The organism is Sphingomonas sp. CFBP 13733 (genome assembly GCF_014841795.1).
GTDB lineage: Bacteria > Pseudomonadota > Alphaproteobacteria > Sphingomonadales > Sphingomonadaceae > Sphingomonas > Sphingomonas aerolata.
On sequence record NZ_JACYUP010000004.1, the window covers coordinates 1 to 57,671 of the forward strand.

Here is a 57,671-nt window from a genome sequence, read left to right on the forward strand (position 1 = left end):
CGCTCATCCACGCTCTCCTCACGGAGCCTGAATCAGATCGCGCCTCTCACATCAATGGGTCCTGACCCTAACGAAGATCAGGCACTCTGCGGTCATGCGCGAGCGAACATCAGAACGCCAGAATAGTAAAGCCGTCGAAATCATGTCGACCTGGGACGGTCTTGGTCAAAAAACACGATAGACTTGTCTGTCGATGCCCCCGACAGTTCTCCCGATATTCGTGTTTTGCCCCGCTTAATCGGGATAAGCGCTGGGGGAATGTATATGCAGCCTGTCCGGGCCGCCGAACACTCGAAACGTCGCTTTGTCGCATTGGATGGGTTGAGGGGGGTCGCGGCGCTGATGGTCGTGGCATACCATATCGGTATCTTCCTGAAGTTCCCGAGCGGAATGACGGTCCATGGCAATATCGCGGTGGACTTTTTTCTGTGTCTTAGCGGTTTCGTCCTCGCCTTCGCGCATGAGCGGCGGTTGCGCGAGAACGGCGGTGAGCTGGCGCGCTTTCTGATGTCACGGGTGGTTCGGCTCTGGCCAAGCGTGCTCGCCGGATCGGTGGCGGCCTTGCTCGTAGCGCTCGGCATGGCGGGCGGTCCGGGGGCGTCATCCGCCTATCGGGCGTTTGCCCTGTCCCTCGTCGTCCTGCCGCGTCTCGAGGGGCAGAATCTGGTCTGGTTCAACGGCGTCTATTGGTCGCTTTTTGCCGAGATCCTCGTCAATCTGCTTTGGGCGATTTCCGTCAAGGCCCTCGGCAATCGCGGGCTGATCACGATCGCCTTCGTCCTTTCGGTCGCGATTACCTGGATCGCCATCGACCATAATAGCGTCCATTTCTTTTATCAGTCGGTCGATATGATCGTGCCAACGACGGTCAGGGCCTTGGCGTCCTTCTGCATGGGGGTGGTCGCATACCGGATCTACGAGGCGCGTCGCGTGAAGGCGGATGTTGCGCCCGTGATCCTGATCGCCGCACTCCTCTTTCCGATGATCGTGCCCGGCGTCTCCTGGTTTGGCATCCCGCTGTCGCTCTTCTACATCCTGTGCGCCAACCCGATGATCGTATTGCTCGGCGCACTTGGGCAACGAGAGCAGTCGCGCGTGCTGACATGGCTGGGGAATATCTCCTTCCCGCTATATGCCACGCATCTGCCGGTCGTCATGCTGCTCTCTCGATTGATGGCGGGCCAGCCGCTCGCCGAGCGACTGATCGCAGCGGTCGGTATCGTGGGGGCTGCGCTGATCGTGGCGGAGATCGTCCGCCGTTTCGTCGAAAAGCCGGCGCTCGCCTTTCTGGGCGCGCGCCTGCTCCTCCCGCGTCGCGCCGTTTCGGTCGGCTAGCGCGATGCGACGAGCGGCGCCGGCCGATGCTCGGCCTCGGCACGCAGAAAGGCCCTCCACGCATCGACGAAGGTCGGCATCGAGAACGCGTCGAGACGCGCCTCGAGATCAACCCGCCGTGCCGCGATCTGGTCCGGGCGGAGTTCGGCGAGCTGTATCATTCCCGCGGCTATGGCCTCGACGGAGTGCGGATCCACCGCGATCGCACTTGGTCCCGCGACCTCTTCGAGGACGCTGTCGGCGCTGATCAGCGGCACCAGTCCGTTGCGCATCGCTTCCGCGACGGGGACGCCGAATCCTTCGAGAAGGCTCACCAGCACGAACCCCCGCGCATGCGCATAGAGCCAGCGCAACTGCTCGTCCGAGACATAGGGCAGGAGGATGACGCCGGGGGTTTGCTCGGCCTCGGCGATGACGGCCTCGGATCCCGGCTCGCGACTCCCGCAGATGACATAGCGATAGCCCGCATCGGCAAGGCCCGCGCGTGCGAATGCGCGGATGCTGGCCAGCTGGTTCTTGCGGCGCCCGATGCTGCCCACGGTCAGCAGAAACAGGCCTTCGACGCCGTCCACGGCGTGTTGCGCGCCACCCGCCACGCCGGTGCGGATCGGCGGATAGATTACGGTGGCGGGGGACCCGGTGCCATAGAGGCGCTGAAATGCCGCCTTAGATGCCTGGCTGACAAAGGCCATGCGGGGCTGGCGTTCGGCGATGCGCGCATAGACCCGCTTGTAGAGCGCGGTGACGGACGGGGCGAAGAGTTCGGGATGCGTCAGGGGGCCGAGATCATGGCACAGCACGGCATCATGCGACGTGACGTGCCAGCCCAGGACGGTCATCGGATCGAGATGAAGGACCGCACGTCGGCTCCGCTGTCGCGGCACCAGCCTGGGATACCGGGCTCTGAGGCGATCCTCTTCGGCCCATAATCGGCCGATGACTTTGCGGGACAAGGCATTGACGCCGACCCTTTCGGGAAGTCTCCATATCTTCACGCTGCGAAATACCTCCGGCAGCGTGTCGATAATGTCCCTGCCGATAAAATACTTCCCGGTTCGATTGTGAAGCGAAAGGGTGAAGTCGACGTCCCATCGTTGAAAAGACTTGCTAATAGTATTTCATCCCGAAATAATCGGTCATATGCGCCATAGAGCTACCAGAAATCAGCAAATGGGTCATGTCGAAATCGGAATGGGGGGGGCGATTTCTAACAATCAGAAAATGCGGCGGAGCGGGTGCTGTGAGGCACAGAGTTCGCTATGCCGGCTATCGCTGCTTATAACAGCGCATCTCACGGCATAGTCAGGCGATGATCGGGTCACGCCCGTCAAGACTGGTCGACACTCTTGGAAACGATGGAGCGGGTAACGGGAATCGAACCCGTGTATTCAGCTTGGAAGGCTGCTGTACTACCATTGTACTATACCCGCGAAGCCGGCGTTGCCGCGGCCTGCGCCCCCGCTCTGACCGTCGCAAAGGCGAGACGGGTGGCAGAAGGTGTAGGGTCGCGATAGCGCGGGTCGTGGGGTGGTGCAAGCCGGGGCAGGATGGTTCATGGTTTGCTGACGAAAATCGGCTACCCGTGACGCCATGTCCGACGCGCCCGTGCTTCCCGAGACGACCAGCCTGACCCTGCAGCGGCGCCGCGCCGCGGATCCGCGCCCCGCGTCCGCGGTCAGTCACGGCGCTGGGCTGGCGGGGCTGGCGGGGGTGCTCGGCTGGGTGGCGTGCGCGCGCGGCTGGGGGATGGACGGGCCCTATGCCGCGCTGGTCAACCTGCTCGCCTGCGCGGTCCCGATGATCCTGTGGTCGGTGCTGGTCGACAAGGTCCATCGCCGGCCGAGCACCGGGCTGGACTGGTCGCGGCCCCGGCCATGGCGCGAGACGATCGACGTCAGCCTGACCAAGCTCGCCGCCTTCTGGGTGACCTGGGCGGGGATCGCGGTGATCTATGGGACCGGGCGATTCTATTGGGAGGGGAATTTCGCGTTTGCGATGTGGTGCTTCACCAATGCCGCGCCGATCCTAATGCTCGTGTCGATCCCCTATGTCCTCTGGCTCGACCGCTATCTGGTCGCGCCGAAGGACGGAGCGTGGTCGCTCGGGGCATGGCTGACCGGGCAGCCGGGGGTCGACCGCGCGGCGCTCCACAACCACCTGCGCAGCTGGGGAGTGAAGGCGTTCTTCCTCGCCTTCATGCTCGCGATCGTGCCGGGCGGGTTCGGCGAGTTCATCCGCGGCGACACAAGCGCGATCCTGCGCGACCCGGTCGCGCTTGCCAGGTGGCTGATCACCTTCATGTTCCTGATCGACGTCGCCTTTGCGACGGTCGGCTATGTCCTGACGCTGCGACCGCTCGATTCGCATATCCGCAGCGCCAATCCGTTTGCGGCCGCGTGGATGGCGGCGTTGATGTGCTATCCGCCGATCATCCTGATGAGCGACGGCGGGCCGATGGACTATCACCCGGGCACGCAGGAATGGGACGTCTGGTTCCAGTATCACCCCGTCCTGCTGGTGCTGATCGGCGCGGTGCTGGTCGTGCTGACCGCCATCTATGCGTGGGCGACGATGGCGTTCGGCCTGCGATTCTCGAATCTCACCAACCGCGGGATCCTGACGCACGGGCCCTATGCCTGGTCGCGGCATCCCGCCTATCTGTCGAAGAACCTGTTCTGGTGGCTGTCGACGATCCCCGTGCTGACCACGGGGACGCCGATCGACGCGATGCGCGCGACCCTGCTGCTCGCGGCGGTCAGCGGGGTCTATTACTGGCGTGCGCGGACCGAGGAGCGGCATCTGGGCCTCGACCCCGATTACCGCGCCTATAGCGACTGGATGGCGCGCAACGGACCGGTACCGCGCCTCCTGGCGTGGGTGGCCGGGTCGCGCCGAGCGTCAGGCGCCTAGAAGCTTTCCACGCCGTAAACCTTGGCGATATCGCCGCCCCAGACACCGTTATACTTGTCGAGCAGCAGCTCGGCGGGGACCTTGCCCGAGCGGACGATGTCGCGCAGCGGATCGAGGAAGCCGGTCTCGTTGTCGCCCGCCTTGTTCAGGCGCGCGCGCGACGACAGGCCGGCACCCGCGATATCGAGCACCTGTGCGGCGATGTCGCGCAACTGGCCGCCACCTGCGATCGGCGCATTCAGCCCGAGCTTGGGCACCGAATCGCGCAGCGACTGGCGTTCGTCGATCGTCCAGCCCTTCACCAGATCCCATGCCGCATCGAGCGCACCCTGATCGTAGAGCAGCCCGACCCAGAGCGCGGGGAGCGCGCAGATCCGGTTCCACGGCCCGCCATCGGCGCCGCGCATCTCGAGGAAGGTCTTCAGCCGCACCTCGGGAAAGGCGGTCGAGAGATGATCGGTCCAGTCGTCGAGGGTCGGCTTTTCGCCGGGCAGGACGCTGAGCTCGCCTTTCAGGAAGTCGCGGAAGCTGAGCCCCGCCGCGTCGATATATTTGCCGTCGCGGTAGACGAAGTACATCGGCACATCGAGCGCATAGTCGGTGTAGCGGTCATAGCCGAAGCCGTCCTCGAACACGAAGGGCAGCATGCCGGTGCGGTGCGGGTCGGTGTCGGACCAGATATGGCTGCGATAGGACAGCATGCCGTTGGGCTTGCCCTCGGTGAACGGCGAATTGGCGAACAGCGCGGTCGCCAGCGGCTGGAGTGCCAAGCCGACGCGGAATTTCTTCACCATGTCCGCTTCCGACGCGTAATCCAGGTTCACCTGGATCGTGCAGGTCCGCAGCATCATGTCGAGCCCCATGCTGCCGACGCGCGGCATGTGACGCAGCATGATCGCATAGCGCCCCTTGGGCATGATCGGCAGCTCCGCGCGGGTCTTGTCGGGCCACATGCCGAGACCGAGGAAGCCGATGCCGAGCTTTTCGCCCGCGGCCTTGACCTGTTCGAGATGCCGGCCGGTCTCGGCGCAGGTTTCGTGAAGGGTCTCGAGCGGCGCGCCCGAGAGTTCGAACTGGCCTGCGGGCTCTAGGCTGATGCTACCGTCCGCACCGGTCATCGCGATGACGTTCTCGGTACCGTCGGGGCCGCGCTCGAACACGGGGGCCCAGCCATATTGCTCGAGCTCGCCGAGCAGCGCGCGGATGCCGCCCGCCTCGGTGTACGAAGGCGCGCGGTGATCGTCCTTCGCGTACACGAATTTCTCGTGCTCGGTGCCGATCCGCCAGCGGTCCTTGGGCTTTTCACCGCGCGCGAAGCTGGCGATCAACTGGTCGCGCGACTCGATCGTCGGGCTGGTCTTTGCAGGGGCGGTCTTGCTCGTCATCGCCGCGCCTTACGCGGCGATGAACGAGGGTGCTAGAGGGGATTCGGACCGGTCGGTAGCAATGTCACGCGACCGGTGACGGGACGGGCGGTTCGGCCGCCCAATCGCCCGCCGCCGCCATCCACAGCGCGACCGCTGCCGCCGCTGCGGTTTCCGCGCGGAGGATGCGCGGGCCGAGGCCGATGCCGACCGCCTGCGGGTGCGCGCGAATCGCGGCACGCTCGTCGGCGTCGAAACCGCCCTCAGGGCCGATCAGGATCGCTGTGGGACCGGCATGCGCGCGCATTGCCGCGAGCGCGGGCGCGCCGCCGGTCTCGTCCGCAAAGAACAGCGTGCGATCGGCGGGCCAGTCGCGGAGCAACGCTGCGAGCTTCACGGGTTCGGCGACCTGCGGCAGCGCGGTGCGCCCGCATTGCTCGGCCGCCTCGATCATGTGCGTGCGCAGACGGTCGGTATTGGGCTTGTCGACCACGGTGCGGCGCGTGACGACCGGGACGAGCCGGTCGACGCCGAGCTCGCACGCCTTCTCCGCGAGCCAGTCGACCCGGCCTTTCTTGAGCGGCGCGGCGCAGAGCCAAAGATCAGGCACCGCCTCGCGTTCGCGGAGCCGTTCGGTCACGTCGAGGACGAGGTCGCGCTTGCCGACGCTGGCCGCGGTGGCGAGCCATTCGCCGGTGCGGTCGTCGAACAGCTTGACCGGGTCGCCGATCTTCAGCCGCATGACGCCGGCGAGATAATGCGCGGCGGGGCCGTCGACCGCGAGTGGGCCGGGGCTGAGCGGGGTGTCGACGAACAGCCGCGGCGTGGATTGCGGCGGCCAAGCTGGGGTTGCAGGCATGGCGGGGGCCTAGCAAATCCCGCCGCATGCGGGGAGGGCGTTTCGCTCGTTCGCGATACTCCGCCGTCAGGGGGGATTGGTTAGCGGCGGTTCCAGAGTTTGCGGGCGACGATCCATACGATGATCGCGACCGCGATGCCGAGGATCAGTGCGCCCGCCACCGCGCCGGCGACGCGGAAGATGCCCCAGAAGAGCGCCTCGACGAAACGGCCGACCGCGACCGACAGGCCGATCATGCAAAGGGGCTCGAACGCGACACTGACGTGATCCTAGCCGCTGCGGGCTTGCGCGCCAAACGCCGTCTTCCTACGCCCCGCGTCATGCAGACCACACCGAGCCCGATGGACATCGTCCCCGACAGCGAACATCGCGGCCTGGTCGCGCGGCTGCCGCCGACGCTGCGCGGGCTGGCGCTGCTGGCTCGGTTCGACCGGCCGATCGGCTGGTGGCTGTTGTTCTGGCCCGGCGCCTGGGGGATCGCGCTGGCGGGCGGGGCCTGGGCGCGCTGGGATCTGATCGCATGGTTCCTGCTCGGCAGCATCGCGATGCGCGGCGCAGGCTGCGTGTTCAACGACATCGTCGACCGCGATCTCGACGCGCAGGTCGCGCGGACGCGGGCGCGGCCGATCCCAAGCGGGCTTGTCTCGTTGCGGCTGGCGTGGATCTGGCTCGGCGTGTTGGCGCTCGTCGGGCTGGTCGTGCTGCTGCAGCTGACGCCGCTCGCCGCGGTCGTCGCCCTGGCGAGCCTCGCGCCGGTCGCCGCCTATCCGTTCATGAAGCGCATCACCTGGTGGCCGCAGGCATGGCTCGGGCTGGTGTTCAGCTGGGCGTTGCTGGTCGGGTGGAGCGACATCGCCGGCGCGCTGACGTTGCCGATGTGGCTGCTCTATGCGGGGTCGATCGCCTGGGTGATCGGCTATGACACGATCTATGCGCTGCAGGACCGCGAGGACGATGCGATGATCGGCGTCCGGTCGTCCGCGCTGCGCATGGGGCGGCATGTAAAGGCGGGGGTCGGGATTTTCTATGCGATCGCGGTCGGGTTCTGGGCGGCGGCGTTCTGGACGATGCGGCCCGATCCGCTTGCGATCGCCGCGCTGGCGCCCGCCGCGCTGCATCTGGGGTGGCAGGTCGCGACGCTGCGCGCGGACGACAGCGCCGGTGCGCTCGCCCGATTCCGCGCCAACCGCTTCACCGGGTTGCTGATCTTCCTCGCCTGCATGGTTGTCGGCACGAGCCTGTGACCCTAGATCGGCGACATGCTCACACCCGATCAAGCCCGCGACCGTGCCCATGACATCGTAGCGCGCGCCAAGGCCGCCGGCGCGGATGCCGCCGATGCAGTCTTCGCCGCCGATGCCTCGCTCGACGTTTCGATCCGCCTCGGCAAGCTCGAGGATATTGGCCGGTCGGAGAGCGAGGACCTGGGCCTGCGCGTGTTCGTCGGCAAGCGGTCGGCGAGCGTCTCGACCTCCGACCTGTCGTCCGCGGCGATGGACGCGCTCGCGGCGCGCGCGGTGGCGATGGCGCGCGAGGCCCCCGAGGATGCCTGGGCCGGCCTCGCCCCTGAAAACCGCCTGTTGCACGGCGTACCGCCGATGCTCGGGCTCGCCGATCATGGTGAGGTCTCGCCCGAGCAGCTACGCGATGCGGCAACCGCGGCAGAGGATGCGGCGCGCGCGGTGCCCGGCGTGACGAACAGCGAAGGCGGCGGCGCGAGCGCGTCGAGCAGCGTCTGGGCGCTGGCCACCAGCCATGGGTTCGCGGGCGCCTATGCCTCGACCGCCTATGGCGTGTCGGCGAGCGTGCTGGCGGGCGAGGGCGGCGCGATGCAGCGCGACTATGCCTATCACAGCGTGCGGCACCGCCAGCATCTCGAATCGCCCGAGGCGATCGGGCAGCGCGCGGGCGAGCAGGCAGTCGCGCGGCTCAATCCGGGGCGGCTCGCGAGCGGGCCGATGACCGTGGTGTATGACCCGCGCGTCGGCAGTTCGCTGCTCGGACACCTGATCGCGGCGATCGCGGGGCAGGCGATCACGCGCAAGACCAGCTTCCTGCTCGATTCGCTGGGATCGCAGGTGTTTGCGCATGGCATCACGATCCGCGACGATCCGCATCGGCCTTACGGATTGCGGTCGCGGCCGTTCGATGGCGAAGGGCTGCCGGTGTCGCCGACCGCGATCATCGAGCACGGCATGCTCGAAAGCTGGCTGCTCGATTCGGCCTCGGCGCGGCAACTGGGGCTTGAGCCGACCGGCCATGCCGCGCGCGGCGTCAACGGCGCGCCGGGCGTGTCGACGAGCAACGTCTTCATGGAAGCGGGCACGATGCCCCCCGAGACGCTGATCGAGGATATCGTGTCGGGCGTCTATGTGACCGAACTGATGGGCGGCGGCGCGAATGGCGTCACCGGCGATTACAGCCGCGGCGCGGCGGGCTTCAGAATCGAGAATGGCGTCATCACCGGGCCGGTCGCCGAATTCACGATCGCGGGGAATGCGAAGGACATGTTCCTGGCGATGACCCCCGCCAACGACCTCGAATTCCGCTACGGCATCAACGTGCCCACGTTGCGTGTGGAGGGGATGACGGTGGCGAGTGGCTGAACCGCCCCCGGGTCCGGTCACGACGTTGCGCGCGGCGGTCGAATCGATCGCCGCCGAAGCCGGGCAGATGGCGCTCGCGCGGTTCGGGACCGATTTCCACCGCTGGGAAAAGACGCCGGGCAGCCCGGTGTGCGAGGTCGATATCGATATCGACCGGATGTTGAAGGTGCGGCTGTCCGCACTGTTGCCCGATGCCGGCTGGCTGTCGGAGGAAACCGCCGACAATCCCGCGCGGCTCGCGCGCGACCGGCTCTGGGTCGTCGACCCGATCGACGGCACGCGCGACTACATCCGGGCACGTCCGGGCTGGTGCGTGTCGATTGCGCTGGTCGAGCGCGGGCGGGTGGTGATCGGCGTGCTCGATGCGCCGGCGCGGGGCGAGATCTGGTCGGCGGCGCTGGGCGAAGGCGCGACGCTCAACGGTGCGGCATTGCAGGCCGGATCGCGCACCGACTTTCCCGGATCGCGCGTGCCGACCGATGCGCTGCCCAAGGCGGATCGCGATCTGGTGGTGGTCGAGAAGCCCAATTCGATCGCGCTCAGGATCGCGATGGTCGCGGCCGACCGTGCCGATCTGGTCGCGACGCTGCGCTGGGGGAATGAGTGGGACATCGCCGCCGCCGCGCTGGTCGCGAGCGAGGCGGGCGCCGCAGTGACCGACGCGGTCGGGATCCCGTTGGTGTTCAACAAGCCGCGCCCGCAGGCGTTCGGGGTCGTCGCGAGCACCCGCGGGATCCACCGCGCGGCGATCGCGCGGCTAGCGGATCGGGCGGCGGCTATTCTCGGGTAGGGCTGGGCGCTTCGCTGGACACGAAAAAGGCCGGAGGTTTCCCTCCGGCCTTTTTCGTTTTTGTTGAGCGCCGCGGCTAAGCCGCGTCGTCGGACCTCGCCTGAGCGAGGCCGGCCGAGCTTGTAAGCCTGGCCGGCTTCGCCATGCCGGGCTTACGCGCTCTGCTTGGCCCGACTCGCGCGCTTGCGCTCGTTCGCATCGAGGAAGCGCTTGCGCAGACGGATCGACTTCGGCGTGACTTCGACCATCTCGTCGTCGTCGATATAGGCGATCGCCTGCTCCAGCGTCGCGCGCTTCGGCGGGGACAGGCGGACTTGGTCGTCCTTGCCGCCGCTTGCGCGGAAGTTGGTCAGCGCCTTGGTCTTCATCGGGTTGACCTCGAGGTCGTCCGGCTTCGCGTTCTCGCCGACGATCATGCCCTCATAGAGCGCCTCGCCGTGACCCACGAACAAGATGCCGCGCTCTTCGAGCGGACCCAGTGCGTAGTTGTTCGCTTCGCCCGACCCGTTCGAGATCAGCACGCCGTTCTTGCGGCCTTCGATCTGGCCCTTGTGCGGACCGTACTTCTCGAACAGCCGGTTCATGATGCCCGTGCCGCGCGTGTCGGACAGGAATTCACCGTGATAGCCGATCATCCCGCGGCTCGGCGCCGAGAAGGTGATGCGGGTCTTGCCGCCGGTCGACGGACGCATGTCGGTCATCTCGGCCTTACGGATGTTCATCTTCTCGACGACGGTGCCCGAATGCTCCTCGTCGACGTCGATGATGACGGTCTCGTACGGCTCGGTCTTCTTGCCGTCCTCGTCCTCGCCGAACAGCACGCGCGGACGCGAGATGCCGAGTTCGAAGCCCTCGCGGCGCATCGTCTCGATCAGCACGCCCAGCTGAAGCTCGCCACGACCGGCGACTTCGAAGCTGTCCTTGTCGGCTGCCTCGGTCACCTTCACGGCGACGTTCGACTCGGCTTCGCGGAACAGACGCTCGCGGATCATGCGCGACGTCACCTTGGTGCCCTCGCGGCCCGCCATTGGCGAGTCGTTCACGGCAAAGCGCATCGACAGCGTGGGGGGATCGATCGGCTGCGCGTGCAGCGGCTCGGTCACCGTGATGTCGGCGATCGTGTCGGCGACGGTCGCAACCGAAAGCCCTGCGAGCGAGATGATGTCGCCGGCCTTGGCTTCGTCGACCGGCACGCGGTCGAGACCGCGGAACGACATGATCTTGGACGCACGACCCGTCTCGATGATCTTGCCGTCGTTATCGAGCGCGTGGATCGCCTGGTTGGTCTTCACGGTGCCCGAATTGACGCGACCGGTGAGGACGCGGCCGAGGAACGGATCGCGGTCGAGCAGCGTGACGAGGAAGGTGAAGGGCACGCCGGCGACTTCCACGGCGGGAGGCGGCACGTGCTTCACGATCGTCTCGAACATCGGGATCAGCGTGCCTTCGCGCGCGTCCATGTCGGTCGAGGCATAGCCGTTACGGCCCGAGGCGTAGAGCACGGGGAAATCGAGCTGGTCGTCATTCGCGTCGAGCGAGACGAACAGATCGAACACTTCGTCGAGCACTTCCTGGATGCGCGCGTCGTTACGGTCGACCTTGTTGACGACGACGATCGGCTTGAGGCCGAGGGCCAGCGCCTTGCCGGTGACGAACTTGGTCTGCGGCATCGCGCCTTCCGACGAATCGACCAACAGGACGACGCCGTCGACCATCGACAGGATGCGCTCGACTTCGCCGCCGAAATCGGCGTGGCCGGGCGTGTCGACGATGTTGATGCGGATGCTCTCGCTCTCGCCCGGGGGCGTCCAGTCGACCGAGGTCGGCTTGGCGAGAATCGTGATCCCACGCTCCTTTTCGAGGTCGTTGGAATCCATTGCGCGCTCTTCGACACGCTGGTTGTCGCGGAAGGTGCCGGACTGGCGGAAGAGCTGGTCGACCAGCGTCGTCTTGCCGTGATCGACGTGCGCAATGATCGCCACGTTGCGGAGGCTCATGGGAATGCTTTCGGTTTGGACGGAATTTGCAGGCGCGCTTAGCGTTTATTCCGCGATGCGGCAAGTTTGGCGTTTCGATTGCCGCCCGAATGGTTCCCCGCTGCCGGAAAAATCGCCGATCGCGAGCCTGTTTCGGGGTGGCCCGCACCAGCGTCCGGGCGAGCCGCCAAGACGATTGCGTGGCTTGCGTGTATTATCTAGACACCACAGTTGAATGCGGGTGTCGTTCCCCTAGGATGCGGCACCGATTGGAGGATTGCATGGCGACGACACCCGAGACGCTGACGACCGAGCCTGGCCTGGTCCTGACGCCGCCCGACCCCGTGCCGACCGTCTCCGCGACGAAAGCCGCCGGGCTCGTGCCGGTCGACGCGGGGGTGAAGTCGCAGCTCGACGATCGCGTCGCAGGCTTTGTCACCGATCTGGTCGCGCAGGACGTCAACAGCCCCGAATTCGGCAAGCGCGTCGATGCGATCACCGCGATGGGGGCGAAGGAAATCCGCGAGGCGGCGGGCCAGTCGAACCGGTTCCTCGATCGCCCGGTTCGCGCGATGGATCAGGAGACCGGCGTCGGCAAAGATCTGGCCGAGCTGCGCCGCGTCGTCGAGGATCTCGATCCCGGCAAGAAGGGTAACCTGACCGCGCCACAGAAACTGTTCGGGATCATCCCGTTCGGCGGCAAGATGCGCAATTATTTCGACGGCTACAAATCGTCGCAGACGCATATCGCGCAGATCCTGAAGAGCCTGTCGTCGGGCAAGGACGAGCTGCTGATGGACAATGCCGCGATCGATACCGAGCGCGCCAATCTGTGGGCGGCGATGGGGCGGCTTGAACAGATGATCCATCTGTCGAAGACGATGGATGCGAAGCTCGAGGACGTCGCGAACGATCTCGACCACAGCGATCCGGCCAAGGCCAAGGCGATCCGCGAGACCGCGCTATTCTACACCCGCCAGCGCACGCAGGACCTGCTGACGCAGATGGCGGTCACCGTGCAGGGCTATCTCGCGCTCGATCTCGTCAAGAAGAACAATGTCGAGCTGGTGAAGGGCGTCGATCGCGCCTCGACCACAACCGTGTCCGCGCTGCGCACCGCGGTGACGGTCGCGCAGGCGCTGACCAACCAGAAGCTGGTGCTCGAACAGATCACCGCGCTCAACACGACGACCGCGAACATCATCGACTCGACCGGCAAGCTGCTGAAGTCGCAGACCGCGCAGATCCATGAGCAGGCGGCATCGGCGACGATCCCGCTGGAGACGCTGCAGCGCGCGTTTCAGAATATCTACGACACGATGGACGCGATCGACGTGTTCAAGCTGAAGGCGCTCGACAGCATGAAGACCACGGTCGGCGCGCTGTCGAACGAGGTCGACAAGTCGCGCGGCTATATCGCGCGGGCGGAGGGCGCCACCCAAGGTCAAAATGGGGGGCAGCTGGGCGACCCGTCGCCGAGCGCGTTCAAGCTGGAGGCGATGTAAGGCGTGAGCGAAGTCGACGACGCCATCGCCAGCGCGCGCGCCTCCTGGTCGCGGATCTCGGACGACCGCGGCGCCGTCGGCGCGGCCCGGCTGCCGACGCGGGCCCGTGTGCGCAATACGCAGGCGATCGGCAAGCGGCTGACGCGGATCGTCGTGGCGGATGCGGTGATCCTGATTGCCGCCATGGTGATCGGCTGGGTGGTGCCACTAGGGATCGGCGGGGCGATGCTGGTGATGGCGTTGCTGGTCGCGGCGACCTTGCTGTTCGCGATGTGGCCCGCCGAGCGCGCGCCGACGCCCGAGCGGCTCGCGTCTGTCGATATCAAGGCACTGCCGCGGCAGACCGAGCGCTGGCTCGAAGCGCAGCGTCCCGCCTTGCCCGCGCCCGCAGTGACGCTGGTCGACCGGATCGGCCTGCGGCTCGAAACGCTCGCGCCGCAACTCGCGCGCTTCGCCGACGACGCGCCCGAGGCGATCGAGGTGCGCAAGCTGGTCGGCGAGCAGCTGCCCGCGTTCGTCAAGGATTACGAACGCGTGCCCCAGGCGCTGCGCACGACGCCGCGTAATGGCCGCACGCCCGATGCCGAACTCGTCGCGGGGCTGTCGCTGATCGAGCAGGAGATTGGCGAGATGACACAGAGGCTCGCGCAGGACGATCTCGACACGCTGGCGACGCGCGGTCGGTTCCTCGAGATGAAATATCGCGACGAGACCTAGCAGGCCGCCATGGCAGGGCGGAGATGCTCTCCATGCCGTTAAACCTCAGCTTAACAGCACATTCCGCTTCGGTTCAGCCCGACTCGGATAGAGCGGGACCACGGTCGCGGTTCATGCGTTTGCTTCTTGCGGACCGGACGTAGAGGAGGTTCCCGATGAACGGATTGATGAAGAAGGCAGGTCTCGGCATCGCGCTTGCGGCGACCGCGCTGACCGCGGCGGCGCCAGCCGATGCTCAGCGCTGGGGTCGCGGCTATCGTGGCGGCGGCTGGGGTGGGTATCACCATCGCGGCGGCGGCAATGTCGCGGGCGCGGCGGTGCTCGGCGGTATTCTGGGGCTTGGCGTGGGTGCAGCGATCGCGAGCAGCAACCGCGACCGCTATGTCGACCGCGGCTATTATAATGGCGGCTATTATGATGGTCCGCCGGTACGGACCTATTACCGCCAGGATTATCGCCCGCGGTGCTGGAGCGAGTGGCGGGTCGATCCCTATTATGGCGATCAGGTCCAGGTGCAGGTCTGCAGCTGATCTGATCTGACGGAAAACGCGGCGTCGGGAGCAATCCCGGCGCCGTTTTTTTGTGGCGCCACCGGCCCGCTTGCGGCTAAGCGCGCGCGATGACCGACACGCCCCCAGATCGCCTTTCGACCAACCATCGCAGCCCGTTTTTCCAGCAGGAGCTGCTGGAGCGCGGGATCGGCATCCGCTTCAAGGATGGCGTGCGCCACGACGTCGAGGAATATTGCATCTCCGAAGGCTGGATCCGCGTCGCGCTCGGCAAGAAGGTCGATCGCAACGGCAACCCGCTGACGCTGAAGCTGTCGGGGCCGGTCGAGGCATGGTTCGAGCGGCCTGCGGCGAGCGACGCCGACGAGGGCTGAGCCTCGCGTTCACGAAACCTACCCCGTCATCCTGGGCTTGACCCAGGATCCAGAGTCACAGGCGCTACCCTGCGTAACTCTGGATCCTGACTTTCGTCAGGATGACGGGGAAGGGGCGTGGCTTAAGCCGCCACGCCCTCCAGAGCCTCGCTCGCCTCGAGCCACTTGGCTTCGCTCGCCTCGAGCTTCGCATTCACCTCTGCGCGGCGCTTGCTGAGATCACCCATCGACATGCGCGAGAAGCGCGGCTCGGCGTTGGCCGGGTCGACCATCGCGCGGTCGATCGCGTTGCGTTCCTTGGTGAACTTCGCGGTCTGCTCCTCGACCTCGCGCAGCGTCTTGCGCAGCGCCGCGTCGTTGCTCTTGGCCTCCGCCGCGGCTTTCTTGCCCGCCTTCTTGTCGGCCTTCGACGCAGCATCGCCCTTGCCCGCATCGCCCTTCAGGACGAACGCGATGTAATCGTCGAGGCTGCCGTCGAATTCCTTCGCCGTGCCGCCATCGACCAGCACGAGCCGGTCGGCGGTCAGCTCGAGCATGTGACGGTCATGGCTGACCAGCACGACGGCGCCGGTATAGGCGTTGAGCGCCTGCACCAGCGCCTCGCGCGCGTCGACGTCGAGATGGTTGGTCGGCTCGTCGAGGATGAGCAGGTGCGGCGCGTCGCGCGTGATGAGCGCGAGCGCGAGCCGGGCGCGTTCGCCACCCGACAGCTTGCCGACCTTGGTCGTCGCCTTGTCGCCGGAGAAACCGAACCGGCCGAGCTGGCCGCGCACCGCGGCGGGCGTCGCGCCCTTCATCAGATGCGCCATATGCTCGATCGGCGTATCGTGCGGATCGAGTTCCTCGACCTGATACTGGGTGAAATAGCCGACCTTCATCTTGTTCGACGACGCCATGTCGCCGTCCATCGGCGTCAGCTGCGCCGCGAGCAGCCGCGCGAGCGTGGTCTTGCCGTTGCCGTTGCGCCCGAGCAGCGCGACCCGGTCGTCGGGATCGAGCCGCATGTTGAGCCGCTTCAGAATCGGCACGTCCGCATAGCCCACCGTCGCCATGTCGAGCGTGATCAGCGGTGGGCGCAGCTCGGTGGGGTTGGGGAAGCCGAACGAGAGCGTCGGATCATTATAGCTCTCGGCGATCGGCTGCATCTTCGCCAGCATCTTCTGGCGCGACTGGGCCTGCTTGGCGGTCGAGGCGCGCGCACTGTTCTTCGCGATATATTCCTGGAGCTTCTCGCGCTGCACCGCCTGGTTGGCGCGCGCCGCCTCGATCTGCGCCAGACGCTCGGCACGCTGGCGCTCGAACGCGTCATAGCCGCCGGGATACAGCGTGATCTTGCCGCCCTGCAGATGCAGGATGTGATCGACGACGTTGTTGAGGAAATCGCGCTCGTGGCTGACGACGACGATCGTCGCCTTGTAGCTCTTGAGGAAATCCTCGAGCCACATCACCGCTTCGAGATCCAGATGGTTCGAAGGCTCGTCGAGCAGCAGCAGGTCGGGCTGCGAGAACAGCAGCGCGGCGAGCGCGACGCGCATCTTCCAGCCACCCGAGAAGCTGTCGAGCGTGCGTGCCTGCATCTCCTCGTCAAAGCCGAGGCCGAGCAGGATCTGCGCGGCGCGCGCGGGCGCGGTATAGGCGTCGATCGCGATCAGCCGCTCGTACACGTCGCCGAGCCGGTCGGGATCCTCGCTGGTCTCGCTCTCGATCATCAGCGCGGCGCGTTCGAGATCGGCCTCGAGCACGGTCTCGAACGGGGTCTTCACGCCGTGCGGGGCTTCCTGCGCGAGATAGCCGATGCGCGCACCCTTGGGCATGTCCGCGGAGCCGTCATCGGGCTCCAGCTGCCCTGCGATCACGCGCACCATCGTCGACTTGCCCGCACCGTTGCGGCCGATCAGCCCGACACGGCTGCCCGGCGGCAGCGCCGCACTGGCGCCGTCGAGGATAACGCGTCCGCCGAGGCGCACCGTGATATTGTTCAGGTTCAGCATGGCCGCGGGCGTTAGCAGATGCAGCATGGTTTTGCGAGGGGGCGGGCGAGGCGGGGCAGCGCCGATCGCGGGGCGGCGGCTCTCGCCCTCCCGTCATCCTGACGAAAGTCAGGACCCAGGGTTACGGGCCGTGTCGCTTGCGGCTCTGGGTCCTGACTTTCGTCAGGATGACGGCGGGGAGTATGGAGCGGCGGGAGACGACCCGCCGCGTACTAGTGAACGAAGCGCGCCACCACGTCGCGATAGGAGCGCGACACCTTAACGCTCGCACCCGAGTTCAGCACGAGGAAGCATTCGCCATTGGTGTGGGGCTTTACCTGCTTGACGAGGTCGAGATTGACGATCGTCGAGCGGTGCACGCGCTGGAACCGGCGCGGGTCGAGGCGCTTCTCCAGATCCTTCATCGTCTCGCGCAGGATCAGCGTGTTGTCGCCGGTGTAGATGCACATATAGTCGCCGGCCGCGTCGATCCGCTCGATCGTGTCAACATCGACGCGGAAGATCTGGCCGCGATCCTTGATGTTGATGAGCTTTTCGAAGCGGTTGGCGGACACCGCATCACCATCGGGCATGTCGGCGGCCGCATCGGGGGCGACGTCGGCAAGCACTTCGCGCAACCGGTCGACCTCCTCGACGCCGCGCTTTTCCGAGAGACGTTGGCGGACGCGCTCGATCGTGTCGGCGAGCCGCGACTCCTCGACCGGCTTCATCAGATAATCGACCGCCTGCGCCTCGAACGCGCGCAGCGCGTGGTCCGAATAGGCGGTGACGAAGACGAACAGCGGTGGTTCGACCTCCATCAGCCCCTGGACGACGGAGAAGCCGTCAAAGCCGGGCATCTGGATATCGAGGAAGACGAGATCGGGCTTGTGCGTCTTTATCGCACGAATCGCCTCGCGGCCGTTCGAGCATTTTTCGATGATCTCGACGTCTTCATGCGCCTGGAGGCGGAGTTCGAGCCCCTGGATCGCCAGCGGCTCGTCGTCGACGAGAATGGTACGGATGGTCATGCGGCCTCTCTGTTCACGTCTTCAAGCTGGTAGGGAATCTCGATCTCGACCGAGAAGCCGCCAGCGGGCGTGGAGCGGGTTTCAAAACGATGGTCGGGGCCATATGCCTGCGCCAACCTGTCTCTAATATTAGCGAGCCCGACGCCTGTTGAAAGGCTTGGACTGATCCGGCCCTCGATCAAGCCCGGTCCGGTATCGGATACGGCGATCTGCACCCGTTCCCCGGCCAGCCGCACCGTGACGCAGATTTCGGCGCCTTCTTCCTGCGGCGTGACCGCATATTTGATCGCATTCTCGACCAGCGGTTGCAGCAGAAGCGAGGGCAGGCGGGCGCGTTCGGCGCGGGGGTCGATGTCGAATTTGGGCCGCATCCGGTCCTCGAACCGCATCTTCTCGATCTCGAGATACAGCTTCAGCGTCTCCATCTCCTGCGCGACGGTGACGTGCGCGGTCGGCTCGTTCGCTAGCGTGTAGCGCAGGAACGACGACAGCCGCGACAGCATCGCGTTCGCCCGCTCGGTCTGTTTGAGCAGCACGAGCGTCGAGATCGAGTTCAGCGTGTTGAACAGGAAATGCGGGTTGAGCTGATAGCGCAGCATCGCCAGCTGCGCCGAGGAGGCCTGATTTTCCAGATGCTGCATCTGGTCGATCTGCTCCTCGACGATCAGGTAGAAATTGATCCCGAAATACAGCGCCGACCAGCCCGCCAGCGTGACGAAGTTGAGGAACACGAAACCGAGCATGCGGGTGATCGTGATCCCCGGCGTCGCGGTCTGGATGAACGAGAAGGAAAAGGCGTCGAGCACCGCATAGAGAAACGTCGCTGCCGCCAGCGTTGCGATCGTCAGGAACAGCCCGATCACGCGCGGAATGCGGCGGTAATAGCCATAGAGCGTCGAGAGCAGCAGCGTGATGCAATAGCCGACGATCGCCTCGATGATGACAGGGATGATCGAGGTGAGCGTGAGGCCATTCGACACCGACGACACGCCGCGCAGCATCAGATAGCCGCTCCAGCCGACCGCCTGCAGCGTCCAGAACGCACGCGCCTTGTTCTCGAAAAAGGGCCGCGCGGAAAAGGGCAGGCGGGGGGGCGTGCCGGGGGGCTGGGTGGAGGACGGGGCGGGAGAGCTGGCCATAGTTAGCGCCGGTCTTACACGCGGGCGGCGGCGGGCGCAAAAGTGGTTGCGGCTTCAGGAGATTTTCGTGCCGGCGGCGAAGGGCCGGTGACCGGACACGAAAGGGCCGCCGTTTCCCATCTGGAAACGGCGGCCCGGTCGTCACGTCGAGGCGATAGGGCTCAGAAGCTGAACCGTGCGCCGACGCGGATCGAGTAGAGCGACTGACGCGAATAGATCGTGTCGCTCGGCGCCGATGCGGGCGCGCTGTACCGATATTGCGCGCAGGCCTGGCTCGAATTCGCCGTGACTGCTGCGCCCGGCGCCGTGCCGGTCGCGACCGCCGTCTGAAGGCACTGAACGCGAACCGCCGGGATCGTGTACGGGAACTGGTATTCGCGGATCTGGCCCCAGTTCTTGTTCAGGAAGTTGGTGACGTTCTCGATATCCGCGAACAGCTGGACGCGGCTGGCACCGACGAAGGTCGGGATTTCCTGCGACAGATGAAGGTCGAAACGCGTGAACCACTTCGAGTTGAAGCCGTTGCGCGGCGTGATCTTGCCACGATACTTCTTCAGGTCAGTCGAGTTGATCAGCGCCTCGAACGTGTCCCGCGTTGCCACGCTGTCATACGACACCAGCGCATCGGTGGTCGAGGTCGGCACGTAGAGGAGGTAGCGCGATGCGCTGCCGATCGTGCCGAACACCGGCGACCGGTTCGAGGACAGATCCTGCATCGTGTAGCTGTACGGGCGACCGATACGCGTCTCGCCGAACAGCGTGAAGTTGGTCTTGTAGTCGCCGAAGAACGCGTGGTTGAAGCTGACGTTATACTTGATGTTGTGCTTCACCTGGTCGTTCGAAATGCCATAGGCGGCACCGTTGGCATCGAGGAACGCGCCATTGCCGTAGTTGGACGACGCGGTCGACGAGGTTGCCGGCGCCTGATCCTTGATGTCCTGATAGGTGTAGCTGACGCCCAGGTTGAGGCCGAAATCGAAGTCCTTGCTGACGCGCGCGACGCCGATGTAGCTGCGGCCACGCGTGGTGTTCGTCAGATACAGGTCCGAATTGGTGTCGGCGAACGTGGTCCGCGAGGCATAGCGTACGCGGCCATCTGGCGTCCGCAATGCCGTCGGCGCGACGCGCAGATCGGTGAAAAACACCTGGTTGCGGACGTCGGACCACAGGAAGTCGGCGCCGAAGTGCCAGCCATCGCCGAACCTGCCACCCCAGTTGGGATCATAGTCGGCCGACAGCGTGCCACGCCACTGCGACGGCACCTTGAAGTTCGGATCGAGTGCGTTGGTCGGCGAAAGCGTGTTGACCGTCGCGTTGGTGAGCACGCCATTGGCCGCCGCCGGGACCGCCGTGCCGTTCACGTTGGTCAGGATCGCGCCGCCGTTGGTCTGCGCGTCCGCCGCGGACAGCCCGGCGATCGTGTAGCTGTTGTTGTTGTTCTGGCGGACGTCGATCGCGTTGGTCAGGAAGCCCGTGTTCGAGAAGCTGTTCGAGACATAGACGTCGGGCGCGCCGCCCGAGAAGATGCCGATACCGCCGCGCAGCGACACCGCCGACACCGGCTTGAAGTCGAACCCGATGCGCGGCTGGAACACGCCGCGGCCCGAGATATAGGCGGTGTTCGGGAAGTTGTAGCGCGACAGGAATGCCGAGTTCAGCTCGGGACGGCTATGGCCGCCGAACGTGTCGTAGCGTGCGCCGTAGGACAGCGTGAACAGGTCGCTCAGGCGCCACGTGTCCTGAACACCGAAGCTGTAGGACTGGTAGCGGAAGCGCGCGGCACCGTTGACCGGGTCGAGCGACGGAACGGCATTGCCATAACGGAAACGCTGCGCATTGCCGGCCTGGAAATCGGCGATCGAGTCGAAGTAGTAATCGCCCGCCGTCCGCTGGACGAACAGGTTGTTGATCTTCGAATCGGTGAATTCACCGAACACGCGGACGTCATGATTGTCCCGCGTCAGGCGCCCCTGCACGAGGCCGCCGAAGCTGCGGCTGGTCAGTTCGTTCGACTGGCGCGAGATGTCCGGTCCGAACGAGACGTTGCCAAAGCCCGACTGGCAAGTGTTGGACAAGTCGTTGTTGGTGGCGGTGCCGGTGCCGCGATCCGAGGTCGGCGCGGTGCAGACCTGCATCTGGGCGAAGCCGCGGCCGAGGATCGGGTCCTGACCGCGCTTGTAGTCCTTGTAGAAACCGCGGATTTCGGTCGAGAATTCCTCGCTCCAGTCGCTGTTCAGCTGCGCGACGCCGGTGTGGAGGCGGTTCGACGATATATAGCCGTTCGACTCGAGGCCGAGCCCGGGCGTGCCCGTGACGAAGGTGTTCTGACCGAGCTGGATCGAATCCTTCGTGTAGAGATAGGTCAGCGACGCGCGCTGCGTATCCGACAGGTTGGCGTCGATACGGGCGACGAGGCGATCGTCGCGATCGTTCGAATCCTGCAGCACACCGCCGGTGTCATAGCCGTAGCGCGAGTCCGCGATCTGCTGGATCTGGGCGACCTGTGCGTCGGTGATGTTGGGGACGACCGTACCGGCGTTGGTGCCGGCGGTACCTTCGACGATCGGGGTGTTCGCACGGATGCGCTCGCCCGCGATCATGAAGAACAGCTTGTCCTTGATGATCGGCCCGGACAGCTCCGCGCCGAAATTCTCGTACTTGAAGTCGGGAATGTTGACGCGGCCGGTGGGAACGCCGGGGCCTGCCTTCGTGCGGTTGCCGGTCAGGCTGTCGTCCGAATAGGCATAGAAGCCCGTGCCGTGGAATTCGTTGGTGCCCGACTTCAGGATTGCGTTGATCGCGCCGCCCTGGAAGTTGCCTTCGCGGACGTCATAGGGCGCGACCTTGGTCTGGAACTGGCCGATCGAATCGAACGGGATAGGCGCGCGGCGGGTCGGCAGGCCGTCGGGGTTGAGGCCGAAATTGTCGGTGACCGGCACGCCGTCGACCGAGAAGCGGTTGAAGCGCGCATTCTGGCCGGCGAACGAAACGGCACGACCGCCCGAGGGGGTGTCGTCGAGACGCGCGAACGGATCGCGGCGCATCAGGTCGCGGACGTCGCGGTTCACGGATGCGACCGAGCCGATCTGCTCGGCGTTCAGGACCGTTGCCGGGCCCTGGCTGACGTTGCGCGCGCGGGGCAGCGACGACGCGGTGATGACGATGTCCGCACCGCCAGATTCGGCGGCGGCCAGCTCGATCGGCAGTTCATAGGTCTGCGCGACGGTGGTCTGGATGTCGGTGATCGACGTTTCGGGATAGCCCGCCGCGGTGACCGTGACGGTGAACGGACCACCCACGCGCAGGCCGCCGGCATTGAAGCTGCCCGAGGCGTCGGTCGTCTGCGTCGAGCGCGAACCCGACGGCACGTTCAGGATCACCACCGTCGCGCCGGCTACGGGCGCGCCATTGGCTGTAACAGTGCCGCGGATCGAGGAGGTCGTCTCCTGCGCGGACACGGCCATCGGCGCGATCAGCGCAATCGCCGCCGCACCCAGGAAAAGGTTGTTACGCATTTGAAATGTCCCCTTTGAGCTTATGCTCGAGATCCGCGACTTGATCGTTCGGTCAGCCGCGCCCCTGCGCTCCAAATATTTCGGTTCCATGACATTGGCGAGTCGCGTGTTGCGCCGGACGCACTCCGTCATATTGCGTTGCAAAAAAGCCACGGCCCGGCATCGATTGGTCCACGACGGAACCAATCTCGATCAAGTGCGTGGCACGCTGCGCGTTCAGCTCGCCGCGACGATCGCCGCCCATTCCGCCTCGGTGATCACGCGAATCCCTAGGTCGGTCGCCTTCTTCAGCTTCGACCCCGCGCCGGGGCCGGCGATGACGAGGTCGGTCTTGGCCGAAACCGACGCCGCGACGCGAGCGCCGAGCAGCTCGGCCTGCGCCTTGGCCTCGTCGCGGCTGAGCGTCTCGAGGCTGCCGGTGAAGACGAGCGTCTGGCCGCTGACGTCCGAATCGCGCGTCTCGTGGATGACATCGAGCGGGGTCACCTCGCGGAGCAGGTCGAACACGACCGCGCGGTTGTGCGGCTCGGCGCAGAAGCCGATGAGCGCGTTGGCGACCTCGGGGCCGACGCCCGCGGTTTCGATCACGCCGACGAGCAGCTTGTCGCGGCGCAGGACATATTTGCGCTCGGGCTCGCCGAGTACCGGCGTGATGCTGTGATACAGGAACACCGCGCGGCGCAGCATGCTGCCGAGCGCCTTGGCCGAGCGATAGCGGCGGGCGAGGTCGCGTGCGGTGATCTCGCCGACATGGCGGATGCCGAGCGAGAAGAGGAAGCGGTCGAGCGCGATCTGGCGGCGCGCGTTGATCGCCGCGATCAGCTTGGCCGCCCAGACACGGCCGTCCTTCTTGCGCGCGACGAGCTGCTCCTCGGTCAGGCGGAAGATGTCGGCGGGCGACTCGATCAGGCCGTCGTGGAAGAACGCCTCGACCAGGGTCTGGCCGAGCCCGCCAATGTCGAAGGCGTGGCGCGAGGTGAAATGGATGAGCCGCTCGACGCGCTGCGCGGGGCAGATCAGTCCGCCGGTGCAGCGATAGACGACCTCGCCCTCCTCGCGCTCGGCCGCCGACCCGCAATCGGGGCAGAGCCGGTCGAAGACATAGGCGGGGCGATCCTCGGCGGCGGTCAGGCTCTCGACGATCTGTGGGATGACGTCGCCGGCGCGCTGGACGAGGACGCGGTCGCCGACGCGGACGCCGAGCCGTTCGATCTCGTCGAAATTGTGGAGCGTCGCGTTGGTGACGACGACGCCGCCGACGGTGACGGGATCGAGCCGCGCGACCGGGGTCAGCGCGCCGGTGCGCCCGACCTGGATGTCGATCGCGTTGAGCGTGGTCTGCGCGCGCTCGGCGGGGAATTTGTGCGCGATCGCCCAGCGCGGCGCACGCGCAACCTGGCCGAGTCGCGCCTGCCAGTCGAGCCGGTCGACCTTGTACACGACACCGTCGATATCGAAGGGGAGCTCGGCCCGGCCCGCCTCGATCGCGCGGTAAACTCCGAGCGCGCCCTGTTCGTCCTCGACGCGCGCAAAGGCGTCGGCAACCGCGAAGCCCCAGGCGCGGAACTGGTCGACGATCGCGGACTGTGTTTCCGCGGGGACGGTGCTCGCCTCGCCCCAGCCATGCGCGAGGAAACGCAGCGTGCGCTCGGCGGTGATGCCGGCGTCCTTCTGGCGGAGCGAGCCGGCGGCGGCGTTGCGGGGGTTGGCGAACTGGCGCGCTTCCTTGCCGGTCTGCTCGGCTTCCGCGAGCAGGCGGGCGTTGAGCGCGGCAAAGTCGGCCTTGGCCATGTAGACCTCGCCGCGGATCTCGAAGACCGCAGGGTAGGGGGGGGCGCCGGCCAGTTGCTGCGGGATGTCGGCGATCGTGCGGACATTGGCGGTGACGTCCTCCCCGACCTGGCCGTCGCCGCGGGTCAGCGCCTGGACCAGCCGGCCGTCCTCGTAGCGCAGCGAGCAGGACAGGCCGTCGATCTTGGGCTCGGCGGTGAGCGCAACGGGGGCGTCGTCGGCGAGCTTGAGGAAGCGGCGGACACGCCGCACGAACTCCTCGACCTCCTCGTCCGAAAACGCGTTGTCGAGGCTCATCATCGGCTTGGCGTGCGCGACCTTCGACAGATGCCCGGCGGGTGCGGCACCGACGCTGCGGCTCGGCGAATCGGCGCGGACGCTGGCGGGGAAGGCGGCCTCGATCGCGCTGTTGCGGCGGACCAGCGCATCATACTCCGCGTCGCTGATCTCGGGCGCGTCGTCGGTGTGATAGCGCGCATTGTGATAGGCGATGCGCTCGGCGAGCGTCGCCAGCTCGGCGGCGGCCTCCGCTTCGGTGGCGGGAAGGGCGGACGTGGGCAGCGCGGTCATGATCGCGGGGTTAGGCAGCTGCCCCGCGCGCGGCAAGAGCGTCAGGCGGTTTCGAGCAACCGTTCGGCCTGCGCGCGCGCTTCGTCGGTGATCGTCGCGCCCGAGAGCATCCGGGCGATCTCCTCGCGGCGTTCGGCCTCGTCGAGCGCGCGGACCCCGGTGCGGGTGACGGTGCCGTCGTTGCTTTTCGCGATCAGCAGATGCTTGGCGCCGCGTGCCGCGACCTGCGGGCTGTGCGTGACGACGAGCAGCTGCGTGCTCTGCGCGAGGCGCGCGAGTCGCTCGCCGATCGCGCTGGCGACCGCACCGCCGACGCCGCGGTCGATCTCGTCGAACACCATCGTCGTCGCGCCGCCTTCCTCCGCGAGCGCGACCTTCAAGGCGAGAATGAAGCGCGACAATTCGCCGCCGCTGGCGATCTTGGTGAGGCCGGCGAACGGCGCGCCGGGGTTGGTCGAGATTTCGAACTCGACACGGTCCTTGCCCGCGCCCGACCAGCCCTCCTCGCCGAGCGGGGCGCAGACGGTGCGGAAGCGGGCGGCGTCGAGTTTCAGCGGCGCGAGCTCGCCCGCGACCGCAGTGTCGAGTCGCAGCGCAGCCTTGGCACGCCGGGCCGACAGCGCGTCCGCGGCCTTGTCGTAGGCGGCGCGCGCCTTGGCGAGCGTTGCCTCGAGTACCGCGATTCCGCCTTCGCCCGCGTCGAGTCGTTCGAGCCGGGCGCGCATCTCGTCGGCCAGCGCGGCGAGGTCGTCGGGCTGGACGCGGTGCTTGCGTGCCATCGCGCGGAGTTCGAACAGCCGCGCCTCGTCGTCCTCGAGGCTGCGCGGGTCATAGGCGAGGTCGATACGCGCATCGCGCATCCGTTCCTCGGCGACCGATCCCTCGATCACCGCGCGGTCGACCGCGGCGAGCGCGTCGGCCAGCGCGACATGATCGCTTGAAATCCGTTCGAGCACGCGCGCCGCCTGGCGCAGCTTGGCAAGCCCGCCATCCGACCCTTCGAGATAGTCGTCGATCGCCGACAGGTCGTCGGCGATCTTCTCCGCGCGCTGCATCGAGCGGCGGGTGTCGGCGAGCGTTTCCTCCTCGCCCGGTTCGGCCCCCAGCGCGGTCAGTTCGGCGACGGTGTGTTCGAGCCAGTCGCGGTCGCGCGCGGCGCTTTCGATATCCGCGCGAGCGGTCGCCAGCGCGTCCTCGGCCTCGCGCAGTGCGGTCCAGGCGCGGGTCGTCGCGGCGGGTTCGGTACGGCCGAAAATGTCCAGCAGCGCGCGGTGGCCACGCGGGTTGAGCAGGCCGCGCTCGTCATGCTGGCCGTGGATCTCGACCAGCGTCGGCGCCATCTCGCGTAGCAGTCCGGCGGAGGCGGGCTGGTCGTTGACGAAGCCGCGGCTGCCGCCATCGGCCTTGACGATGCGGCGGATGATCAGCGGTTCGCCCGCCTCTATCGTCAGCCCGTTCTCATCGAGCAGCGCCATCAGCGGCGTGTCGGGTGCGGGCGGATCGAAGGTCGCGGTGACCACCGCCTGCGCAGCACCATGCCGGACCAGTCCGCTGTCGCCGCGCCCGCCGAGCGCAAGCCCGAGCGCATCGAGCAGGATCGATTTGCCCGCACCGGTCTCGCCGGTCAGCACGCCGAGCCCCGGGCCGAAGCCGAGGTCGAGCGCCTCGATCAATACCACGTCGCGGATGGAGAGTTCTGTCAGCATCGGTTCGTCCCTTAGACGATCCGGATGCGAAAATGATCCCCCAATGTTCCGCTTGGTGCGGATGGGGGCTTTCAGGCTTGACGCTTTGCGGTCGAGGCTTCTCGTCACCGCCGCGCTCCGTGAACACTGCCCTCCTCGTCATCCTGACGAAAGTCAGGATCCAGGGTCACGCGCGCTCGGGTTTGTGGCTCTGGATCCTGACTTTCGTCAGGATGACGGCGGAGGGGCGGACGTCGTGGCTCTGGGCAGTGACGTCCGTCAGGATGACGAGTGGGGGAGGGGCGGCGCGCGCCGCCCCTTGCTCAGTTGCCGGGCGTGGTGCGCGTGGTGCCGGCGGGGCCGACCGGGCCCGACCCGCCTGCCGCAGCGGAACCAGAGCCGCCATTGCCGGGCGAGCCCGGGATTGCCGGGGTCTCGCCGAGGCCAGCGGCGGGCAGCGCGCCGGGGGTGCCGGCGGGCACGATCTGCGCGCCCGTCGCGATCGGCGCCAGCGGCTTGACCGGATGCTCCTGCATGAGCTTGTACGCGCGCTGATACCAGGGCGTGCCCGGATAGTTGCGACCCAGCACCGCCGCGGCCTTCTCGGCCTCGATCGGCACGCCAAGCGCGAGATAGGTCTCGGTCAGACGCATCAGCGCCTCGGGGGTGTGCGTGGTCTGCTGATACTGGTCGATCACGGTGCGGAACCGCCCGTTCGCCGCGAGCCACTGGCCGCGCGTCTCGTAGAAGCGACCGATCTCCATCTCCTTGCCGCCAAGGTGATCGTTGACGAGATCGATCTTCAGCCGCGCATCCGATGCATAGCGCGTGTTCGGATACCGCCGCGTCAGCTCGCCCAATGCGTCGAGCGCCTGGCGCGTGATCTTCTGGTCGCGCGTGACGTCGGTGATCTGCTCGTAATAGCCCAGCGCGATCAGGTAATAGGCATAGGGCGCGTCGCGGTTGCCCGGGTGGACCGCGATGAACCGCTGCGCCGACTGGATCGACTTGGTATAGTCGGTGTCGAGATAATAGCTGAACGCGCTCATGATCTGCGCGCGGCGGGCCCAGATCGAATAGGGATGCTGGCGCTCGACCTCGTCGAACAGCTGCGCCGACTCCTTGTAGCGCCCCTGGTCGAGCCGCTTCTTCGCCAGCGAGTAGAGCGTGCCCACGTCGCGCGCGACATACGGGATGTCGGTGGAGGTGCGCGAACTCGCGCACCCGGCCATGGGGAGCGCTATGGCGGCGAGGAGCGCGATCGAGAGCGCGCGAGACTGGGGGATACGCATGGACGTCGTCCTTAGCGTAACCGGGGGCACGCGAACAATCCCCCCTAGCGAGGGCGTTTGGAGGCGTCTGAAGCAGCGGCCTTCGGGGCGGTCTATTCAGCCACAATTCACCGGTCGACGGGCGCGATACGCCTGGCGCGATGCCGCGTCGACGACGGGACATTCCCGGCGTCTCGCCAGTTGGGCCCCGGGGCGCTATGTCGCGCCAGTCCGCCAGCCTTGAGAAGGAACGTTTGATGCCCGCCACCCTGCTTCACACCCATCGTGTCGAGAAGCCCTGGGGACGCCACACGCTGTGGCCCGGCTTTGACGATCCCGCCCCCGGTGCGCCGGCGATCGGCGAGGTCTGGTTTCAGGAGCCCGGCGACACGACCCCCGATCTGCTGATCAAATATCTGTTCACCAGCGAGAAGTTGTCGGTGCAGGTCCATCCCGACGACGACCAGGCGCATGCGCGCGGCCTGCCACGAGGCAAGGACGAATGCTGGACGGTACTGGCCGCCGAACCCGATTCGACGATCGCCGTCGGTACCAAGGCGCCGATGTCGCGCGACGACCTGCGCGCCGCCGCGATCGACGGCACCATCGAGGACAAGCTCTACTGGAAGCCGGTCAAGGCGGGCGATTTCATGTACTGCGCCTCCGACACGATCCACGCGATCGGCGGCGGCCTGACGGTGATCGAAGTCCAGCAGAACTCGGAAACCACCTATCGCCTCTACGATTATGGCAGCGACCGCGAACTGCACCTCGACGACGGCATCGCGGTTTCAGACCCGGTGCCCTATCAGCCGATCACGTCGCCGGGCGTCGTTTCCGAAGGCCGGACGATCCAGGTCGAAGGCCCCAAGTTCGTGCTCGAGCGCTGGACCGGTGGCGAGCATGCGGTGACCCTGCCCGAGGGGCGGACCGCCTGGCTGATCCCGATCACCGGATCGGGCAGCGTCGCGGGCGTCGCGTTCAAGGCGGGCGAGTGCGTGACCGTGACCGGGTCCGAGCGGATCGAGGCCAGCGACGATGCCGACCTGCTGTTCGCCTATGCGGGCGACACGCGGATCTGATAGGGTGCTGCGGCGGGGGGCGGTGCGCCTCCCGCCGCCCCATCGATGCGATCGGCCAGATACGCGTCGATCCGTGCGGGGGCGTCGGCGGGTACGTGCAGCCCGAGCTTGTTGCGGCGATAGAGGATGTCGGCCGCCGACCGTGCCCATTCCTGATCGACAAGATAGTCGATCTCGCCGGCATGAAGCCCCGCGCCGAAATCCTCACCAAGCTCGGCGGTGGTGCGCGCCGCACCGAGGATCCGGTCTACCCGCGTACCGTAGGCACGGCCGAGTCGGCGCAGCAATTCAGTCGGCAGGTCGGGGTACGCCCGGATCAGCGCTTCGAGATACCGGTCAAAATCGCTCTCGGGCAGATCGCCACCGGGCAGTGCAACCGTCGCGGTCCAGCTTTTCGTCAAGTCCGCGCCGCGATCGGGGAAGAAGGGGGCAAGCTGCGTCATCGCGTGCTCGGCAAGCTTGCGATAGGTCGTGATCTTGCCGCCGAAGATGCTCAGCATCGCCGCGCGATCCTCCGCGGCGTCGAGATCGAGCACATAGTCGCGTGTCACCGCTGACGCACTGGCCGCATGATCGTCATAGAGCGGGCGGATTCCCGAATAGCTCCACACGATGTCGGCGGGGGTGATGCCACGCTGGAAATACCGGTCGATGGTGTCGCACAGATAGGCGGTCTCGGCGGCGTCGATCGTCGCGGGGCCGGGCGCGCCCTGCCAGGCCTCGTCGGTGGTGCCGATCAGCGTGAAGCGACCTTCATAGGGAATCGCGAAGACGACGCGCTTGTCCGGGTTCTGCAACAGCAAGGCGTGATCGCCCGCATAGAGGCGCGGCACGACGATGTGGCTGCCCTTGATCAGCCGTACGCCGCGGTCGCGGCGCGAATCGGGGACCTTGCCCAAGACATCGGCGACCCAGGGTCCCGCCGCGTTGACGAGCACGCGGGCGGTGACGGTGCGCTCGCCCTGCGCATCGGCGATCGTCGCGGACCAGCCGCCGTCCCGTCGGGCTGCCGCGACCAGCCGGGTACGCGTCAGGATTGTCGCGCCGCGCTCCGCCGCATCGCGCGCGTTGAGCACGACCAGCCGGCTGTCCTCCACCCAGCAATCCGAATAGACGAAGGCGCGCGTCGCGCCGGGTTTCAGCCCGTCGCCCAGCGGATCGCGGTCGAGACGCACGGTCCGTGTCGCGGGCAGGATCTTGCGGCCGCCAAGATGGTCGTAGAGGAACAGCCCGAGCCGGACCATCCAGGCGGGGCGCGGCGAATGCGTCTGCGGCAGGACGAACTGCAGCGGCCAGATGATGTGCGGCGCGATCGCCAGCAGCCGCTCGCGTTCGATCAGCGCCTCGCGCACCAGCCGGAGCTCGCCATATTCGAGATAGCGCAGCCCGCCATGGATCAGCTTGGTGCTGGCCGACGAGGTATGGCTGGCCAGATCGTCCTGCTCGACCAGCAGGACCGACAGTCCGCGCCCGGCGGCATCGCGCGCGATCCCGGTGCCGTTGATGCCGCCGCCGACGATCAACAGGTCGACGTCGAATTTCGCGGGCGTTTTCATCATCGTCTCCCGTCTACCACCGCGCGCCGACCGGTGGCTAGCCTCGACGCGGGGCGGTGGGGCGGCCTAGAGCGGTCGCAAAGGAGAGCCGCATGGGCCAAGCCACGCACGTCCTCGCGATCGATCAGGGTACGACATCGACGCGCAGCATCCTGTTCGATGCGACGGCCAGACCGGTTGCGACGGCGCAGCGCGAATTCGCGCAGCATTATCCGCGACTCGGCTGGGTCGAGCATGACCCCGAGGACATCTGGCGCGACACGCTGGCGACCGCGCGCGAGGCGATCGCACGCGGCGGTGTGCCCGCGCGCGACATCGCGGCGATCGGCATCACCAACCAGCGCGAAACCGTCGTCGTCTGGGATCGCGCGACGGGCACGCCGATCTACCCCGCGATCGTCTGGCAGGACCGCCGCACCGCAGACGTGTGTCAGAGCCTGAAGGCCGAGGGCGCGGAACAGACGGTCCGCGACAAGACCGGCTTGCTGCTCGATCCCTATTTCTCCGCGACCAAGATCGCGTGGATCCTCGACACCGTGCCGGGTGCGCGGGCGCGCGCGGACAAGGGGGAGCTCGCCTTCGGCACGATCGACTGTTTCCTGCTGTGGCGGCTCACCGGCGGCGCGGTGCATGCGACCGACGTGACCAATGCCGGGCGCACGCTCCTCTATGACATTCGCCGGCAGGACTGGGACGACGCGCTGTGCAGATTGCTGCGCGTGCCACAGGCGATGCTGCCCGAGGTGCACGACAACAGCCATGTGTTCGGCACGACCGCACCGGGGTTGTTCGACGTCCCGATCCCGATCGCGGGAATGGCGGGGGATCAGCAGGCGGCGTTGTTCGGCCAAGCCTGCTTCGCGCGCGGCATGGTCAAGTCGACCTATGGAACGGGATGTTTCATGCTGCTCAACACCGGCGACACGGCGATCGCGTCCGACCACCGGTTGCTGACCACGCCCGCCTATCGGCTGAACGGGCAGATGACCTATGCGCTGGAGGGATCGATCTTCGTCGCCGGCGCGGCGGTCAAGTGGCTGCGCGACGGGCTCGGCGTGATCACCAGCGCGCACCAGACGCACGACATGGCGACCGAGGTTCCCGACAGCCACGGCGTCTACATGGTCCCCGCCTTTGTCGGGCTGGGCGCGCCGCACTGGGATCCGGATGCGCGCGGGCTCATCACCGGGCTGACGCTCGGCGCGACGGGTGCACATCTCGCGCGCGCGGCGCTCGAGGCGGTGGGCTATCAGACGCTCGATCTGGCGCAGGCGATGGTCGCAGATGGCGGCGCGGCGCCCGCAACGCTCAGGATCGACGGCGGCATGGCGGCGAACGACTGGCTCTGTCAGTTTCTCGCGGACATGCTCGAGACACCGGTCGAGCGGCCGACCCATCTCGAGACGACCGCGCTGGGCGCAGCGTTCCATGCGGGGCTGGCGACCGGGGTCTGGCCCGATCTCGATGCGTTGTCGCAGACGTGGCGGCGGGGGGCGTGTTTCGAGCCGCGCATGGCGGCGAGCGACCGCGCCGCGTTGATCGCCGGCTGGCACGCCGCGTTACGCAAGGCGCTCAGTACGGACTGACGATCGGCGGGGCCGGCTCAGGATGCGACGCGCAGGCCCGTCACGCGCTGGACCAGGACTTCGATCTGGCCGCGGTGAAAGCCTGCGGCGAGGAAGCGCTCGATCTCGGCGACCGGCAGCGCGAAGCCGTGGCGCCACGCATGGACCGCGAGCCGACGCAGCGCCTCGAGCCGCGGGTCGGCCAGCGGCGATCGCTCGGACAGGCCGAAGATCGTCCGCAGCGCGCGGTCCAGCCGTCCCGGCACTGCCAGGCTGCGCAGGCCGTCTTGCTTGGCCAGCATGATGACGTGCCATTCGAGCTGCGTGAACCCGGCCCGGCCTTCGGTCTGCGCGGCGCTGATCGTCGGCCGGCTGGCGACGGGGGCGGCGAACAGGTTGTCGAGGTCGAGATAGGCCATGGTCGGGTCTCTTCGGATGGACAAAGGGGCACGCGGCGAGGGTGCCACGTGGGAAACAGGTCGAGTTATGGTGCAGCGCTTGGGGGCGGCAGCAATATCATCGGTCGGTGAAGACCGGAGCAGGATCCCTGAACCCCGATCGTCTTCGATACCGCTCGGTATAGTAAGCGTGGGTGGGCGTCAATCGCCTTTTTGTACCGCCGGGTAGGGTTTCGACAGGGCCGGAAACCGTAACGTCACCGCACCGCGGAGGCGGCGGGTGACGTCAGTCGTGCAGTCTTGCATAGGCGGGCAGCTTTGCGCCGCCCCGCCGGTCGGCTCAGCCCTCGTTGGCGCGCTTCGCCAGTTCCTTGTTCACGCCAAGCGCGATCAGCGTGCAGACCGCACCCGAGAACAGATAGGCGCCGCTGGCAGCGAGGCCGAGCTTGCTCGACAGGAGCAACGCGGCGAGCGGGGCGAAGCCCGCACCGAACAGCCAGGCCAGATCGGTCGTCAGCGCCGAGCCGGTATAGCGGTGCGTCTTGCCGAGGCTGGTCGCGAGCGAGCCCGACGACTGGCCGAAGGACAGGCCGAACAGAGCGAAGCCGACGATCATGAACACCCACTCACCGGTCGCGCCGCCGTCGAGCAGCATCGGCGCGCCGATCGCGAACAGCGCGATCAGCACTGCGGTGCTGCCGAGCAGCGTGCGGCGACCGATGCGATCGGCCAGCAGCCCGGAAACGAGCGTCGCGCACAGACCGATCGCCGCGCCGATCACCTCGATCGTCAGGAACCGGCCCGGCGTTTCGCGGGTGAACAGCACGATCCATGACAGCGGGAACACGGTCACCATGTGGAACAACGCGAAGCTGGCGAGCGGAGCGAAGGCGCCGAGCACGATGGTGCGGCCTTCCGCGCGAATCGTGTCGAGCACGGGCGCCGGCTGTAGCGCACGCGATTCGAACAGCGTCGTGAACTCAGGGGTGACGACGAGGCGGAGACGGGCGAAGAGCGCGACGACGTTGATCGCGAACGCCACGAAGAACGGATAGCGCCAGCCCCAGTCGATGAAGTCGGCGGCAGGCAGCGTCGCGACGAAAAAGGCGAACAGGCCGCTGGCCACCAGCAGGCCGAACGGCGCGCCGAGCTGTGGCAGCATCGCGTACCAGCCGCGGCGTCCCTCGGGCGCGTTGAGCGAGAGCAGCGAGGCGAGACCGTCCCAGGCACCTGCGAGCGCGATGCCCTGCGCGATACGCAGGATCGACAGCAGCACGACCGACCAATTGCCGACCTGCGCATAGCCGGGGAGGAAGCCCATCGCCACGGTCGCCGTGCCGAGCAGGAACAGCGCGATCGTCAGCTTGGCGCTACGGCCATAGAGCCGGTCGACCGCGATGAAGATCACCGACCCGAGCGGGCGCGCGATGAAGGCGAGCGCGAACACCGCGAACGAGTAGATCGTCCCCTGCAGCCGGTCGACATAGGGGAAGACCAGCGTCGGGAAGACGATGACCGAGGCGATCGCATAGACGAAAAAGTCGAAAAATTCGGACGTGCGTCCGATGACGACGCCGATCGCGATCTCGCCCGGCGACACCTTTTTCCCGTGATCGTGAAGATCGCGGGCATCGTCTTCAAAAGACGTCGATGCGGCGTGTGCACTCATTCTCAAACTCGCTTCCGTGAGGCGGCTCGCCGCCCAATGGCCTTTTCGGACGGCGCACCGATCATACGCCTTTTCGTCGACTGCGGGCAGGGCCTTTCGGAGTCACACCGAGAGACCTATCTCTGTCGCATCATGAGCGCCATGCCTTTGCTGCAGTGCGGCGCCCATTGGACAAATTGTCCACTATGGAATGATCTAACAGCGGCGTAGGGGCGAGTACATGACCGCCGAGCTATCGAATTCCAGGCCCCGATCCTGGCTCTTACGCGCAGCAGCCCTGCTGCCCGCGCTGTTGATCAGTGGATGCAACTGGGTCGTGATGTCTCCGTCTGGCGATATTGCGGTGCAGCAGCGTGACCTGGTCCTCATCTCCACCGGGCTGATGCTCATCATCATCGTCCCGGTGATCGCGCTGACGCTGTTCTTCGCCTATCATTACCGGCAGGCGAACAAGAGCGCCAAGTACGAGCCGACCTGGGATCACTCGGTCGGGCTCGAGCTGCTGATCTGGGGCGTGCCGCTGCTGATCATCATCGCACTGGGCGCATTGACCTGGACCAGCACGCATCTGCTGGATCCCTATCGTCCGCTCGGCCGCATCTCCGCGCAGAGCGGCGATATCGGCGAGAACACGCCGGTCGGGCAGCTCGCGGGCAACCAGCAGACGATCACGGGCGGCAAGCCGCTCGACGTCCAAGTGGTCGCGCTCGACTGGAAGTGGCTGTTCATCTACCCCGAATACGGCATCGCCACGGTCAACGAACTGGCCGCGCCGGTCGATCGCCCGCTGCGCTTCAAGATGACCTCGTCCTCGGTGATGAACGCCTTCTACATCCCCGCGCTCGCCGGCATGATCTACACCATGCCCGGGATGGAGACGACGCTGCATGCGGTGATCAACAAGCCCGGCAATTACGAAGGCTTCTCGTCCAACTATAGCGGCGCGGGCTTTTCGGGCATGCGCTTCCGCTTCCACGGCGTGTCCGACGCAGGCTTCGATGCCTGGGTCGCGAAGGTCCGGAACGGCGGCGGCGGTCTGAACCGTGCGAATTACATGCAGCTCGAAAAGCCGAGCGAGAAGGTCCCGGTCCGCTATTTCGGCGGTGTCGAGAGTTCGCTGTTCAAGGCGATCGTCGAGCAGTGCGTGAAGCCCGGCAAGCCGTGCATGTCGGACATGATGGGCAAGAACCCGCATGACGGCATGGCGATGCCCGGCGTCAATGGCGGCAGCGGGCCGCAGGACGCCGGCCCTCGACCCGAGGGCGGCTTGATGAAGGACGGCGACGAAAAGGGGAGCGGGAAACACTGGTCTGCGCCAGCCGACATAAAACGCGACGGCGCCAACGCCGCGCCCGGCTCGCCTGCCAACCGCAATCACACCATGCTGACCCCCTCAACCATGCCGGGCTCGCGCCCCGTCGCGAACGGCTAGAGAAAAGCTCATGTCAGACTCCATATTGAAGACGATCTTCGGCCGACTGACGCTGGAATCGCTGCCGCTGCATGAACCGATCGTCGTCGCGACGTTCGGCATGGTGGCGATCGGCGGCGCCGCGCTGCTGGCCGCGCTCACCTATTTCAAGGTGTGGGGCTATCTGTGGAACCAGTGGTTCACCAGCGTCGACCACAAGAAGATTGGGATCATGTACATGATCCTCGCGATCGTCATGCTGCTGCGTGGCTTCTCCGACGCGATCATGATGCGCCTGCAGCAGGCGATGGCGTTCGGGGGTAGCGAAGGCTATCTCAACGCGCATCACTATGACCAGGTCTTCACCGCACACGGCGTGATCATGATCTTCTTCGTGGCGATGCCGATGGTCACGGGTCTGATGAACTATGTCGTCCCGCTCCAGATCGGTGCGCGCGACGTGTCCTTCCCGTTCCTGAACAATTTCAGCTTCTGGATGACCGCGGCGGGTGCCGTGATCGTCATGATGTCGCTGTTCATCGGCGAGTTCGCGCGGACCGGCTGGCTCGCGATGCCGCCGCTGTCGGGGATCGCCTATTCGCCCGATGTCGGGGTCGATTATTATATCTGGGCCTTGCAGATCGCGGGCATCGGGACACTCTTGTCCGGCGTTAATCTGGTCGCGACCATCGTCAAGATGCGTGCGCCCGGCATGGGCATGATGAAGATGCCGATCTTCACCTGGACCGCGCTGTGCACCAACATCCTGATCGTCGCCGCCTTCCCGGTGCTGACCGCGGTGCTCGCGATGCTGTCGCTCGACCGTTACATCGGTACCGCGTTCTTCACGAACGACGCGGGCGGCAACCCGATGATGTACGTCAACCTGATCTGGATCTGGGGTCACCCCGAGGTCTACATCCTGGTCCTGCCGGCGTTCGGCATCTTCTCGGAGGTCACCTCGACCTTCTCGGGCAAGCGCCTCTTCGGCTACAGCTCGATGGTCTATGCGACACTCGTCATCACGATCCTGTCGTACCTCGTCTGGCTGCACCACTTCTTCACCATGGGGTCGGGGGCGAGCGTCAACTCGTTCTTCGGCATCACCACGATGATCATCTCGATCCCGACCGGGGCCAAGATCTTCAACTGGCTGTTCACCATGTACAAGGGGCGGATCCGGTTCGAACTGCCGATGATGTGGACGATCGCCTTCATGGTGACCTTCACGATCGGCGGCATGACCGGCGTCCTGCTCGCGGTGCCGCCTGCCGACTTCGTGCTGCACAACTCGCTGTTCCTGGTCGCGCATTTCCATAACGTGATCATCGGCGGCACGCTGTTCGGCATGTTCGCCGGGATCAACTACTGGTTCCCGAAGGCGTTCGGCTTCAAGCTGGACGAGAAGTGGGGCAAGGTCTCGTTCTGGTGCTGGGTGTCGGGCTTCTACTTCGCCTTCATGCCGCTCTATGTGCTCGGCCTGATGGGCGTGACCCGCCGCATGCGCTATTTCGACGATCCGAACCTGCAGATCTGGTTCGTCATCGCCGCCTTCGGTGCAGCACTGGTCGCGGTCGGCATCGCTGCCTTCCTGATCCAGATCTTCGTCAGCATCCGCAACCGCGAGGCGCTCGCCGATCACACCGGCGATCCCTGGGGTGGCCGGACGCTCGAATGGGCAACCTCGTCGCCGCCGCCCGACTATAACTTCGCGTTCACGCCCGTCGTCCATGACCTGGACGCCTGGTACGACATGAAGGACCGCAAGCATCAGCGGCCGGTCAGCGGCTTTCGCGCGATCCACATGCCGAGCAACACCGGTACCGGCGTCGTGTTGGGCGTGCTCAGCATCGCCTTCGGCTTCGCGATGATCTGGTACATGTGGTGGCTCGCGGGTCTGACGCTGGTCGGGATCTTCGCCACGACGATCTTCCACACCTTCAACTACAAGCGCGACTTCTACATCCCGGTCGAGGACGTGATCGCCAGCGAGGACGCGCGCACCCGCATGCTCGCGACCCAGGGAGCCTGACGCGATGTCTTCGGTATCATTGAAGAAGGACGGTCTGGACGAGAAGGGTGAGCCCCTCTCGTTCTACCAGCTCGAAGAGCATCACCATCCCGAGGGCAGCAGCACGATGCTGGGCTTCTGGATGTACCTGATGAGCGATTGCCTCATCTTCGCGGTGCTGTTCGCGGCTTACGGCGTGCTCGGCACCAGCTATGCCGGCGGACCGACGCCCAAGGAAATCTTCGAGCTGCCGCTCGTCGCGGTGAACACTGCGATGCTGCTGTTCTCGTCGATCACCTATGGCTTCGCGATGCTGTCGATGGAGGAAGGGCGTCAGCGCATCATGCAGATGTGGCTGGCCTTTACCGGGCTGTTCGGCCTCGCCTTCCTGTCGATCGAAATGTACGAGTTCGCCACCCTCATCCATGAGGGCGCGGGTCCGACCCGCAGCGCGTTCCTGTCGTCCTTTTTCACGCTGGTCGGCACGCACGGCCTGCACGTGACGATGGGCTTCATCTGGCTCGTCACGCTGATGGTGCAGGTGCAGAAGCACGGCCTGATCGCCGCGAACAAGCGCCGCCTGATGTGCCTCAGCATGTTCTGGCATTTCCTCGACGTCATCTGGATCGGCGTCTTCACCTTCGTCTATCTGATGGGTTCGCTGCGATGACCGACCGCCCCGCCACCGCGCACGACGCGCATGCCGACCACGCTCATGACGATCATGGGCATGGCTACGACCACGCGTCGCACGGGACGCGCAAGAGCTACCTCAAGGGGTTCTTCCTCTCGGTCATCCTGACCGCGATTCCGTTCTGGGCCGTGATGACCGGCGCGTTCAAGGATCCGTCGACCGCCGCGCTGGTGATCATGCTGTTCGCGGTGATCCAGATCGTCGTCCACATGATCTATTTCCTGCACATGAACGGGAAGTCCGAGAATGGCTGGACGATGATGGCGCTGATCTTCACGATCATCCTCGTCGTGATCACGCTCAGCGGCTCGATCTGGGTCATGTATCACCTCAACACCAACATGATGCCGATGCAGGCCGCGGTAGATATGTGATGACACGGCATGCCCGGCCGCGGCCGGCGATCTGGGTGGCGGGCTTCATCGCGCTGCTGCTGTTCGCCGGGTTCTGCGCGCTGGGTGTGTGGCAGGTCGAACGGCGCGTCTGGAAGCTCGACCTGATCCGGCAGGTGGCCGCGCGGTCGCAGGCCGCACCGGTCGCGCCACCCGGCCCGGCATACTGGCCGGCGATCACGGCGAGCAGCGATGCGTATCGCCGGATCCGGGTGAGCGGCGTCTTCGCGCATGACCGCACGACGCTGGTCCGCGCCGCGACCGCGCTCGGCAGCGGCTATTGGGTGATGACGCCGCTGCGGACCGCGCAGGGCTTCGATGTTCTTGTCAACCGCGGCTATGTCTCGCCCGAACAGCGCGGCGCCTATGCGCGGCCGGTCGGGACGGTGACCGTGACGGGTTATCTGCGGATCGCAGAACCCGGCGGTGGCTTCCTGCGCAAGAATGATCCCGCGACCGACAAGTGGTATTCGCGCGACGTGGCTGCGATCGCGGGCGCGCGTGGCCTTGGCCGCGCGGCGCCCTATTTCATCGACGCGGACAAGGTCGGGGACGGCGCACCGGTCGGCGGCCAGACCGTCATCGCGTTTCCGAACAATCATCTCGTCTACATGCTGACATGGTTCGGCCTCGCCGCGATGACGGTGATCGGCTTCGTCGTGTTCGTGCGCCACGATCGTCGTCGTGATAAGCGCTGACCGGCGACGCCGTGCGTTGAGCGCGTCGCAGGAGAGATGGACCGCGTGACGGCGCACGACACGATGAGATTGGCGATGGACTCCTCGCGGTGGCAGGCCTGGGTCAGCCGTGCGCGCGCGGATACCGATGCGGCGGGCAATGCGAACATGCGGCAGCTGGTCACGCTGCGCTGGATCGCGGTGGCGGGACAACTGGTCACCGTGCTGACGGTCCGCTTCCTGCTGGGGATCGACCTGCCGCTGGTGCCAATGTTGATGGCGATGGCGGCGTCTGTCGCGCTGAACCTCGCGAGCATGCGGCTCTATGGCTGGCAGCGCGGGGCGAATGCGCAGCTGCTGCTCGCGATGCTGCTCGACGTCGGGTTGCTGACCGTCCAGCTCTACCTCAGTGGCGGCGCGACCAACCCATTCATCGCGCTGTATCTGTTGCAGGTCGTGCTGGGCGCGGTGCTGCTCGATCGCTGGTCGAGCTGGGCGATCGTCGGGGTGACGGGCGGGTGTTTCGCGCTGCTGACGATCCGGTATCGTCCGCTTGCCCTGCCAACCGATTATGCGGGCGAGTATTTCGCGCTCTACACGGTCGGGTCGCTGCTCAATTTCCTGCTCGTCGCGACGCTGCTGGTACTTTTCATGACGCGGATCACGGGCAATCTGCGCGCCCGCGACGAGCATCTGGCGGATCTGCGCCAGCAGGCGGCGGAGGAGGATCATATCGTTCGCATGGGGCTGCTCGCGTCGGGTGCCGCGCACGAACTCGGCACGCCGCTCGCGTCGCTGGCGGTCATCCTCAACGACTGGAAGCGGATGCCCGCGCTCGTCACAGATGCGGGGATGCTCGAGGAGATCGGCGAGATGCAAGCCGAGGTCCAGCGGTGCAAGACGATCGTCACCAACATCCTGCTCGCGGCGGGCGAGGCGCGCGGCGAGGCGCCCGAGGTCGTGCCGCTGCATGTCTTCCTCGACGCGATCGTCGAGGACTGGCGCGCGCTGCACGCCGGTGTCGAGTTCGACTATACCAGCCGGCTCGGCGACGACCCGCTGATCGTATCGGATCCCGCGCTCAAGCAGGTGATCGCCAACGTGCTCGACAATGCCGCCGAAGCATCGCCCGCCTGGGTCGGGTTTTCGGGCGAGCGGTCGGGCGATCATCTGGCGTTGATCGTGCGCGATCACGGGCCGGGGTTCACGCGCGACAAGCTGGCGAGCTTCGGCAAGCCCTATCAGTCGAGCAAGCGCGATCCCGGCCATGGCCTCGGCCTGTTCCTCGCGGTCAATGCGATGCGCAAGTTGGGGGGCAGCGTGGCGGTCGCCAACCGCGAGACGGGTGGTGCGGAAGTGACGTTGATGCTGCCGCTGGCGGCGATCGCTCTGGAGCGTGACGAATGAGCGAGCCCGATATCCCTCCGGTCAAGCGCCTCGTGATCGTCGAGGACGACGAGACGTTTGCGCGCACGCTGAAACGCTCGTTCGAGCGGCGTGGCTATGCGGTCCGGCTTGCGGCGAGCCATGAGGATCTGGTCGTGCTGCTCGCCGACGACGTGCCGCAATATGCGGTGGTCGACCTGAAGCTCGGCGGGGCATCCGGGCTGGTCTGCGTCCAGACGCTGCACGCGCATGATCCCGATATTCTCGTCGTCGTGCTGACCGGCTTTGCGAGCATCGCGACCGCGGTCGAGGCGATCAAGCTTGGCGCCTCGCATTATCTGGTCAAGCCGTCCAACACCGACGACATCGAGGCGGCGTTCGACCGGACCGAGGGCAAGGTCGACACCGCGGTGACCGAACGCCGCGCGACGATCAAGACGCTCGAATGGGAGCGGATCCACGCGACGCTGGCGGAAACCGGGTTCAATATATCGGAGACCGCTCGGCAGCTCGGGATGCACCGGCGGACGCTCGCGCGCAAACTCGAGAAGCGGCCGGTCAAATAGCCGCAACGCTTGGCGTGGGGCGGGCGTTATGGTGCGATGGTGTCGCCCTCTTCCTCCCGCCTCTGGGTGCCGCGGCGCCTCCTCGCGACGCCTTCGTCGCTCCTCTGGGACCATGGCGAACAGATCGTCGCGCGGGCGCATGCGCTGGACGTGGCGGTGACGACGCTGCCGAGCGATCGTCTTCGCCTCGACCTGCCCGACGATCCCCGGCAGCAATATGCACAGGCAAAGGCGACGCTGGCGCTGGTCGTCGCCCCGCCGTCGAAACGCCGGTTGCAGCCGATCGCGCCGAGCGCCGACTGGCGAATCGATCTCGCCGAAGGGTGCCCTGCGCATTGCGGCTATTGCTATCTCGCGGGGTCTCTTAAGGGGCCGCCGATCACGCGGGTCTATGCGAACCTGCCCGAGATCCTGGCCGAGCTTCCCGCGCATCTCGGCCAGGGGACGGTCACCTCGCGCTCCGCCACGCGCGCGCACGAGGGCACGACGTTCGAGGCGTCCTGTTATACCGATCCGCTCGCGATCGATCATGTCACCGGGTCGCTGTCCGCGCTGATCGCGCATTTCGGCGCGTGGGAGGCGGACGTCCAGCTGCGCTTCACGACGAAGTTCGACGCGGTCGAGCCATTGCTCGCGCTCGATCACGCGGGGCGGACGCGGATGCGCGCCTCGATCAACCCGGCGGGCTATGCGCGGTTCGAGGGTGGCACGAGCCCGGTCGCAGCCCGGCTGGTCGCGCTGCGCCGGATGGCGGATGCGGGGTACAAGGTCGGGCTGACGATCGCGCCGATCATCGCCGCGGAGGGATGGCGCGACGCCTATGCCGAGCTGATCGCGCAGGCGGGGCAGGTGCTCGGCGATATCCCGGACCTCACGATCGAGCTGATCACGCATCGCTACACGCCCGGGTCCAAGGCGGTGCTGCAGACCTGGTATCCCGGCTCGTCGCTCGATCTCGGCATGGCGAACCGCACCGAGAAGCGCACCAAGTTCGGCTCGGTCAAATATGTCTATGATGCGGACACGATGCGGGCGTTGCGCACCTTCTTCGCCGACGAGATCGCGGCGCGCCTGCCCGAGGCGCGGATCCTCTACTGGACCTGATCGCCGTCCAACCGGGCAACACAGCGTTGCCGACCCTGCGCTGGTGGGCGCCGGTGCCGTCGCCTATTTGCCTACCAAGAATTTGCGCGCCGCCGTCGCCCGGCGCTCGCGTGTGACAACAGGAGATTTCTGCATGCCCGTCCTTCTTGGTATTTCCGGCAGCCTGCGCCGCCAGTCGTTCAACGCCGCGATCCTCAATTCGCTCGCCGATGCGCTGGGGGACAAGGCGACACTGCGGATCTTCCCGCTCAACGCGATCCCGATGTACGATCAGGATGCCGATACCGACACGCCACCCGAGACGGTCGCCGCACTGCGCGCCGCGATCGGCGAGGCGGACGGGATCGTGATTGCGTCGCCCGAATATAATCACGGCATGCCCGGCGTGTTGAAGAACGCGCTCGACTGGGCGTCGCGGCCTTATGGCAAGGCAACCCTGACGGGGAAGCCGGTGTTCACACTGACCTCGTCGCCGGGCGCGGTCGGCGGCGCCCGGGCGCAGGCGCAGTTGAACGAGACGCTGGCGTCGATCGGCGCGCGCACGCTGCTGCGGCCGCAATCGGTGATCGGCGCGGTTCACGAGAAGATCGCCGACGGGCGGCTGAGCGACACGTCGACGCTCGACTTCCTGTTGAGCGGTATCGACGCCCTGCTGGCGGAGATCGAACGGCCCGCGTCGGCCGTGCGCGAGGCGAACTGAGATGCGGCGCGTGCTGCGGACCTATCCCGCCCAGCGTGACGACATCGCCGATCTCGTCACGCGGCGCCCGCTGCCGGGGCCGCAACTGCCGCAAGTCGATCCGTTCCTATTCCTCAACCATCATGGGCCGCAGACCTATCGGCCCGGCAATAACGGCCTGCCGTTCGGGCCGCATCCGCATCGCGGGTTCGAGACGGTCAGCTTCATCCTGAGCGGCGAAATGGCGCATCTCGACAGCGGTGGGCACGAAAGCGTGATGCAGGCGGGCGGGGTGCAGTGGATGACCGCGGGATCGGGGCTGATCCATGCGGAGGTCTCGCCCGCGTCGTTCAAGCGCGACGGCGGGCCGCTCGAGATCCTGCAATTGTGGGTCAACCTGCCGGGGCGGCTGAAGATGACCAAGCCCGCCTATACCGGGCTCCAACGCGAGGATATTCCGGTGGTCGCGGTCGAGGGCGGCGTCGTGAATGTGATCGCGGGGACGTTTGAAGGGCAGGCGGGGCCGGTTGAGTCGCTGACGGGAGTCGCGATGATGACGGTCGAGCTGGCGGCCGGGGGCAAGGTGAGACTGCCTGCGCCGCGCGGTCGCAGCGTATTCTTCTATGTGATCGAGGGGCGGCCCGAGGTTGGCGGTACGGTCGTCGAGCCGTGGCATCTCGTCACGTTCGGTGAGGACGGCGATACGGTCGAGGTCGCGGCGTCAGGTCCGGTGCGGCTGGTGTTCGGCCATGCGGATCCGATCGACGAGCCGGTCGTGGCGCACGGGCCGTTCGTGATGACGACGCGCGAGGAGATCGGCGAGGCGATCCGCGATTACCAGGCGGGGCTGTTCGGGCCTGCGCCGGTTATCGCCTAGGCCCTTACCCGTCATCCCCGCGAAGGCGGGGATCCAGACTGGCTGGCCTCAGTAACAAAGCCTTGAGGTCAGCCAGTCTGGGTTCCCGCCTTCGCGGGAATGACGGTGGTGGGGCGGGGGGCTTACTTCGCCAGCACGGCCGACTGGTCGACCGCGACCACCGGCAGCCACACCGCGCTGGCCGTCGCGCCGCCGCGTTCGATCGTTACCGTCGCCTTCTTGTAGTCCGCCTTCTTCGCGAGGAAGATGTTGGGGACGAAGGTCTGCGGGTTGCGGTCGTAGAGCGGGAACAGGCTCGACTGGACCTGCACCATGATCCGGTGACCCGGCTGGAACACGTGGTTCACGGTCGGCAGGCGGAACTTGTAGCGCTGCGTCTTGCCGGCAGGAATCGCACTCGGCTTGGCGAAACTGTCGCGGTAGCGGCCGCGGAAGATGTCGAGGCTGATCGGCAGTTCATAGCCGCCCATCTTCGGATCGCTCGCGACCTCGTCGGGATAGACGTCGATCACCTTGACGACGAAGTCGGCATCGGTGCCGGTCGTCTTGGCATAGATGTCCGCGATCGGTGCGCCCGACACGCGCACCGGGGTCGTCAGCACCTCGGTCGTGTAGGTCATCACGTCGGTGCGGCCATCGACGCCGCGCTGGTCGCTGACCAGCCAGTCGCCCCAGCGGCCGTCGCCGAAATTGACCGGCCTCGGCAGATGCGGGACGGGCTTGGCGGGGTCGGAGACATAGCTGTCGCCGCCGCTCGCCGCCTTGGTGAAGCCCAGCCCGCCCTCTGCGCCGAGGTAGATCGGCTTAAGCGGCGCGGCACAGCCGCTCTCGCAGGCGAGTGGCCAGGTCGAGAGCTTGTCCCAGTGATTCTCGCCGGTGTTGTAGATCGCGGCGGCGGGCAGCGTGACCGCGGGGCCGTCCTTCAGATACTGGTCGAACATCGGCAGCACCATCTGTTCGCGGAACTGCTGCGCCGTGTCGCCGTCCCACTGGAACGGGCCGAGGCTGCGGCCGTCGCGATTGACCTGGCTGTGCCGCCACGGACCCATGACGAGATGGTTGTTACCCATCTTGCCCTTCGCCTTCAGCGCCTCCCACGCGGTGATCGCGCCGTACATGTCCTCCTGATCCCATAGCCCCTGTTCCCAGAGCGTCGGCACGTTCGAAGGGTTGGCGGCGAGCAACTTGTCGAGCGCCTGGCCCTGCCAGAATGCGTCATAGGCGGGATGTGCGACCATGCGCTGCCAATAGGGAAGCTGGTCGTAGCCCGACGCCTTGGCCCAGTCGCCCGCCGAGCCGATGCGGCGGAAATTTTCGTAATCGTCATAGCCGCCCGTCGGTGGCGCCTTGCCCGCGCCCTTGTACCCGGTCTGGCCGCCGAGCCAGGCTATGTTGGCGAGGCGGAAGGCGCCGTAATGGAACCAGTCGTCGCCCATCCAGCCGTCGATCATCGGGCTTTCGGGCACCGCGGCCTTGAGCGCAGGGTGCGGGTTGAGCAGCGCCATGACGACGGTGAAGCCCTCATAGGACGACCCGATCATGCCGACGCGGCCGTTCGATTCGGGCAGGTTCGCCTTGTTCACCAGCCAGTCGATCGTGTCATAGGCGTCGGTGACATGATCGACCTTGGTCGGGTTGAGCGGGCCGATCACCGGGCGCGTGACGACATACTCGCCCTCCGAGCCATATTTGCCGCGGACGTCCTGATAGACGCGGATATACCCGCCCTTGACGAACATCTCGTCGGCGAGCGGCAACGTCGAGAGGATGCTCGGGCTGTCCATCCGCGTCGCGCGCGACTTGGCGTCATAGGGCGTGCGCGTCAGCACGATCGGCGCATTGGTCAGCCCCTTGGGATAGACGATTACGGTGTAGAGCTTCGTCCCGTCACGCATTGGGACCATCACCTCGCGCTTGACGTAGTCGCGGTTGGCGGTGGCGGGGACGAACTTGGCGGGCACGTCGCCGCCGGCGGGGGCAGTCTTGTCAGAAACAGTCTGGGGCACCTGCGCCGACGAAACGGTGGCGAGCGCGATCGAGGCAAGAAGGACGAGCTTGAGGGTCATGAAACGCTCCGGAAGAGGATGCGGCCAAGCTAGGCGCAATTGTCGCGCGGGGGCAATCGGGTTCGTGATCGATCAGCCGCGTGCGTACCGCTTGAAATGTCGGCCGCTTACTGGATGATGTGCCGAAACAACCGGGGGGTATCATGGCGCGCAGGGCAAAGGGATCGTGGCGGCCGTTCATCCAGGCCTTGCCGATCCTGATCGTCGGCTATGTCTCGACTATCCTGATCTGCGCGGCGCTGTTTGCGACGTTCGAGGGCAAGCCGGTCGATGTCGGCATCTGGTGGTCGTTCGTGACCGCGATGACGATCGGCTATGGCGACGTGTTTCCGGTGACGATGGGGGGCAAGATCGTCGCGGTCGCGCTGATGCATGCGGTGCCGCTGTTCCTCGTGCCGCTGCTGACCGCGAAAATGGCGGCCAAGATGATCGTCGACAGCGACGCCTTCACCCATGCCGAGCAGGAGGAGATCAAGTTGGCGCTCGCGCGGATCGAGGCGATTCTTTCGCGCGAGCCGCGTCAGCCCTAGTCGGCGACCAGCACCGCGCGCTCGCGGCCGACCAGCGCCACCAGCCAGTCGGTAAAAGCACGGATCGCGTCGAAGCGGCCGGTGTCCTGGTGCGTCACCAGCCAGAAGGCGCGGCTGATGCGGATGTCGGGGAGGATCGCGACAAGCCCGGGATAGGCTTCGCCGATGAAGCACGGGAGCACGCCAATCCCCGCGCCCGCCGCAATCATGTGCGCCTGCGCGTTGATGCTCGACGAACGCAGCACCGGGTCGCGGACACCCGGGATCTCGTCGAGATAGCGCAGCTCGGGCGCATAGACGATGTCGGGGACATAGCCGATCATCCGCCGGTCGCGCAGGTCGGCGATGCCGTGCACCGGACCGTTCGCCGCGAGATGCTCTGCCGATGCGTAGAGCCGCAGCGTATAGTCGGTGAGCTTGCGCGTCCGCAGCGGACCGCGGCGCGGGCGTGCGAGCAGGACCGCGACGTCGGTCTCGCGCCGGGTCGGGTTGAGGAAGCCGCTGGTCGCGACGAGATCGACCGCGAGTTTCGGATGCGCCTGCGCGAGCGTGCCGAGATGCCGGCTGACGAACCAGGTGCCGAACCCTTCGGCGACGCTGACGCGGATCGTGCCGTCGACCTCGGTCCGGCCCGCGGGCGGGGTGCGGATGTCCGACGCGATCGCCGCCATCGCGGTCGCGCGCGCGAGCAGGTCTTCGCCGGCGCTGGTCAGGATCTGGCCATCGGGGCCTTGTTCGAACAGCCGCTGGCCGACCGCGGTCTCGAGCCGACGGAGGCGGCGGCCGACCGTCGTCGCATCGACGCCGAGGCTCGCCGCGGCGCGCCCAAGCTGCTGCGCGCGGGCGACTTCAAGGAAGATCGGAAGGTCGCTCCAGTCCATGCTGGCTGCAAATATACAGCTAGCGCCTGCAAGTCTATCGCTTGTGTCGTGCGGGATGCGGTGGTGTAGAGGCCGCAAAACAAGGAGAGGCGCCATGACCGTTCGCACCATCGAGCATCTGATCGCAGGCGGCACTGCGGGCGGGCCACCCTCCGGCGGCGGGCGCACAGGTGACGTGTTCGATCCCAATAGCGGCGAGATCCAGGCGCGCGTGACGCTCGGCACGCAGGCCGACCTCGACCGGGCAGTCGCCGCCGCGCACAAGGCGCAGCCGGGCTGGGCAGCGACCAACCCGCAGCGCCGCGCGCGCGTGATGTTCGAGTTCAAGCGGCTCGTCGAAGCGAACATGGACGAGCTCGCGCGGCTGCTGTCGTCCGAGCACGGCAAGGTGATCGCGGATTCGAAGGGCGATATACAGCGCGGGCTCGAGGTGATCGAGTTCTGCTGCGGGATCCCGCACATTCTCAAGGGCGAATACACGCAGGGCGCGGGGCCTGGGATCGACGTCTATTCGATGCGCCAGCCGCTCGGCATCGGTGCTGGCATCACCCCGTTCAACTTCCCGGCGATGATCCCGCTGTGGATGAGCGGCGTCGCGATCGCGACGGGCAACGCGTTCATCCTGAAGCCGTCCGAGCGCGATCCGTCGGTACCGGTACGCCTCGGCGAGCTGTTCCTCGAGGCGGGGCTGCCCGAGGGGATCTTCCAGGTCGTCCACGGCGACAAGGAAATGGTCGACGCTATCCTCGATCATCCGGCGATCAGTGCGGTCAGCTTCGTCGGCTCGTCCGACATCGCGCATTACGTCTACCGTCGCGGCGTCGAGGCGGGGAAGCGCGTCCAGGCGATGGGAGGGGCGAAGAACCACGGCATCGTCATGCCCGACGCGGATCTCGACCAGGTCGTCGCCGATCTGTCGGGCGCAGCGTTCGGGAGCGCTGGCGAGCGGTGCATGGCATTGCCGGTGGTGGTGCCGGTCGGCGAGAAGACGGCGATTGCTTTGCGTGAGAAGCTGATCCCGGCGATCGCCGCGCTGCGCGTGGGTGTTTCGACCGACAATGACGCGCATTACGGCCCGGTGGTGAACGCGGCGCATCGCAGCCGGATCGAGAACTGGATCCAGACGGGTGTCGACGAGGGTGCGGAACTGGTCGTCGACGGGCGCGGGTTCGAGCTGCAGGGGCATGAGAAGGGGTTCTTCATCGGGCCGTCGCTGTTCGATCACGTCACCACGGAGATGTCGGCGTACAAGGAGGAGATCTTCGGGCCGGTGTTGCAGATCGTCCGCGCGAAGGATTTCGAGGAGGCGGTGCGGCTGCCTAGCGAGCATCAGTACGGCAACGGCGTCGCGATCTTCACGCGCAACGGCCACGCCGCGCGCGAGTTCGCGGCGCGGGTTAACGTCGGCATGGTCGGCATCAACGTGCCGATCCCGGTGCCGGTGGCGTATCACACGTTCGGCGGCTGGAAGCGTTCGGCGTTCGGCGACACCAACCAGCACGGCATGGAGGGCGTGAAGTTCTGGACCAAGGTCAAGACGATCACGCAGCGCTGGCCTGATGGGTCCGCGCTGCCGGCGATGGCGGAAGATGGCGGTCCGGCGCGGAACAACGACGCGTTCGTCATTCCGACGATGGGGTGATGCGGCTCGCGTCGGTTGCCTTGGTCGTCCGCGACTATGACGAGGCCATTGCGTATTTCGTCACTATGCTCGGCTTCTCACTGGTCGAGGATACCGATCTCGGTGGCGGCAAGCGTTGGGTCCGTGTCGCTGCCCCCGGCGGCGGTTCCGACCTGCTGCTGGCAAAAGCGATCAACGACGAGCAGTCGGCCGCGATTGGCCGGGCCGGCGGCGGACGCGTATGCTATTTTCTGCATACCGACGATTTCAGCAGCGCGTACGCGACGCTCAAAGCTCGGGGCGTGCATTTTCTCGAAGAGCCGCGCAACGAGCCGTATGGATCGGTCGTCGTATTCGCGGACCTGTACGGCAACAGATGGGATCTGGTCGGATTGACGCCAGGCGCCGGTATTGATGGAGTTTCCTCGTGACCAACCAGTTCGACCTCACCGACGACCAGCGCGAGATCCAGGAGCTCGCGCGCCGCTTCACCGCCGACCGGATCGCCCCGCATGCGGCCGATTGGGACGAGAAGCACATCTTCCCGCGCGACACGATCAAGGCGGCGGCCGAGCTCGGTTTCGCGGCGATCTATGTCAGCGAGGAGAGCGGCGGCATCGCGCTCGGGCGCCTCGAAGCCGCGTTGATCATGGAGGCGATGTCGTATGGGTGTCCGTCGACGAGCGCGTTCATCAGCATCCACAACATGGCGGCGTGGATGATCGACCGGTTCGGCTCGGCCGCGGTGAAGGACAAGTATCTTCCCGATCTGGTGACGATGGACCGGTTGGCGAGCTATTGCCTGACCGAGCCGGGCTCGGGGTCGGACGCCGCCGCGCTGAAGACGCGCGCGGTGCGCGACGGCGACGACTGGATCGTGACCGGATCGAAGCAGTTCATCTCGGGCGCAGGCGAGAACGAGGTGTACGTCACCATGGTCCGCACTGGTGAGGAGGGGCCCAAGGGCATTTCCTGCCTGGTGATCGAGAAAGACATGCCCGGCGTGTCGTTCGGCGCGAACGAGAAGAAGCTCGGCTGGCATTCGCAGCCGACGCGGCAGGTGATCTTCGACAGCGTCCGTGTGCCGGGCGCCAACATGGTCGGCGGCGAGGGCGAGGGCTTCCGGATCGCGATGATGGGGCTCGACGGCGGGCGGCTGAACATCGGTGCGTGCTCGCTCGGCGGCGCGCAGCGGTGTCTCGACGAGGCGATCGCCTATACGCGCGACCGCAAGCAGTTCGGCAAGCCGATCGCGGACTTCCAGAACACGCAGTTCATGCTGGCCGACATGGCGACCGAACTCGAGGCGGCGCGCGCGCTGCTCTACATGGCGGCGGCCAAGGTCACGGCGAACGCGCCCGACAAGACCAAGTTCGCGGCGATGGCGAAGCGGCTGGCGACGGACACCGGCTCGTCGGTGGTCGACCGCGCGTTGCAGCTGCACGGCGGCTACGGGTATCTGCAGGATTACCCGATCGAACGCTTCTGGCGCGACCTGCGTGTGCATTCGATCCTCGAGGGTACCAACCAGGTCATGCGCATGATCGTCGGCCGCGAGCTGACCCGGCAATGAGCCCGCGCAGCGATCGCTATGCCTTCCACTCCGCGTCTCCGCGCCTCCGCGTGAAAAGAAGTTTTGTTCGCGCGGAGGCGCGGAGGCGCGGAGATGATGCCCGGGAGGTGATCGCGTGACCGATGATCTGATCGTCGAGAATGAAGGGCCTGTCGGCCGGATTCGGCTGAACCGGCCCAAGGCGTTGCACGCGCTCAATCTGGCGATGTGCGAAGGCGTGCTGGAGGCGCTCGAGGCGTGGCGCGGGGATGCGTCAGTTGAGGCGATCATCGTGGATCATGCCGAGGGGCGCGGGTTCTGCGCCGGGGGCGATATCCGGATGCTCGCCGCGTCGGGAGCCGGCGACGGCGCCGAAGCGCGCGCGTTCTTTCACGCCGAGTATCGGATGAACCACCGGCTGTTCGTCTATGCCAAGCCGATCGTCGCGTTCATGGACGGGATCACGATGGGCGGCGGCGTCGGGCTCGCCTTGCCGTGCACGTACCGCGTCGCGACGGAGAACACGAAGTTCGCGATGCCCGAGACGGGGATCGGGCTGTTCCCCGATGTCGGCGGGGGATGGTATCTGTCGCGGCTGCCAGGGCGGATCGGGCAGTATCTCGCGCTGACCGGGCACCGGATCAACGGCGCCGATTGCCTGGCGCTGGGGCTGGCGACGCATTATCTGACGAGCGCCAAGCTCGAGAGCGTGAAGGACTGGATCGTCGAGCGTCCCCGCGAGATCGACGTCATACTCGAAGGGTCGTCCGACGTACCCGACGATGCCGAGATTATGACGCATCGTGACGAGATCGACCGGCTGTTCGCGTCCGATGTGCTCGAGGAAATCTATGCCGCGCTCGACGTCGATGGTGGTGAGTGGGCCGCGAAGACGCTTGCGACGCTCAAAACCAAGTCGCCGCAGACGATGAAGGTGTCGCTCCGGCTGCTTCACGAGGGCGCGGCGATGGCGAGTTTCGCAGACGAGATGAAACAGGAATATGCGGTCGGCGCGCATGTCGTGCAGCGGCATGACTTCATCGAGGGCGTGCGCGCGGTGATCGTCGACAAGGACAATGCGCCGCGCTGGGATCCGGCAACGCCCGAGGCGGTGAGCGATCATGTGATCGACCAGATCTTCGCGCCGTTGCCAGCTGCCGAGGCGTGGACGCCGGGTTGAACATAGAGCACGTCACCCCAGCGTTCGCTGAGGTGACGGAACAGGAGACTGACATGGCCGATTACGAAACGATCCTCGTCGAGCAGCGCGGTGCGGTGACGCTCGTCACGCTCAACCGCCCGCAGGCGCTCAACGCGCTCAATTCGCAGGTGCTCGCCGACCTGATCGCCGCGTTCGCTGCGTTCGATGCGGATTCGTCGCAGGGCTGCGCGGTGCTGACCGGTTCGGCCAAGGCGTTCGCGGCGGGGGCGGACATCAAGGAGATGCAGAGCCAGGGCTTTGCCGACATGTATGCGAGCAACTTCTTCGCGGGCTGGGAGCAGGTGACGCGGACGCGCAAGCCGATCATCGCCGCGGTCGCGGGCTATGCGCTGGGCGGCGGTTGCGAGGTCGCGATGATGTGCGACTTCATCCTCGCCGCCGACACCGCCAAGTTCGGCCAGCCCGAGATCAAGCTCGCCGTTTCGCCTGGCATGGGCGGATCGCAGCGGCTGACGCATGCGGTCGGCAAGGCCAAGGCGATGGAGATGGTGCTGACCGGGCGGATGATGGACGCGGTCGAGGCCGAGCGCGCAGGGCTGGTCTCGCGGATCATCCCCGCCGACGAGCTGGTCGAGGAGGCGGTGAAGACCGCAGCCACCATCGCCGCGATGGCGCCGCTGGCGGTGCTGGCGAACAAGGAAATGGTCAACGCGGCGTTCGAGACGAGCCTGTCGCACGGCGTCCAGTTCGAGCGGCGGCTGTTCCACGGCCTGTTCGGCACCGCGGACCAGAGCGAAGGCATGGCCGCGTTCGTTGAGAAGCGCGCGGGGGCCTGGACGGGCAAGTAGCGCGGCCACCCGTCATCGTCGCTGCCCGTCATCCTGACGAAAGTCAGGATCCAGGGTTACTGGCGGGGTCGTTCCTGGCTCTGGATCCTGACTTTCGTCAGGATGACGGGGTTGGGGCGTGCGGGACGTAGTCGCGAATGGCGGGGTTGGTGCGCGAGCGGCACAGTCGCCGCGGCAGATTTAGGAGAGAGAACATGGCACGCATCGGATTCATCGGGCTCGGCAACATGGGCGGCGGCATGGCCGCGAACCTCGCGAAGAACGGCCATGACGTCCACGCGTTCGACCTGAGCGCCGACGCGCTGGCCAAGGCAAAGGCGGCGGGCTGCCTCCCCGTCGACTCCGCCGCCGAGGCCGCGGACGGGGCGGAGGCGATCGTGACGATGCTGCCCGCGGGCAAGCACGTCGCCGAGGTGTATGACGCGCTGTTCGGCGTCGCGGGCCCGACCGCGATCCTGATCGACTGTTCGACGATCGACGTCGCGACCGCGAAGCAGGTCGCCGACGCCGCGCAGGCCAAGGGGCTCGCGGCGGTCGACGCGCCCGTCTCCGGCGGGATCGGCGCTGCCAATGCGGGCACGCTCACCTTCATGGTCGGCGGTTCGGCGGCGGCGTTCGAGCGCGCCGAGCCGATCCTAGCGGCGATGGGCAAGGCGGTGATCCATGCCGGCGCGAACGGCGCGGGGCAGGCGGCGAAGATCTGCAACAACATGATCCTGGGCGCGACGATGATCGCGACCTGCGAGGCGTTCGTGCTCGCGGACAAGCTCGGGCTCGACGCACAGGCCTTTTACGATATCGCCAGCGTCTCGTCGGGGCAGAGCTGGTCGATGACGAGCTATGCGCCGCTCCCGGGGATCGGCCCCGACACGCCCGCCGACCACGACTATCAGGGCGGGTTCGCGGCGGCCTTGATGCTCAAGGACTTGAGGCTCGCGATGGCGGCGGCGCAGGATGTCGGCGCCGACACGCCGATGGGGGCCAAGGCCGCCGAGCGCTACGAGGCGTTCGCCGAGGCCGGGCAGGGCGGACTCGACTTCTCCGCGATCATCCGCACGTTGCAGGGCAACGCCTAACCCGGCGTGCGGCGGACCGGCGGGAGCGCGTTGCAGATGTCCGCACCGCCCGCCGGCACCGTGAAGAACGGCGGCGTCCGGTTCTCGCGCCCCGCGATCCAGGCGGTGAAGCGCGGGTTGCGCGCCCCGCGGTACTGGAAGTGCGGGCGGGTGGCGGCGGGCAGGTCGCTCGCCAGCCGTGCCGAGACGATCGGGCTGCGTTCGGCAGGCGTGGCGTAGAAGCCGAGCTCGCCCGTCCCGCGCGGCAGCGACGACAGCCACTCGATCCCGTCGACTACCCGCCCGACGACCGCGATGTTGCGGTCGAGCGCGCGCGGCGCATGGCCGATAACGGTGTAGAGTTCGGCGCCGCTGCCGACGCTAGGCGCCAGATCACGCGCAACGCCGACCATCCCGTAGCAATGCGGCAGCCATTGCCGCGCGCCCGACCCGGCGAGCGGCCAGCCATCCGCGCTGTAGCCCGCCCATTCGGCATAGGGATCGCGCTTGGCGAGCCGCACGATCGCGGTCGGCCCGGGCATGTCATATTCGGCGGCGATCACGTCCGCGACGCCGGGGACGAGCGGCTTCTTCTCGGTCGCATCACCCCATTGCGCGACGTAATTGTCCTGGACGCGGTAGACGCTGGTCGCGGTGTCCCACCAGCGCGCGCGGGCGAGCGCGCGGATGTTGGCGACATGCGCCGGCGCATAGGCAGGTGCGAGCCGGAGCGTGAAGCCGTGCCCGTTCGCCAGCGTGAAGACGAGAATCTCGTCATCGGGCACCGCGACCCAGTCCGCCGCGACCGGATCGGACGGCAGCGGTGTCGGCACCGGCGTGGCTTGGGCGAGGGCGGCGGCGAGTAGGGCGGTGATCATCGCCGTGAGACTGCCCGAGTGCCGCGCATGACGCAATCGCTTGCGCCGCAGCCAAACCCGCTCTAGCAGGCGCGTTCCAGAGCAATGCGGAGCGGTGGCCGAGTGGTCGAAGGCGCTCGCCTGGAAAGTGAGTATACGTCAAAAGCGTATCGAGGGTTCGAATCCCTCCCGCTCCGCCACCACCCTTTTGATATAAAACCAAAGTTCCAATTAAATCGTCGGGTTCCCATAACCGCTCCCCGAAAGCGCGCGTGCTTGAAGCCGAACGCCACCTCACGATTTCCGCGGATATCGCTGGCCGTGGTTTATGTCGCGTTAGGCCGCGCCCCTGTATTGCGTACGGCCTATGCTCAGAGCTGAACGGTAAAAGCGGTGAAAATCCGCCCGTCCGCTTTCGGGCGGCGATTGCCGTGAACTGCCGTTCGTTCTGACGATGGGCTACGGGTTTAGTCGCCTGACCCTTCCCGAGATCGGACGTCTGTTCAAAAGTCGTAAATATGTGATAGATCAATAACTTACCGTAATTACAATCGTATCATTATAGGCTCCGGGGCGGGGCGAGAGATTGGCGGGGATCCTTCCGTAAATCTGGTAGGTCGAGCTCCCGCCAAGCAACGGGATGATATCGAAGGACCGCACGGTGGAGCTCCCGCCCGACCCGTCGCCCCAGATCTGCGTTCGTGCCGGATCCGCATAAAGCTGATAGGGCAAGGTCGCCGTTCCAGAGATCATGCGTCGCGCCGTATAGCTGCCGTCTCGTCCCGGGCTGAGCGCGATCGTGTACCCGCCGAGACCGGAGAGTATGAAGCAGTTGATTGTGATCGTGCCCGTCGCGTCGTCCGGCGACGTGGCAGACCCGTCATAGTTCCCGAACGCGATCCCGCTCGCCGATACCGAGCATCCCGCATCCGCGACAGCCGGTATCGCGAGGCAGAAGAGCGCGAACAGCACGCGGGCGATCACGGGGCTGTCTCGACACAGGAAAACGGGCCAAGCCGGGCGAGACCCCGGTCCCGCGCAGTGACGGACAGTCCGACACGGCAGCGCGTGCCGTCGGGGCGCGCGACGTTCAGGACGGTGTGCTGGTCGAGCCCCTCGACGAAGGTCTCCCCGTCAAAGCCCAGGGGAAACGTCGCCCCGGACGCTTCCAGCGTGACGGTGCTTCCCGGTGGAAGGGGTCTACCGCTTGCGTCGACCAGGACCAGCACTGCGCCATTTGGTCGTTTGATCGGAAACCTGAGCACGACGCCTGCCCGGTCCTGTGGCCGGACATCGCGTTCCCCGGTTGCGATCACGGCATCGGGCGGCAGATCGGTCGGCTCGATGGCGAGGTGATTGACCTGGAACGACCGCAGGTCGGTCACCATCAGCTTGCCCGACCGATCGGTTCGGCCGGCGACCCTGTTTTCGTGCAACACCCGAACACCTGCCAGACCCTGCGTGTCGACAATCGCGAAACTGTCGTTGATAGTATTCGACAGGAATACCGAGCCATCGATCGCGGACACGGACCCGCGCGCCTGGGCACGGATCGTCGTTGCACCGTTGGTCCGATCGATCCCGGCGGCCAGCCATCCGATGCGGGACCGATGTTGTACTTCGACAAACTGGCTGTCGATCGCGCCGCGTCCGATTGCCGCCTGATAGCCCCATGAATCGGCCTCACTCGTGCCGCGCGCCGCCTGCAGCTGACTTTGCCAGCGGCCGCCTTGCATCTGCCGATCAACACTCGCCTGATTGCGTCGTCCGAAGGGAAGCGACAGGCCGAACATGATGCTGCGGCCGCCGCGTGCGGTGGTGTCATGCGAGCCGTTCGCGTAGATCGATACCGGTCCCCGCTGCACGCTGTAGGTGACGGACGCCAGACGGACCGCGGAGCCGCGGCCAAACATCGCCGGCGCGCCCTTCAGCCTTCCCCAGGCGACGTCGCCTGCCTGATCGAGTGCGGTATAGCCGAGGGACATCGTACCGGCCGGACCCATTGCAAGCGCAATGCTGGCGTCGGTCTGCTGGCGAATGGCAGGATAGCCATCGCTTGCCGCGTTGTCGCGAAAGTCCTTCGTCGCAAACCCATGGGACAGCCTGAGCGACACCAGTGAGTCGCGGTGTTCGATTTGCGCGACACAGCGCACGCCGTTCCCGTCCCGCCCGCTGCTCGCCGCGCAATCACCCGTGGCGATTGCCAGGTTGGCCAAGTTTACCGACACGCCCGACCCGATGAGCGCCGCGTTGCGGGTTGCTTCGGCATAGAGCGCCGCCGTCAGCCGTGGCGATACGCCCCAGCGGTAGCTGCCGCTCGCCGCGAGCTGTCCGTAGGCGTTGCTCTGGCTCCCGAATTGATGCCGGATCACGCCAGCCTGGACAGCGAACGTGTGCAACCCCGGTGCCAGCAGAGCATTGCTTGCATAATAGGCCACCGTCGTCCTGACGGATTGTCCCAGGGAATTCTGGAGGTTCAGCGAGACTTTGCCGCTGCCCGTCTGCACCGGCACGTTGCGGATCTCGAAGGGACCAGCGCCGATAGGCAGGGATATCGCGGATGTGTCGTTCACAAGGATGTCGGCGATGGTGGGGACGACCGCGTTGCCACGAAAATCGGGCAGCGGCATCGTGATCAGGTCGGGTCGCAGCGCGAAGTCCGAACCGAATTGAATGCCGCCGAGCCGGATCGCCCGTTGCGAGTCCGCTCCCGACGTTATGAAGTCGCCCAGCCTGAGCCGCAGCAGGCGGTCGGGCAGCGAAACGGTGTAGTTGAAATCGAGCCTGGTCGCGCGATAGGTCGTCGTCGTCCCCGAACGGAATGCGGTCATCAAGGCCTGACCAGCCGCAACCCCATGGCCTGAAAAGACGCGTGTATCGAGGTACGCGGAAAAGGCCTGGCGACGAGCATCGCCGGTCGCTGTCGTATCGTAGTTCAGCGTGGAACCGGTCCCGCTCTCCACCGCTCCGGCCATGGCAGGATCGGCAGCGGCCGAGATCGTCGTTCTCACCAAACGCCCCTCGGAGGCGGTCACGTAGAGTCGGCCTGTAGCCTGGTCGACGTGCCACCGAAAATCACGGTCGGCGACGATGTCCGCAAGTTCATCGCCGGGCG

The 57,671-nt window shown here is 66.4% G+C and carries 48 protein-coding genes and 2 tRNA genes (1 of these 50 running past the window's edge); 29 read left to right on the forward strand and 21 right to left on the reverse strand.

From position 1 onward, the window contains the following. The first annotated feature begins 183 nt into the window (after nt 1-183). Entirely contained in the window at nt 184-1,335 is a 1,152-nt protein-coding gene (locus tag IFT71_RS12615) for an acyltransferase family protein (protein ID WP_192141312.1), read from the forward strand. On the opposite strand, the gene IFT71_RS12620 is transcribed toward IFT71_RS12615, so the two are convergent. Continuing rightward, nucleotides 1,332-2,174: a glycosyltransferase family 4 protein gene (locus IFT71_RS12620; RefSeq protein WP_192141314.1), complete on the reverse strand. Its 843-nt coding sequence runs from the start codon at nt 2,172-2,174 to the stop codon at nt 1,332-1,334. The two genes, IFT71_RS12615 and IFT71_RS12620, sit on opposite strands and share 4 nt — an antisense overlap. Before the next feature lie 517 nt (nt 2,175-2,691). Then, nucleotides 2,692-2,765: transfer RNA gene (locus tag IFT71_RS12625), tRNA-Gly, on the reverse strand. A 160-nt stretch (nt 2,766-2,925) separates the two neighbouring features. Between IFT71_RS12625 and IFT71_RS12630 the strand changes: the two genes are divergently transcribed. After that, entirely contained in the window at nt 2,926-4,245 is a 1,320-nt protein-coding gene (locus IFT71_RS12630; protein WP_192141316.1) for a methyltransferase family protein, read from the forward strand. Here the strand turns inward: IFT71_RS12630 and IFT71_RS12635 are convergent. From IFT71_RS12635 to IFT71_RS12645, 3 genes are all read right to left on the reverse strand, one after another. Then, entirely contained in the window at nt 4,242-5,630 is a 1,389-nt protein-coding gene (locus IFT71_RS12635) for a glutamate--cysteine ligase (protein ID WP_192141318.1), read from the reverse strand. The genes IFT71_RS12630 and IFT71_RS12635 overlap by 4 nt on opposite strands. Before the next feature lie 64 nt (nt 5,631-5,694). Continuing rightward, nucleotides 5,695-6,468 (reverse strand): 16S rRNA (uracil(1498)-N(3))-methyltransferase, encoded by a 774-nt coding sequence (locus tag IFT71_RS12640; RefSeq protein WP_192141320.1) that lies wholly within the window; start codon nt 6,466-6,468, stop codon nt 5,695-5,697. Between the two features lie 80 nt (nt 6,469-6,548). After that, complete coding sequence (locus IFT71_RS12645) at nt 6,549-6,704, reverse strand: hypothetical protein (protein WP_166746254.1); 156 nt, start codon at nt 6,702-6,704, stop codon at nt 6,549-6,551. Nucleotides 6,705-6,788: 84 nt separating this feature from the next. On the opposite strand from IFT71_RS12645, the gene ubiA reads away from it, so the two are divergent. The 3 genes from ubiA to IFT71_RS12660 are packed head-to-tail and all read left to right on the forward strand — an operon-like array spanning nt 6,789 to nt 9,864. Beyond that, entirely contained in the window at nt 6,789-7,712 is a 924-nt protein-coding gene (gene ubiA, locus IFT71_RS12650) for a 4-hydroxybenzoate octaprenyltransferase (protein WP_192141322.1), read from the forward strand. A gap of 15 nt (nt 7,713-7,727) precedes the next feature. Continuing rightward, nucleotides 7,728-9,074, forward strand: a complete 1,347-nt coding sequence (locus IFT71_RS12655; RefSeq protein WP_056407249.1) for a TldD/PmbA family protein — start codon at nt 7,728-7,730, stop codon at nt 9,072-9,074. After that, nucleotides 9,067-9,864 carry a 3'(2'),5'-bisphosphate nucleotidase CysQ gene (locus tag IFT71_RS12660; RefSeq protein WP_342212651.1) on the forward strand — a complete coding sequence of 266 codons (798 nt, stop codon included), beginning with the start codon at nt 9,067-9,069 and terminating at the stop codon, nt 9,862-9,864. The genes IFT71_RS12655 and IFT71_RS12660 overlap by 8 nt, the downstream gene beginning before the upstream one ends. A gap of 152 nt (nt 9,865-10,016) precedes the next feature. On the opposite strand, the gene typA is transcribed toward IFT71_RS12660, so the two are convergent. Next, entirely contained in the window at nt 10,017-11,861 is a 1,845-nt protein-coding gene (gene typA / locus IFT71_RS12665) for a translational GTPase TypA (RefSeq protein ID WP_056674093.1), read from the reverse strand. Between the two features lie 260 nt (nt 11,862-12,121). On the opposite strand from typA, the gene IFT71_RS12670 reads away from it, so the two are divergent. The 4 genes from IFT71_RS12670 (at nt 12,122) to IFT71_RS12685 (ending at nt 14,945) form a co-directional block, all read left to right on the forward strand. After that, nucleotides 12,122-13,345, forward strand: a complete 1,224-nt coding sequence (locus IFT71_RS12670) for a toxic anion resistance protein (protein WP_192141324.1) — start codon at nt 12,122-12,124, stop codon at nt 13,343-13,345. A gap of 3 nt (nt 13,346-13,348) precedes the next feature. Continuing rightward, the gene (locus IFT71_RS12675) at nt 13,349-14,062 is read left to right on the forward strand and encodes a hypothetical protein (protein WP_192141325.1); all 714 of its coding nucleotides are present in this window, start codon (nt 13,349-13,351) and stop codon (nt 14,060-14,062) included. Between the two features lie 155 nt (nt 14,063-14,217). Next, on the forward strand, nt 14,218-14,592 hold the full coding sequence (locus IFT71_RS12680; protein WP_031393114.1) for a hypothetical protein: 375 nt from the start codon (nt 14,218-14,220) through the stop codon (nt 14,590-14,592). A gap of 89 nt (nt 14,593-14,681) precedes the next feature. Further along, nucleotides 14,682-14,945 carry a DUF3297 family protein gene (locus tag IFT71_RS12685; protein ID WP_037529686.1) on the forward strand — a complete coding sequence of 88 codons (264 nt, stop codon included), beginning with the start codon at nt 14,682-14,684 and terminating at the stop codon, nt 14,943-14,945. Between the two features lie 122 nt (nt 14,946-15,067). Here the strand turns inward: IFT71_RS12685 and IFT71_RS12690 are convergent, their stop codons facing one another. From IFT71_RS12690 to IFT71_RS12720, 7 genes are all read right to left on the reverse strand, one after another. Continuing rightward, on the reverse strand, nt 15,068-16,936 hold the full coding sequence (locus IFT71_RS12690) for an ABC-F family ATP-binding cassette domain-containing protein (RefSeq protein ID WP_031440648.1): 1,869 nt from the start codon (nt 16,934-16,936) through the stop codon (nt 15,068-15,070). Nucleotides 16,937-17,148: 212 nt separating this feature from the next. Continuing rightward, complete coding sequence (locus IFT71_RS12695) at nt 17,149-17,946, reverse strand: LytR/AlgR family response regulator transcription factor (RefSeq protein WP_031393111.1); 798 nt, start codon at nt 17,944-17,946, stop codon at nt 17,149-17,151. Next, entirely contained in the window at nt 17,943-19,085 is a 1,143-nt protein-coding gene (locus IFT71_RS12700) for a sensor histidine kinase (RefSeq protein WP_051916213.1), read from the reverse strand. Before IFT71_RS12700 ends, IFT71_RS12695 begins: the two co-directional genes overlap by 4 nt. A gap of 161 nt (nt 19,086-19,246) precedes the next feature. Further along, the gene (locus IFT71_RS12705) at nt 19,247-22,600 is read right to left on the reverse strand and encodes a TonB-dependent receptor (RefSeq protein WP_192141327.1); all 3,354 of its coding nucleotides are present in this window, start codon (nt 22,598-22,600) and stop codon (nt 19,247-19,249) included. Between the two features lie 216 nt (nt 22,601-22,816). Continuing rightward, nucleotides 22,817-24,961 carry an NAD-dependent DNA ligase LigA gene (gene ligA, locus IFT71_RS12710; protein ID WP_192141329.1) on the reverse strand — a complete coding sequence of 715 codons (2,145 nt, stop codon included), beginning with the start codon at nt 24,959-24,961 and terminating at the stop codon, nt 22,817-22,819. A 41-nt stretch (nt 24,962-25,002) separates the two neighbouring features. After that, entirely contained in the window at nt 25,003-26,667 is a 1,665-nt protein-coding gene (gene recN / locus IFT71_RS12715) for a DNA repair protein RecN (RefSeq protein ID WP_192141331.1), read from the reverse strand. A gap of 302 nt (nt 26,668-26,969) precedes the next feature. Next, nucleotides 26,970-27,938 carry an outer membrane protein assembly factor BamD gene (locus IFT71_RS12720; protein WP_056407265.1) on the reverse strand — a complete coding sequence of 323 codons (969 nt, stop codon included), beginning with the start codon at nt 27,936-27,938 and terminating at the stop codon, nt 26,970-26,972. Between the two features lie 236 nt (nt 27,939-28,174). On the opposite strand from IFT71_RS12720, the gene IFT71_RS12725 reads away from it, so the two are divergent. After that, complete coding sequence (locus IFT71_RS12725) at nt 28,175-28,999, forward strand: phosphoheptose isomerase (RefSeq protein WP_031395027.1); 825 nt, start codon at nt 28,175-28,177, stop codon at nt 28,997-28,999. On the opposite strand, the gene IFT71_RS12730 is transcribed toward IFT71_RS12725, so the two are convergent. Next, nucleotides 28,975-30,555: a glycerol-3-phosphate dehydrogenase gene (locus IFT71_RS12730; RefSeq protein WP_244654921.1), complete on the reverse strand. Its 1,581-nt coding sequence runs from the start codon at nt 30,553-30,555 to the stop codon at nt 28,975-28,977. The two genes, IFT71_RS12725 and IFT71_RS12730, sit on opposite strands and share 25 nt — an antisense overlap. A 92-nt stretch (nt 30,556-30,647) precedes the next feature. On the opposite strand from IFT71_RS12730, the gene glpK reads away from it, so the two are divergent. Continuing rightward, on the forward strand, nt 30,648-32,141 hold the full coding sequence (gene glpK / locus IFT71_RS12735; protein WP_192141335.1) for a glycerol kinase GlpK: 1,494 nt from the start codon (nt 30,648-30,650) through the stop codon (nt 32,139-32,141). A 17-nt stretch (nt 32,142-32,158) separates the two neighbouring features. Here glpK and IFT71_RS12740 read toward each other — a convergent pair whose 3' ends face one another. Both IFT71_RS12740 and IFT71_RS12745 read right to left on the reverse strand, forming a co-directional pair. Continuing rightward, complete coding sequence (locus IFT71_RS12740) at nt 32,159-32,539, reverse strand: hypothetical protein (RefSeq protein WP_192070777.1); 381 nt, start codon at nt 32,537-32,539, stop codon at nt 32,159-32,161. A gap of 319 nt (nt 32,540-32,858) precedes the next feature. Continuing rightward, nucleotides 32,859-34,187, reverse strand: a complete 1,329-nt coding sequence (locus IFT71_RS12745) for an MFS transporter (RefSeq protein WP_031395864.1) — start codon at nt 34,185-34,187, stop codon at nt 32,859-32,861. A 220-nt stretch (nt 34,188-34,407) separates the two neighbouring features. Between IFT71_RS12745 and IFT71_RS12750 the strand changes: the two genes are divergently transcribed. From IFT71_RS12750 to IFT71_RS12795, 10 genes are all read left to right on the forward strand, one after another. Beyond that, entirely contained in the window at nt 34,408-35,619 is a 1,212-nt protein-coding gene (locus IFT71_RS12750; RefSeq protein ID WP_042467556.1) for a ubiquinol oxidase subunit II, read from the forward strand. 10 nt (nt 35,620-35,629) lie between these two features. Continuing rightward, a complete protein-coding gene (cyoB, locus tag IFT71_RS12755) occupies nt 35,630-37,630 on the forward strand; it encodes a cytochrome o ubiquinol oxidase subunit I (RefSeq protein ID WP_031395866.1) in 2,001 nt (666 codons plus the stop codon). Between the two features lie 4 nt (nt 37,631-37,634). Next, nucleotides 37,635-38,279 carry a cytochrome o ubiquinol oxidase subunit III gene (gene cyoC, locus IFT71_RS12760; protein WP_042467557.1) on the forward strand — a complete coding sequence of 215 codons (645 nt, stop codon included), beginning with the start codon at nt 37,635-37,637 and terminating at the stop codon, nt 38,277-38,279. Further along, nucleotides 38,276-38,677: a cytochrome o ubiquinol oxidase subunit IV gene (gene cyoD / locus IFT71_RS12765; protein WP_192141337.1), complete on the forward strand. Its 402-nt coding sequence runs from the start codon at nt 38,276-38,278 to the stop codon at nt 38,675-38,677. The genes cyoC and cyoD overlap by 4 nt, the downstream gene beginning before the upstream one ends. Then, nucleotides 38,677-39,393 (forward strand): SURF1 family protein, encoded by a 717-nt coding sequence (locus IFT71_RS12770; RefSeq protein WP_192141339.1) that lies wholly within the window; start codon nt 38,677-38,679, stop codon nt 39,391-39,393. Before cyoD ends, IFT71_RS12770 begins: the two co-directional genes overlap by 1 nt. 75 nt (nt 39,394-39,468) lie before the next feature. Further along, nucleotides 39,469-40,779, forward strand: coding sequence for an ATP-binding protein (locus IFT71_RS12775; RefSeq protein ID WP_244654958.1), 1,311 nt, complete (start codon nt 39,469-39,471; stop codon nt 40,777-40,779). After that, on the forward strand, nt 40,776-41,324 hold the full coding sequence (locus IFT71_RS12780) for a response regulator transcription factor (protein ID WP_197975339.1): 549 nt from the start codon (nt 40,776-40,778) through the stop codon (nt 41,322-41,324). Before IFT71_RS12775 ends, IFT71_RS12780 begins: the two co-directional genes overlap by 4 nt. Before the next feature lie 66 nt (nt 41,325-41,390). After that, nucleotides 41,391-42,428: a spore photoproduct lyase family protein gene (locus IFT71_RS12785; protein ID WP_342212652.1), complete on the forward strand. Its 1,038-nt coding sequence runs from the start codon at nt 41,391-41,393 to the stop codon at nt 42,426-42,428. Between the two features lie 133 nt (nt 42,429-42,561). Further along, entirely contained in the window at nt 42,562-43,128 is a 567-nt protein-coding gene (locus IFT71_RS12790; RefSeq protein WP_192141343.1) for an NADPH-dependent FMN reductase, read from the forward strand. Between the two features lies 1 nt (nt 43,129). Then, nucleotides 43,130-43,984 carry a pirin family protein gene (locus tag IFT71_RS12795; RefSeq protein ID WP_192141345.1) on the forward strand — a complete coding sequence of 285 codons (855 nt, stop codon included), beginning with the start codon at nt 43,130-43,132 and terminating at the stop codon, nt 43,982-43,984. 122 nt (nt 43,985-44,106) lie between these two features. Here the strand turns inward: IFT71_RS12795 and IFT71_RS12800 are convergent, their stop codons facing one another. Next, a complete protein-coding gene (locus tag IFT71_RS12800) occupies nt 44,107-46,050 on the reverse strand; it encodes a CocE/NonD family hydrolase (protein WP_192141347.1) in 1,944 nt (647 codons plus the stop codon). 143 nt (nt 46,051-46,193) lie between these two features. On the opposite strand from IFT71_RS12800, the gene IFT71_RS12805 reads away from it, so the two are divergent. After that, entirely contained in the window at nt 46,194-46,580 is a 387-nt protein-coding gene (locus IFT71_RS12805) for a potassium channel family protein (protein WP_042466673.1), read from the forward strand. On the opposite strand, the gene IFT71_RS12810 is transcribed toward IFT71_RS12805, so the two are convergent. Continuing rightward, nucleotides 46,577-47,461, reverse strand: a complete 885-nt coding sequence (locus IFT71_RS12810; protein ID WP_192141349.1) for a LysR family transcriptional regulator — start codon at nt 47,459-47,461, stop codon at nt 46,577-46,579. The genes IFT71_RS12805 and IFT71_RS12810 overlap by 4 nt on opposite strands. A 94-nt stretch (nt 47,462-47,555) precedes the next feature. On the opposite strand from IFT71_RS12810, the gene IFT71_RS12815 reads away from it, so the two are divergent. From IFT71_RS12815 to mmsB, 6 genes are all read left to right on the forward strand, one after another. Beyond that, nucleotides 47,556-49,103: a CoA-acylating methylmalonate-semialdehyde dehydrogenase gene (locus IFT71_RS12815; RefSeq protein ID WP_192141351.1), complete on the forward strand. Its 1,548-nt coding sequence runs from the start codon at nt 47,556-47,558 to the stop codon at nt 49,101-49,103. Beyond that, nucleotides 49,103-49,513, forward strand: a complete 411-nt coding sequence (locus IFT71_RS12820) for a VOC family protein (protein ID WP_192141352.1) — start codon at nt 49,103-49,105, stop codon at nt 49,511-49,513. Before IFT71_RS12815 ends, IFT71_RS12820 begins: the two co-directional genes overlap by 1 nt. Continuing rightward, nucleotides 49,510-50,655 (forward strand): acyl-CoA dehydrogenase family protein, encoded by a 1,146-nt coding sequence (locus IFT71_RS12825; RefSeq protein ID WP_192141355.1) that lies wholly within the window; start codon nt 49,510-49,512, stop codon nt 50,653-50,655. Before IFT71_RS12820 ends, IFT71_RS12825 begins: the two co-directional genes overlap by 4 nt. Before the next feature lie 115 nt (nt 50,656-50,770). Then, nucleotides 50,771-51,814 carry a 3-hydroxyisobutyryl-CoA hydrolase gene (locus IFT71_RS12830; RefSeq protein WP_192141357.1) on the forward strand — a complete coding sequence of 348 codons (1,044 nt, stop codon included), beginning with the start codon at nt 50,771-50,773 and terminating at the stop codon, nt 51,812-51,814. A 53-nt stretch (nt 51,815-51,867) separates the two neighbouring features. Further along, entirely contained in the window at nt 51,868-52,644 is a 777-nt protein-coding gene (locus IFT71_RS12835) for an enoyl-CoA hydratase (RefSeq protein WP_192141359.1), read from the forward strand. Nucleotides 52,645-52,838: 194 nt separating this feature from the next. Further along, the gene (gene mmsB / locus IFT71_RS12840) at nt 52,839-53,720 is read left to right on the forward strand and encodes a 3-hydroxyisobutyrate dehydrogenase (protein ID WP_192141360.1); all 882 of its coding nucleotides are present in this window, start codon (nt 52,839-52,841) and stop codon (nt 53,718-53,720) included. Here the strand turns inward: mmsB and IFT71_RS12845 are convergent. Further along, the gene (locus tag IFT71_RS12845) at nt 53,717-54,577 is read right to left on the reverse strand and encodes a peptidylprolyl isomerase (protein WP_192141361.1); all 861 of its coding nucleotides are present in this window, start codon (nt 54,575-54,577) and stop codon (nt 53,717-53,719) included. The genes mmsB and IFT71_RS12845 overlap by 4 nt on opposite strands. A gap of 88 nt (nt 54,578-54,665) precedes the next feature. On the opposite strand from IFT71_RS12845, the gene IFT71_RS12850 reads away from it, so the two are divergent. Further along, a tRNA-Ser gene (locus IFT71_RS12850) sits at nt 54,666-54,756 on the forward strand. Between the two features lie 328 nt (nt 54,757-55,084). Here IFT71_RS12850 and IFT71_RS12855 read toward each other — a convergent pair. Further along, nucleotides 55,085-55,540, reverse strand: coding sequence for a spore coat protein U domain-containing protein (locus IFT71_RS12855; RefSeq protein WP_192141362.1), 456 nt, complete (start codon nt 55,538-55,540; stop codon nt 55,085-55,087). Then, nucleotides 55,537-57,671 carry the 3' portion of a fimbria/pilus outer membrane usher protein gene (locus tag IFT71_RS12860; RefSeq protein ID WP_192141363.1) on the reverse strand. 208 nt of this gene lie beyond the right edge of the window, so 2,135 of the gene's 2,343 nt are visible here — the last part of the coding sequence; its start codon lies beyond the right edge, outside the window; it ends in the stop codon at nt 55,537-55,539. The genes IFT71_RS12855 and IFT71_RS12860 overlap by 4 nt, the downstream gene beginning before the upstream one ends.

Bases quoted from the DNA above. Each gene is read 5' to 3' on its own strand.
- IFT71_RS12620 (WP_192141314.1), bottom strand. From the start codon at position 2,174: ATGACCGTCCTGGGCTGGCACGTCACGTCGCATGATGCCGTGCTGTGC.
- IFT71_RS12630 (WP_192141316.1), top strand. From the start codon at position 2,926: ATGTCCGACGCGCCCGTGCTTCCCGAGACGACCAGCCTGACCCTGCAG.
- IFT71_RS12635 (WP_192141318.1), bottom strand. From the start codon at position 5,630: ATGACGAGCAAGACCGCCCCTGCAAAGACCAGCCCGACGATCGAGTCG.
- IFT71_RS12640 (WP_192141320.1), bottom strand. From the start codon at position 6,468: ATGCCTGCAACCCCAGCTTGGCCGCCGCAATCCACGCCGCGGCTGTTC.
- IFT71_RS12645 (WP_166746254.1), bottom strand. From the start codon at position 6,704: ATGATCGGCCTGTCGGTCGCGGTCGGCCGTTTCGTCGAGGCGCTCTTC.
- ubiA (WP_192141322.1), top strand. From the start codon at position 6,789: ATGCAGACCACACCGAGCCCGATGGACATCGTCCCCGACAGCGAACAT.
- IFT71_RS12655 (WP_056407249.1), top strand. From the start codon at position 7,728: ATGCTCACACCCGATCAAGCCCGCGACCGTGCCCATGACATCGTAGCG.
- typA (WP_056674093.1), bottom strand. From the start codon at position 11,861: ATGAGCCTCCGCAACGTGGCGATCATTGCGCACGTCGATCACGGCAAG.
- IFT71_RS12670 (WP_192141324.1), top strand. From the start codon at position 12,122: ATGGCGACGACACCCGAGACGCTGACGACCGAGCCTGGCCTGGTCCTG.
- IFT71_RS12680 (WP_031393114.1), top strand. From the start codon at position 14,218: ATGAACGGATTGATGAAGAAGGCAGGTCTCGGCATCGCGCTTGCGGCG.
- IFT71_RS12685 (WP_037529686.1), top strand. From the start codon at position 14,682: ATGACCGACACGCCCCCAGATCGCCTTTCGACCAACCATCGCAGCCCG.
- IFT71_RS12690 (WP_031440648.1), bottom strand. From the start codon at position 16,936: ATGCTGAACCTGAACAATATCACGGTGCGCCTCGGCGGACGCGTTATC.
- IFT71_RS12695 (WP_031393111.1), bottom strand. From the start codon at position 17,946: ATGACCATCCGTACCATTCTCGTCGACGACGAGCCGCTGGCGATCCAG.
- IFT71_RS12700 (WP_051916213.1), bottom strand. From the start codon at position 19,085: ATGGCCAGCTCTCCCGCCCCGTCCTCCACCCAGCCCCCCGGCACGCCC.
- IFT71_RS12705 (WP_192141327.1), bottom strand. From the start codon at position 22,600: ATGCGTAACAACCTTTTCCTGGGTGCGGCGGCGATTGCGCTGATCGCG.
- ligA (WP_192141329.1), bottom strand. From the start codon at position 24,961: ATGACCGCGCTGCCCACGTCCGCCCTTCCCGCCACCGAAGCGGAGGCC.
- recN (WP_192141331.1), bottom strand. From the start codon at position 26,667: ATGCTGACAGAACTCTCCATCCGCGACGTGGTATTGATCGAGGCGCTC.
- IFT71_RS12720 (WP_056407265.1), bottom strand. From the start codon at position 27,938: ATGCGTATCCCCCAGTCTCGCGCGCTCTCGATCGCGCTCCTCGCCGCC.
- IFT71_RS12725 (WP_031395027.1), top strand. From the start codon at position 28,175: ATGCCCGCCACCCTGCTTCACACCCATCGTGTCGAGAAGCCCTGGGGA.
- IFT71_RS12730 (WP_244654921.1), bottom strand. From the start codon at position 30,555: ATGAAAACGCCCGCGAAATTCGACGTCGACCTGTTGATCGTCGGCGGC.
- glpK (WP_192141335.1), top strand. From the start codon at position 30,648: ATGGGCCAAGCCACGCACGTCCTCGCGATCGATCAGGGTACGACATCG.
- IFT71_RS12740 (WP_192070777.1), bottom strand. From the start codon at position 32,539: ATGGCCTATCTCGACCTCGACAACCTGTTCGCCGCCCCCGTCGCCAGC.
- IFT71_RS12745 (WP_031395864.1), bottom strand. From the start codon at position 34,187: ATGAGTGCACACGCCGCATCGACGTCTTTTGAAGACGATGCCCGCGAT.
- IFT71_RS12750 (WP_042467556.1), top strand. From the start codon at position 34,408: ATGACCGCCGAGCTATCGAATTCCAGGCCCCGATCCTGGCTCTTACGC.
- cyoB (WP_031395866.1), top strand. From the start codon at position 35,630: ATGTCAGACTCCATATTGAAGACGATCTTCGGCCGACTGACGCTGGAA.
- cyoC (WP_042467557.1), top strand. From the start codon at position 37,635: ATGTCTTCGGTATCATTGAAGAAGGACGGTCTGGACGAGAAGGGTGAG.
- cyoD (WP_192141337.1), top strand. From the start codon at position 38,276: ATGACCGACCGCCCCGCCACCGCGCACGACGCGCATGCCGACCACGCT.
- IFT71_RS12770 (WP_192141339.1), top strand. From the start codon at position 38,677: ATGACACGGCATGCCCGGCCGCGGCCGGCGATCTGGGTGGCGGGCTTC.
- IFT71_RS12775 (WP_244654958.1), top strand. From the start codon at position 39,469: ATGGACTCCTCGCGGTGGCAGGCCTGGGTCAGCCGTGCGCGCGCGGAT.
- IFT71_RS12780 (WP_197975339.1), top strand. From the start codon at position 40,776: ATGAGCGAGCCCGATATCCCTCCGGTCAAGCGCCTCGTGATCGTCGAG.
- IFT71_RS12790 (WP_192141343.1), top strand. From the start codon at position 42,562: ATGCCCGTCCTTCTTGGTATTTCCGGCAGCCTGCGCCGCCAGTCGTTC.
- IFT71_RS12795 (WP_192141345.1), top strand. From the start codon at position 43,130: ATGCGGCGCGTGCTGCGGACCTATCCCGCCCAGCGTGACGACATCGCC.
- IFT71_RS12800 (WP_192141347.1), bottom strand. From the start codon at position 46,050: ATGACCCTCAAGCTCGTCCTTCTTGCCTCGATCGCGCTCGCCACCGTT.
- IFT71_RS12805 (WP_042466673.1), top strand. From the start codon at position 46,194: ATGGCGCGCAGGGCAAAGGGATCGTGGCGGCCGTTCATCCAGGCCTTG.
- IFT71_RS12810 (WP_192141349.1), bottom strand. From the start codon at position 47,461: ATGGACTGGAGCGACCTTCCGATCTTCCTTGAAGTCGCCCGCGCGCAG.
- IFT71_RS12815 (WP_192141351.1), top strand. From the start codon at position 47,556: ATGACCGTTCGCACCATCGAGCATCTGATCGCAGGCGGCACTGCGGGC.
- IFT71_RS12820 (WP_192141352.1), top strand. From the start codon at position 49,103: ATGCGGCTCGCGTCGGTTGCCTTGGTCGTCCGCGACTATGACGAGGCC.
- IFT71_RS12835 (WP_192141359.1), top strand. From the start codon at position 51,868: ATGGCCGATTACGAAACGATCCTCGTCGAGCAGCGCGGTGCGGTGACG.
- mmsB (WP_192141360.1), top strand. From the start codon at position 52,839: ATGGCACGCATCGGATTCATCGGGCTCGGCAACATGGGCGGCGGCATG.
- IFT71_RS12845 (WP_192141361.1), bottom strand. From the start codon at position 54,577: ATGATCACCGCCCTACTCGCCGCCGCCCTCGCCCAAGCCACGCCGGTG.